This is a genomic window from Microbacterium sp. F2, assembly GCF_052274505.1.
In the GTDB taxonomy this organism is placed as follows: domain Bacteria; phylum Actinomycetota; class Actinomycetes; order Actinomycetales; family Microbacteriaceae; genus Microbacterium.
Window position 1 is genome coordinate 1 of sequence record NZ_JBNVBV010000008.1, and the last position, 57505, is coordinate 57505.

Annotated in this window: 54 protein-coding genes and 1 pseudogene (1 of these 55 cut by a window edge); 41 read left to right on the top strand and 14 right to left on the bottom strand. The window is 66.7% G+C overall.

Annotation, left to right across the window (positions count from 1 at the left end):
• Positions 1 to 167 precede the first annotated feature (167 nt).
• The 3 genes from ACQVDU_RS12990 (at position 168) to ACQVDU_RS13000 (ending at position 1975) form a co-directional block, all read left to right on the top strand.
• Entirely contained in the window at positions 168 to 644 is a 477-nt protein-coding gene (locus ACQVDU_RS12990) for an FHA domain-containing protein (protein WP_300593960.1), read from the top strand.
• Positions 644 to 1336 carry a transcriptional regulator FtsR gene (ftsR, locus tag ACQVDU_RS12995; protein ID WP_331791094.1) on the top strand — a complete coding sequence of 231 codons (693 nt, stop codon included), beginning with the start codon at positions 644 to 646 and terminating at the stop codon, positions 1334 to 1336. The genes ACQVDU_RS12990 and ftsR overlap by 1 nt, the downstream gene beginning before the upstream one ends.
• Before the next feature lie 93 nt (positions 1337 to 1429).
• Positions 1430 to 1975, top strand: a complete 546-nt coding sequence (locus tag ACQVDU_RS13000; RefSeq protein WP_292708342.1) for a MerR family transcriptional regulator — start codon at positions 1430 to 1432, stop codon at positions 1973 to 1975.
• A gap of 158 nt (positions 1976 to 2133) precedes the next feature.
• On the opposite strand, the gene ACQVDU_RS13005 is transcribed toward ACQVDU_RS13000, so the two are convergent.
• Positions 2134 to 2943, bottom strand: a complete 810-nt coding sequence (locus tag ACQVDU_RS13005; protein ID WP_228178571.1) for a ParA family protein — start codon at positions 2941 to 2943, stop codon at positions 2134 to 2136.
• Between the two features lie 71 nt (positions 2944 to 3014).
• On the opposite strand from ACQVDU_RS13005, the gene ACQVDU_RS13010 reads away from it, so the two are divergent.
• From ACQVDU_RS13010 to ACQVDU_RS13020, 3 genes are read left to right on the top strand one after another with little or no spacing between them, the layout of a single operon-like run.
• Positions 3015 to 6422, top strand: coding sequence for a pyruvate carboxylase (locus tag ACQVDU_RS13010; protein ID WP_331791095.1), 3408 nt, complete (start codon positions 3015 to 3017; stop codon positions 6420 to 6422).
• A 46-nt stretch (positions 6423 to 6468) separates the two neighbouring features.
• Positions 6469 to 7896 (top strand): MinD/ParA family ATP-binding protein, encoded by a 1428-nt coding sequence (locus tag ACQVDU_RS13015; RefSeq protein WP_331791096.1) that lies wholly within the window; start codon positions 6469 to 6471, stop codon positions 7894 to 7896.
• Positions 7897 to 7903: 7 nt separating this feature from the next.
• Positions 7904 to 8395, top strand: a complete 492-nt coding sequence (locus ACQVDU_RS13020; RefSeq protein ID WP_331791097.1) for a peptide deformylase — start codon at positions 7904 to 7906, stop codon at positions 8393 to 8395.
• A gap of 22 nt (positions 8396 to 8417) precedes the next feature.
• Here ACQVDU_RS13020 and ACQVDU_RS13025 read toward each other — a convergent pair whose 3' ends face one another.
• The gene (locus ACQVDU_RS13025; RefSeq protein WP_443477344.1) at positions 8418 to 10244 is read right to left on the bottom strand and encodes an AMP-dependent synthetase/ligase; all 1827 of its coding nucleotides are present in this window, start codon (positions 10242 to 10244) and stop codon (positions 8418 to 8420) included.
• Between the two features lie 199 nt (positions 10245 to 10443).
• Here ACQVDU_RS13025 and ACQVDU_RS13030 point away from each other — a divergent pair, with 199 nt between their 5' ends.
• Both ACQVDU_RS13030 and ACQVDU_RS13035 read left to right on the top strand, forming a co-directional pair.
• Positions 10444 to 11157, top strand: a complete 714-nt coding sequence (locus ACQVDU_RS13030) for a lysophospholipid acyltransferase family protein (RefSeq protein ID WP_292800755.1) — start codon at positions 10444 to 10446, stop codon at positions 11155 to 11157.
• 4 nt (positions 11158 to 11161) lie between these two features.
• Entirely contained in the window at positions 11162 to 12499 is a 1338-nt protein-coding gene (locus tag ACQVDU_RS13035) for a class II 3-deoxy-7-phosphoheptulonate synthase (RefSeq protein ID WP_443477345.1), read from the top strand.
• 79 nt (positions 12500 to 12578) lie between these two features.
• On the opposite strand, the gene pknB is transcribed toward ACQVDU_RS13035, so the two are convergent.
• The gene (pknB, locus tag ACQVDU_RS13040; RefSeq protein WP_443477346.1) at positions 12579 to 14513 is read right to left on the bottom strand and encodes a Stk1 family PASTA domain-containing Ser/Thr kinase; all 1935 of its coding nucleotides are present in this window, start codon (positions 14511 to 14513) and stop codon (positions 12579 to 12581) included.
• Between the two features lie 117 nt (positions 14514 to 14630).
• On the opposite strand from pknB, the gene ACQVDU_RS13045 reads away from it, so the two are divergent.
• Positions 14631 to 14987, top strand: coding sequence for an Rv2175c family DNA-binding protein (locus ACQVDU_RS13045; RefSeq protein WP_443477347.1), 357 nt, complete (start codon positions 14631 to 14633; stop codon positions 14985 to 14987).
• A 22-nt stretch (positions 14988 to 15009) separates the two neighbouring features.
• Here the strand turns inward: ACQVDU_RS13045 and ACQVDU_RS13050 are convergent, their stop codons facing one another.
• Positions 15010 to 16104: a polyprenyl synthetase family protein gene (locus ACQVDU_RS13050; protein ID WP_443477348.1), complete on the bottom strand. Its 1095-nt coding sequence runs from the start codon at positions 16102 to 16104 to the stop codon at positions 15010 to 15012.
• 66 nt (positions 16105 to 16170) lie between these two features.
• On the opposite strand from ACQVDU_RS13050, the gene ACQVDU_RS13055 reads away from it, so the two are divergent.
• The 10 genes from ACQVDU_RS13055 (at position 16171) to ACQVDU_RS13100 (ending at position 27069) form a co-directional block, all read left to right on the top strand.
• Complete coding sequence (locus ACQVDU_RS13055; protein WP_195693595.1) at positions 16171 to 16539, top strand: DUF3040 domain-containing protein; 369 nt, start codon at positions 16171 to 16173, stop codon at positions 16537 to 16539.
• Positions 16540 to 16825: 286 nt separating this feature from the next.
• Positions 16826 to 17257, top strand: coding sequence for a division/cell wall cluster transcriptional repressor MraZ (gene mraZ / locus ACQVDU_RS13060; RefSeq protein ID WP_195693596.1), 432 nt, complete (start codon positions 16826 to 16828; stop codon positions 17255 to 17257).
• A 99-nt stretch (positions 17258 to 17356) separates the two neighbouring features.
• The gene (gene rsmH / locus ACQVDU_RS13065) at positions 17357 to 18310 is read left to right on the top strand and encodes a 16S rRNA (cytosine(1402)-N(4))-methyltransferase RsmH (protein ID WP_443477408.1); all 954 of its coding nucleotides are present in this window, start codon (positions 17357 to 17359) and stop codon (positions 18308 to 18310) included.
• Positions 18307 to 18894, top strand: a complete 588-nt coding sequence (locus ACQVDU_RS13070; RefSeq protein WP_228178582.1) for a hypothetical protein — start codon at positions 18307 to 18309, stop codon at positions 18892 to 18894. Before rsmH ends, ACQVDU_RS13070 begins: the two co-directional genes overlap by 4 nt.
• A 44-nt stretch (positions 18895 to 18938) precedes the next feature.
• Positions 18939 to 20675, top strand: coding sequence for a peptidoglycan D,D-transpeptidase FtsI family protein (locus tag ACQVDU_RS13075; RefSeq protein WP_228178583.1), 1737 nt, complete (start codon positions 18939 to 18941; stop codon positions 20673 to 20675).
• A gap of 23 nt (positions 20676 to 20698) precedes the next feature.
• Positions 20699 to 22111, top strand: coding sequence for a UDP-N-acetylmuramoyl-tripeptide--D-alanyl-D-alanine ligase (locus ACQVDU_RS13080; RefSeq protein ID WP_228178584.1), 1413 nt, complete (start codon positions 20699 to 20701; stop codon positions 22109 to 22111).
• Positions 22108 to 23217, top strand: coding sequence for a phospho-N-acetylmuramoyl-pentapeptide-transferase (gene mraY, locus ACQVDU_RS13085; RefSeq protein ID WP_228178585.1), 1110 nt, complete (start codon positions 22108 to 22110; stop codon positions 23215 to 23217). Before ACQVDU_RS13080 ends, mraY begins: the two co-directional genes overlap by 4 nt.
• A complete protein-coding gene (murD, locus tag ACQVDU_RS13090; protein WP_443477349.1) occupies positions 23214 to 24764 on the top strand; it encodes a UDP-N-acetylmuramoyl-L-alanine--D-glutamate ligase in 1551 nt (516 codons plus the stop codon). Before mraY ends, murD begins: the two co-directional genes overlap by 4 nt.
• Positions 24721 to 25953 (top strand): putative lipid II flippase FtsW, encoded by a 1233-nt coding sequence (ftsW, locus tag ACQVDU_RS13095; RefSeq protein ID WP_228178587.1) that lies wholly within the window; start codon positions 24721 to 24723, stop codon positions 25951 to 25953. Before murD ends, ftsW begins: the two co-directional genes overlap by 44 nt.
• A gap of 45 nt (positions 25954 to 25998) precedes the next feature.
• Positions 25999 to 27069: a UDP-N-acetylglucosamine--N-acetylmuramyl-(pentapeptide) pyrophosphoryl-undecaprenol N-acetylglucosamine transferase gene (locus tag ACQVDU_RS13100; RefSeq protein WP_292727490.1), complete on the top strand. Its 1071-nt coding sequence runs from the start codon at positions 25999 to 26001 to the stop codon at positions 27067 to 27069.
• Positions 27070 to 27093: 24 nt separating this feature from the next.
• On the opposite strand, the gene ACQVDU_RS13105 is transcribed toward ACQVDU_RS13100, so the two are convergent.
• The 4 genes from ACQVDU_RS13105 to ACQVDU_RS13120 are packed head-to-tail and all read right to left on the bottom strand — an operon-like array spanning position 27094 to position 29920.
• Entirely contained in the window at positions 27094 to 27471 is a 378-nt protein-coding gene (locus tag ACQVDU_RS13105; protein ID WP_375237478.1) for a GntR family transcriptional regulator, read from the bottom strand.
• Entirely contained in the window at positions 27468 to 28169 is a 702-nt protein-coding gene (locus ACQVDU_RS13110) for a hypothetical protein (protein WP_443477350.1), read from the bottom strand. The genes ACQVDU_RS13105 and ACQVDU_RS13110 overlap by 4 nt, the downstream gene beginning before the upstream one ends.
• A 51-nt stretch (positions 28170 to 28220) precedes the next feature.
• Complete coding sequence (locus ACQVDU_RS13115; RefSeq protein ID WP_443477351.1) at positions 28221 to 29555, bottom strand: hypothetical protein; 1335 nt, start codon at positions 29553 to 29555, stop codon at positions 28221 to 28223.
• On the bottom strand, positions 29552 to 29920 hold the full coding sequence (locus tag ACQVDU_RS13120; RefSeq protein ID WP_228178592.1) for a PadR family transcriptional regulator: 369 nt from the start codon (positions 29918 to 29920) through the stop codon (positions 29552 to 29554). The genes ACQVDU_RS13115 and ACQVDU_RS13120 overlap by 4 nt, the downstream gene beginning before the upstream one ends.
• A 104-nt stretch (positions 29921 to 30024) precedes the next feature.
• On the opposite strand from ACQVDU_RS13120, the gene murC reads away from it, so the two are divergent.
• The 9 genes and pseudogenes from murC (at position 30025) to ACQVDU_RS13165 (ending at position 37867) form a co-directional block, all read left to right on the top strand.
• Positions 30025 to 31431 carry a UDP-N-acetylmuramate--L-alanine ligase gene (gene murC, locus ACQVDU_RS13125; RefSeq protein WP_443477352.1) on the top strand — a complete coding sequence of 469 codons (1407 nt, stop codon included), beginning with the start codon at positions 30025 to 30027 and terminating at the stop codon, positions 31429 to 31431.
• 176 nt (positions 31432 to 31607) lie between these two features.
• Positions 31608 to 32576, top strand: a complete 969-nt coding sequence (locus ACQVDU_RS13130; RefSeq protein ID WP_443477353.1) for an FtsQ-type POTRA domain-containing protein — start codon at positions 31608 to 31610, stop codon at positions 32574 to 32576.
• Between the two features lie 180 nt (positions 32577 to 32756).
• Entirely contained in the window at positions 32757 to 33890 is a 1134-nt protein-coding gene (gene ftsZ / locus ACQVDU_RS13135; RefSeq protein ID WP_363493573.1) for a cell division protein FtsZ, read from the top strand.
• Between the two features lie 52 nt (positions 33891 to 33942).
• Positions 33943 to 34623 (top strand): YggS family pyridoxal phosphate-dependent enzyme, encoded by a 681-nt coding sequence (locus ACQVDU_RS13140; protein ID WP_443477409.1) that lies wholly within the window; start codon positions 33943 to 33945, stop codon positions 34621 to 34623.
• Between the two features lie 31 nt (positions 34624 to 34654).
• Positions 34655 to 35119 carry a cell division protein SepF gene (locus tag ACQVDU_RS13145; RefSeq protein ID WP_228178597.1) on the top strand — a complete coding sequence of 155 codons (465 nt, stop codon included), beginning with the start codon at positions 34655 to 34657 and terminating at the stop codon, positions 35117 to 35119.
• Between the two features lie 3 nt (positions 35120 to 35122).
• Entirely contained in the window at positions 35123 to 35422 is a 300-nt protein-coding gene (locus ACQVDU_RS13150; RefSeq protein WP_341579554.1) for a YggT family protein, read from the top strand.
• A gap of 97 nt (positions 35423 to 35519) precedes the next feature.
• Positions 35520 to 36107, top strand: a complete 588-nt coding sequence (locus ACQVDU_RS13155) for a DivIVA domain-containing protein (RefSeq protein ID WP_363493570.1) — start codon at positions 35520 to 35522, stop codon at positions 36105 to 36107.
• A gap of 68 nt (positions 36108 to 36175) precedes the next feature.
• Positions 36176 to 36635 (top strand): annotated as a pseudogene (gene lspA, locus ACQVDU_RS13160) (signal peptidase II); the annotation flags it as partial.
• A 302-nt stretch (positions 36636 to 36937) separates the two neighbouring features.
• On the top strand, positions 36938 to 37867 hold the full coding sequence (locus ACQVDU_RS13165; RefSeq protein WP_443477354.1) for an RluA family pseudouridine synthase: 930 nt from the start codon (positions 36938 to 36940) through the stop codon (positions 37865 to 37867).
• A gap of 21 nt (positions 37868 to 37888) precedes the next feature.
• Here ACQVDU_RS13165 and ACQVDU_RS13170 read toward each other — a convergent pair whose 3' ends face one another.
• Positions 37889 to 38482 (bottom strand): vitamin K epoxide reductase family protein, encoded by a 594-nt coding sequence (locus ACQVDU_RS13170; protein WP_443477355.1) that lies wholly within the window; start codon positions 38480 to 38482, stop codon positions 37889 to 37891.
• 55 nt (positions 38483 to 38537) lie between these two features.
• Entirely contained in the window at positions 38538 to 39035 is a 498-nt protein-coding gene (locus ACQVDU_RS13175; protein WP_443477356.1) for an NUDIX hydrolase, read from the bottom strand.
• Positions 39036 to 39102: 67 nt separating this feature from the next.
• Between ACQVDU_RS13175 and dnaE the strand changes: the two genes are divergently transcribed.
• The 8 genes from dnaE (at position 39103) to ACQVDU_RS13215 (ending at position 49478) form a co-directional block, all read left to right on the top strand.
• The gene (dnaE, locus tag ACQVDU_RS13180; protein ID WP_443477357.1) at positions 39103 to 42621 is read left to right on the top strand and encodes a DNA polymerase III subunit alpha; all 3519 of its coding nucleotides are present in this window, start codon (positions 39103 to 39105) and stop codon (positions 42619 to 42621) included.
• 85 nt (positions 42622 to 42706) lie between these two features.
• Complete coding sequence (hisD, locus tag ACQVDU_RS13185) at positions 42707 to 44008, top strand: histidinol dehydrogenase (RefSeq protein ID WP_443477358.1); 1302 nt, start codon at positions 42707 to 42709, stop codon at positions 44006 to 44008.
• 12 nt (positions 44009 to 44020) lie between these two features.
• The gene (gene nrdR / locus ACQVDU_RS13190) at positions 44021 to 44494 is read left to right on the top strand and encodes a transcriptional regulator NrdR (RefSeq protein WP_300592039.1); all 474 of its coding nucleotides are present in this window, start codon (positions 44021 to 44023) and stop codon (positions 44492 to 44494) included.
• Between the two features lie 2 nt (positions 44495 to 44496).
• Positions 44497 to 45525, top strand: coding sequence for a quinone-dependent dihydroorotate dehydrogenase (locus tag ACQVDU_RS13195; protein ID WP_443477359.1), 1029 nt, complete (start codon positions 44497 to 44499; stop codon positions 45523 to 45525).
• A gap of 154 nt (positions 45526 to 45679) precedes the next feature.
• Complete coding sequence (locus tag ACQVDU_RS13200; RefSeq protein ID WP_443477360.1) at positions 45680 to 46660, top strand: TauD/TfdA family dioxygenase; 981 nt, start codon at positions 45680 to 45682, stop codon at positions 46658 to 46660.
• Between the two features lie 81 nt (positions 46661 to 46741).
• A complete protein-coding gene (locus ACQVDU_RS13205) occupies positions 46742 to 47761 on the top strand; it encodes a sugar-transfer associated ATP-grasp domain-containing protein (RefSeq protein WP_443477361.1) in 1020 nt (339 codons plus the stop codon).
• Positions 47758 to 48450 carry an alanine racemase C-terminal domain-containing protein gene (locus ACQVDU_RS13210; protein WP_443477362.1) on the top strand — a complete coding sequence of 231 codons (693 nt, stop codon included), beginning with the start codon at positions 47758 to 47760 and terminating at the stop codon, positions 48448 to 48450. Before ACQVDU_RS13205 ends, ACQVDU_RS13210 begins: the two co-directional genes overlap by 4 nt.
• Positions 48447 to 49478: an alanine racemase gene (locus tag ACQVDU_RS13215; protein ID WP_443477363.1), complete on the top strand. Its 1032-nt coding sequence runs from the start codon at positions 48447 to 48449 to the stop codon at positions 49476 to 49478. Before ACQVDU_RS13210 ends, ACQVDU_RS13215 begins: the two co-directional genes overlap by 4 nt.
• Before the next feature lie 117 nt (positions 49479 to 49595).
• On the opposite strand, the gene ACQVDU_RS13220 is transcribed toward ACQVDU_RS13215, so the two are convergent.
• A complete protein-coding gene (locus ACQVDU_RS13220) occupies positions 49596 to 50159 on the bottom strand; it encodes a DUF3043 domain-containing protein (RefSeq protein ID WP_228178611.1) in 564 nt (187 codons plus the stop codon).
• Positions 50160 to 50205: 46 nt separating this feature from the next.
• Here ACQVDU_RS13220 and ACQVDU_RS13225 point away from each other — a divergent pair, with 46 nt between their 5' ends.
• From ACQVDU_RS13225 to ACQVDU_RS13245, 5 genes are all read left to right on the top strand, one after another.
• Positions 50206 to 51600 carry a dipeptidase gene (locus ACQVDU_RS13225; protein ID WP_228178612.1) on the top strand — a complete coding sequence of 465 codons (1395 nt, stop codon included), beginning with the start codon at positions 50206 to 50208 and terminating at the stop codon, positions 51598 to 51600.
• Between the two features lie 85 nt (positions 51601 to 51685).
• Positions 51686 to 52051, top strand: a complete 366-nt coding sequence (erpA, locus tag ACQVDU_RS13230; RefSeq protein ID WP_228178613.1) for an iron-sulfur cluster insertion protein ErpA — start codon at positions 51686 to 51688, stop codon at positions 52049 to 52051.
• A gap of 138 nt (positions 52052 to 52189) precedes the next feature.
• Complete coding sequence (ctaC, locus tag ACQVDU_RS13235; protein WP_228178614.1) at positions 52190 to 53101, top strand: aa3-type cytochrome oxidase subunit II; 912 nt, start codon at positions 52190 to 52192, stop codon at positions 53099 to 53101.
• Positions 53101 to 54867, top strand: coding sequence for an aa3-type cytochrome oxidase subunit I (gene ctaD / locus ACQVDU_RS13240; protein ID WP_443477364.1), 1767 nt, complete (start codon positions 53101 to 53103; stop codon positions 54865 to 54867). Before ctaC ends, ctaD begins: the two co-directional genes overlap by 1 nt.
• A 4-nt stretch (positions 54868 to 54871) precedes the next feature.
• Entirely contained in the window at positions 54872 to 55288 is a 417-nt protein-coding gene (locus tag ACQVDU_RS13245) for a cytochrome c oxidase subunit 4 (RefSeq protein WP_434969786.1), read from the top strand.
• A 67-nt stretch (positions 55289 to 55355) separates the two neighbouring features.
• Here ACQVDU_RS13245 and ACQVDU_RS13250 read toward each other — a convergent pair whose 3' ends face one another.
• The 3 genes from ACQVDU_RS13250 to qcrB form a co-directional block, all read right to left on the bottom strand.
• Entirely contained in the window at positions 55356 to 56279 is a 924-nt protein-coding gene (locus tag ACQVDU_RS13250) for a DMT family transporter (RefSeq protein ID WP_443477365.1), read from the bottom strand.
• A gap of 48 nt (positions 56280 to 56327) precedes the next feature.
• Positions 56328 to 56732, bottom strand: a complete 405-nt coding sequence (locus ACQVDU_RS13255) for a rhodanese-like domain-containing protein (RefSeq protein ID WP_434969789.1) — start codon at positions 56730 to 56732, stop codon at positions 56328 to 56330.
• Between the two features lie 163 nt (positions 56733 to 56895).
• On the bottom strand, positions 56896 to 57505 hold the 3' portion of the coding sequence (gene qcrB / locus ACQVDU_RS13260; RefSeq protein WP_443477366.1) for a cytochrome bc1 complex cytochrome b subunit. 1265 nt of this gene lie beyond the right edge of the window; the window shows 610 of its 1875 coding nt (coding positions 1266–1875); its start codon lies off the right edge, out of view — the gene reads right to left on this strand; its stop codon occupies positions 56896 to 56898.

The following is a 57505-nucleotide window of genomic DNA, read 5'->3' on the forward strand; positions in this document are numbered from 1 at the left end:
CACACAGGCAAGCTTCGCGCTCAAACTATGTGAGGCACCGGCCACCCCCACACGCTCAAAGAAGCTGAGGCACGTCGTCCACTCGACATCCGCCCACCAAATCCGACTATCCTGGGGAGCCTGAGGAGGCACCCGTGGAACACAATGCGCCCGCTGAACCCGACGAGATCCGTCGTGCCTCCGGAGACCCCGGAGCCGCGGTTCCGGGTGGTCGAGGGGCGGATACGACGGCTTCGTTCGGACACGATTCCGACCTGTCTTTCGTGCCGTTCGGCAGTGAACTGACCGAAATCGAGCTCGAGGCTATCGACGCGCTCCCCTCGGGATCGGCGCTTATGATCGTCCGATCGGGCCCCACCGCCGGTGCCCGCTACCTGCTGGATGCCGACGTGACGACGATCGGCCGCCACCCCGAGGCGGATATCTTCTTCGATGACGTAACGGTCTCGCGACGTCACGCCGAGATCACCCGCTCCGGTACGACCTTCGAGCTGGTCGATCAGCGCTCGCTCAACGGCACATACGTCAACGGCGAGCGCGTGGATCGTGCTGTCTTGACGAACGGCTCGGAAGCGCGCGTGGGCAAGTTCCGGTTGAACTTCTTCGTCTCCCCGGCCGACCTCGAGCCCCCGGCGGATCAGTGATGGCGGGGGTTCCCGCCCGTGATCGCGCCTCGTCCCCGGGGCTTTTGAGCATCGGTCAAGTTCTCGCGCGCCTTGCTCCGGAGTTTCCCGGGCTGAGTTCGAGCAAGCTGCGTTTCCTCGAGGTGCAGGGAATCGTCACTCCGACCCGCACCGAGTCGGGATACCGCAAGTTCGCTCCCGCGGATGTCGAGCGGCTGCGGCTTGCTCTCACGCTGCAGCGCGATCACTATCTGCCGCTGCACGTCATCCGGGCGTACCTCGATGATGTGGATGCCGGTCGTGACCCCGTCACCCCGATCCCCGCGCCGCCGACCTCCATCGTTGCTGCCCCGCGGCGTTACCGGCGCGACGAGTTGCTCTCTGCCGCCGGAGCAGCGCCGCAACTCCTCAATGACGCGATCAGCACCGGCATCATCACCGCCGCGGAGCACTACGCCGAGCAGACAGTGGCTCTGCTTCGGTGCCTCGTGGCCCTCGACCGTCACGGCATCGAGCCGCGTCACATCCGTACTCTCCGCCAGAGCGCCGAGCGTGACGCAGCCCTCGTCGAATCTGCGGTTGCGCCCCTCGCACGCCGAACCGACGCGACCTCGCGAGGCAGAGCCGAGGAACTCGCGCCCGAACTCGCGCGTCGCCTGGAAGAAGTACGCTCGATTTTCCTGCGCTCAGCCCTCGAGCGATTCCTCTCGTAGTGCGACACGCCGAGACGCGACGGCCGGATGTCGTTGCCCGAGCCTCTCGGCTGATCTAGCGTTGACATGTCCGATCGAACTGGGGAGGTTGCCATGACGGCACGCGAGGCGGAATCGACGCCCAGCCTGACGGCAGACCTCTTGTTCACCGACGGCCTTCCGGCCCTCGATGACGAGGTGGGCTACCGCGGAGCCGTCGCTGCGCGAGCTGCGGGCATCACGTATCGGCAGCTGGACTACTGGGCTCGCACGGAACTCGTCGAGCCGACAGTACGGGGAGCATCCGGTTCCGGGTCGCAGCGTCTCTACGGCTTCCGCGACATCCTCGTGCTCAAGCTCGTCAAGCGCCTGCTCGACACCGGCATATCGCTGCAGCAGATCCGCACCGCCGTCGAGCAGCTGCGCGCGGCCGGCATCCGTGATCTTGCCGGCACCACGCTTATGAGCGATGGCGCCTCGGTCTACCTGTGCACGTCGAACGATGAGGTCATCGACCTTGTCAGCCGCGGTCAGGGTGTGTTCGGCATCGCCGTCGGCAAGGTGTGGCGTGAGGTCGAGTCGACGCTCGTCGAGTTCGACCCGCAGGCACCGGATGTCGTCGACGAGCTTTCCGCCCGGCGCGCCGCACGCTCAGCCTGAGCGACCGTTCGCCGACGTCCCGGCCTTTGCCGCTGCATCCGCTCTGCCATTCGCGAGACTGCAACGTGCCCGCGAGACTGCGCGCTTGGGACGCACTGTGGCGGGCACGTTGCAGTTTCGTTGAGAGCGGTCTCCGCGGGAGCAGTGCTTCGGTGTGATCAGGAAGCGGCGGCGTCGGGGGAGGGAATCCGACCCGTGCGCATGACGCGGTCCAGGATGGCGTCGAAATCCGCCGCAAGCTCTTGCGCCGAGTCGCCGGGCCAGATGTGGAGCGGCTTTGCCGCACCCTGAGCCTGCTGCAGCGACGTGCGCTCGGGAAGCTGGGGCGAGAGCACAAGCGGGCCGAACATCTCGCGCAGTTCTTTGATGCGGAACTGGTGCTCGATCGACTGCGGGCGGACGCGGTTCACGACGATGCCCAGCGGCTGTAGTCGGGGGGAGAGGCCGCGGCGGATCTCTTCGATCGCACGCAGTGCCCGGTCGGCGGCCGCCACCGAGAACAGACCCGGCTCGGTGATGACGATGACGCGATCGCTTGCTGCCCACGCCGTGCGCGTGAGGGCGTTCAGCGAGGGAGCGCAGTCGATGAGGACGAGGTCGTAATCGGCCTCGATCGTCGCGAGCGCCTCCTCGAGCTTCCACACGTCGCGCACACTCGGATGCGGGCCGTCGAAGTTGATCGCCGAAGGCGACCCGATCATGACATCGATCGTGCCGGGGTGGACCTTCGCCCACCCGCTGGCGGTGATCGCCTGACGGACGACCTTCTCTTTCGGATTGGCCAGGACGTCGGCGACGTTGAGCTTTCCCGCGACCTGGATATCCATGCCGGTGGAGACATCCGACTGGGGGTCGAGGTCCACCACGAGGGTGCGGACACCTCGGGCGAAGGCGGCGGAGGCAAGCCCCAGCGTGACAGTGGTCTTGCCGACACCACCCTTGAGCGAGCTCACCGACAGTACGTGCACGAGGCTCTACGTTACCGTCCCCTAGGCTGGGTGCACACTCAGGCAGGCCCCGTCACCAACAGCGAGGTGTGATGTTTCGCAAGATCCTGGTAGCAAACCGTGGCGAGATCGCGATTCGAGCCTTTCGTGCGGCGGTCGAACTGGGAGCTCGCACCGTCGCTGTCTATCCGTATGAGGATCGCTACTCGCTGCACCGGTTGAAGGCCGACGAGGCCTACCAGATCGGGGAGCGGGGACATCCGGTACGGGCGTACCTGGATGTCGACGAGATCATCCGCGTCGCACGCGAAAGCGGTGCCGACGCGATCTACCCCGGGTACGGCTTCCTCTCCGAGAACCCGGACCTCGCCGAGAAGGCTGCGGCAGCCGGCATTACCTTCATCGGGCCTCCCGCCGCCGTCCTCGAGATGGCCGGCAACAAAGTCACCGCGAAGCAGCACGCCGTGAGCGCCGGGGTCCCCGTGCTGAGGTCGACGGATGCCTCGGACGACGTTGACGCGCTCGTGGCCCAGTCCGCCGACATCGGCTTCCCGATCTTCGTCAAGGCCGTCGCCGGTGGTGGCGGGCGCGGGATGCGCCGGGTCGAGACCCCCGACGAGTTGCCGCCCGCTCTGGCCGAGGCGATGCGCGAGGCCGGCAGCGCTTTCGGAGACGCGCGCGTCTTCCTCGAGCAGGCCGTGCAGCGTCCCCGCCACGTCGAGGTGCAGATCCTGGCCGACAAGACCGGGCACACGGTGCACCTATTCGAACGGGACTGCTCGGTGCAGCGCCGTCACCAGAAGGTGATCGAGATCGCCCCCGCGCCGAACCTCGACCCGACCGTTCGCGACGACCTTCACCGCTACGCCGTCGCCTTCGCCGAATCGATCGGGTACGAGAACGCGGGCACTGTCGAGTTCCTGCTCGAGACCGCGGGCCCGCGCACGGGTGAGGTCGTCTTCATCGAGATGAACCCCCGCATCCAGGTCGAGCACACCGTGACCGAAGAGGTCACGGATGTCGACCTCGTCCAGTCCCAGATGCTGATCGCCTCGGGCACGAGCCTGGAGGAGCTGGGGCTTCAGCAGGAGCGGATCCGTCTTCGGGGCGCCGCCCTGCAGTGCCGGATCACGACCGAAGACCCCACGCAGGGTTTCCGCCCCGACACCGGCAAGATCACGACTTACCGATCGCCGGGTGGTGCCGGCATCCGCCTGGATGGCGGCACGACTGCGGCCGGCTCGCAGATCAGCCCGCACTTCGACTCGATGCTCGCCAAGCTCACCTGCCGCGGGCGCGACTTCGGCGCCGCCGTGCTGCGGGCCCGGCGCGCGCTGGCCGAGTTCCGCATCCGCGGGGTCTCGACCAACATCCCGTTCCTGCAGGCGGTGCTCGAAGACCCTGCCTTCCTCGTCGGAGACCTCTCGACCTCGTTCATCGACGAGCGCCCCGAGCTGCTGCGCGGACGCGAGTCCAAGGACCGCGGATCCAAGATGCTGAACTGGCTGGTCGACGTCACCGTCAACCGCCCCAACGGCGAGAACCCGCTGACGGTCACTCCCGCGCTGAAGCTCCCCACGATCGATCTGACGCAGGAGCCGCCCGCCGGTTCGCGCCAGCGCTTGCTCGAAGTGGGCCCGGAGGGCTTCGCGCGCGCCCTGCGCGAACAGACCCCGCTCGCGGTCACCGAGACCACCTTCCGTGATGCGCATCAGTCGCTTCTTGCCACGCGGGTGCGCACGAAAGACCTCGTCGCCGTGGCCCCTTACGTCGCTCGGCTCACACCCGAGCTGCTCTCGGTCGAAGCGTGGGGCGGCGCCACCTACGATGTCGCACTGCGTTTCCTCGGCGAGGACCCCTGGGAGCGTCTCGACCGGCTCCGCGAGGCCCTGCCGAACGTTGCGATCCAGATGCTCCTTCGCGGGCGGAACACGGTGGGCTACACGCCGTACCCGACCGAGGTGACGGATGCGTTCGTCGCCGAGGCCGCCGCCAGCGGCGTCGACATCTTCCGCATCTTCGACGCCCTCAACGACGTGTCTCAGATGCGTCCCGCGATCGATAGCGTGCTGGCAACCGGAACGGCTGTCGCCGAGGTCGCGATGTGTTACACCGGCGACCTGCTCAGCCCCGCTGAGGACCTCTACACCCTCGACTACTACCTGCGGCTGGCCGATCAGATCGTCGAGTCCGGTGCGCACATCCTCGCGATCAAGGACATGGCGGGACTGTTGCGGCCGGCGGCGGCATCCGCGCTCGTCAGCGCGCTGCGCGAGCGGTTCGATCTGCCCGTGCACGTCCACACCCACGACACCGCCGGCGGGCAGCTCGCGACGCTCCTGGCGGCATCGGCTGCCGGTGCGGATGCCGTCGATGTGGCAGCCGCACCGATGGCGGGAACCACGAGCCAGCCGTCCCTGTCGGCGCTCGTGGCTGCCCTTGCCAACACCGACCGGGACACCGGAATCGACCTGGCGGCGGCATCCGATCTGGAACCGTACTGGGAGGCCGTGCGGCACCTGTACCGCCCGTTCGAGTCCGGTCTTCCGGGCCCGACCGGCCGGGTCTATCGGCACGAGATCCCCGGCGGGCAGCTCTCGAACCTGCGCCAGCAGGCGATCGCGCTGGGACTTGCCGAGGACTTCGAACTCATCGAAGACCTGTACGCAGCAGCCAACGACATCCTGGGGCGCGTTCCCAAGGTGACCCCGTCGTCGAAGGTGGTCGGCGATCTGGCGCTTCACCTCGCCGCCGTCAAGGCTGACCCCGCCGACTTCGCGGCGAACCCCGAACGCTACGACATCCCGGACTCGGTCGTCGGCTTCATGGCCGGTGAACTTGGGGATCTTCCGGGTGGCTGGCCCGAGCCGTTCCGCTCGAAGGTGCTGCAGGGGCGTGAGCACCACGTCGGATCGGCGTCGCTGGGCGCCGAGGATGCCGAGAAGCTCGCCGGGTCATCCACTGAGCGCCGCACGACACTCAATCGGCTGCTGTTCCCGGCGCCGACCAAGGAGTTCGAGCGCATTCGCGACACGTTCGGCGATCTCAGCGTGCTCGACACCGTCGACTATCTCTACGGGCTCGAGCACGGGGCAGAACACGTCGTCGAGATCGAGCGCGGCGTGCAGCTGTTCGTGGGGCTGGAAGCGATTGGTGAGGCCGACGAGAAGGGCATGCGAACGGTCATGACCACGCTCAACGGTCAGCTTCGCCCCGTCTTCGTGCGCGACCGCAGCATCGCGGTCGAGGCCCGTCAGGCCGAGAAAGCCGACACCTCGAAGCCCGGCCAGGTTGCTGCACCGTTCGCGGGTGTCGTGACCCTGAAGATCGCCGAGGGCGACCGGGTTTCCGCGGGTCAGCCGGTGGCGTCGATCGAGGCGATGAAGATGGAGGCAGCCATCACTTCGCCGGTCGACGGCGTCGTCGAACGCCTCGTGATCGGGTCGCCGCAGCAGGTCGACGCTGGGGATCTTTTGCTCGTCGTGCGACCCGCCGGATAGCCTGAGGGGTGGCGCATCGCCGCCACAACGACGGCAGGGAGAGCACGTGGCAGATCGATCGGACCCGGAACGGGCGGAGACCGAAGAGCACGGCATCCTCGACGAGGAGCGCGTCGACACCTCCGGAATCTTCCTCGGCGGGTCGACCGCGCAGGTCGATGTGACCCTTCCGGTGCCCGCAGATGACGACGACGCCATCGACGAGGACTTCGACGAGACGGCGGGGCAGGGGCGCATCGCGGCAGCCCTCGGCACCGCCGTCCACACCGACACAGCGGAAGCCGAGATCATCGACGACGTCGAGGACACCGCGGCGGAGCAGACCGATACCGACACCCACGACGCAGGTATCGAGGATGCCGTGGAGGACGCACTGGAGGACGCCGTGGCAGCCCACGAATCCGAGCCCGCAGCCCCCACCAACCGGATCGCCGTTCCCGTGGCTCAGCCCGTTCGCGCGGTGGAGCAGTCGCCGGCGGCCTTCGACGTGACGCTCGCCTCGAAGCGGCTGGGCGAACTGGAGGTCAGTCGGGAGGGGGCAGATGTGCTCACCGCCGACCGGCTTCTGGATCCGCACCACGTCGCGAAGGTCGAACCCGAAGGATTCTGGCAGAGCGTGCTGTACCGGGCATCCGGCACTTTGATCAACGTCGGCGACAGCAAGAAGGCCCGTGAGCGCAAGGAACTGACTCGGCGCATCGCTGCGCCGCTGCCGGGCGGCGCACGCTTCGTGCCCGTCCTCAGCCGCAAGGGCGGAGTCGGCAAGACCACCGTGACGACGCTTCTCGGGATGGCGCTCGCTGATGCACGCGACGACCGCGTCGTGGCTGTGGATGCGAACCCCGACCGCGGCACGCTCGCTGAGCGCATCGCCCGCACCAGCGGCAAGACGATCCGCGATCTGGTGCGCATCAAGGACGAGGTCGTCGGTTACAACGACCTTTCGACGATCGTCGCGCGCGACGAGACGCGCCTTGACGTCCTCGCCTCGGATGCCGACCCGCGCGTCTCGGAGGCTTTCGGTGACGACGACTACCGCGCCGCTGCCGAGGTGGCCGCGCACTACTACTCGGTCGTGCTCACCGACACCGGAACCGGCATCGTCCACTCGGTGATGTCAGCAACCCTCGAACGTGCCGACTCGCTGGTGGTGGTGGCAGGCCTCAGCATCGACGAGGCGCGCCTGGCATCCGAGACCCTGACGTGGCTCGAGACCAACGGTTACGGCGATCGCGTCCGCAACGCCGTCGTCGTGCTCAACACGACGCGCCCCGGTTCGCCGCTTGTGCGGGCCGACGAGGTCGAGGCCCACTTCCGCACGCGCGTTCGCTCCGTCATCCGGATGCCGTACGACTCCCACATCGCTTCGGGAGCCGCGATCGGCTTCCACGAGATCCACCCGGCGACCCGGGAAGCTGCCCGTCAGCTGGCCGCAGCGGTCGTTGAGTCGCTGCGCGTTCCGGCGACGGTCTGAGGCTCGTATGGCAGTTCGTCCCATCCGGGTGTTCGGTGACCCCGTCCTGAAGTCCCCGAGCGCCCCGATCGAGCAGATCGACGAGGGCACCAAGGCTCTGGTCGTCGACCTGCTCGACACTGTCGCCCTGCCGGGGCGCGCGGGTGTGGCCGCCCCCCAGATCGGCGTGGGCGTGCGGGCGTTCAGCTACAACGTGGACGGCGAGATCGGGTATGTCCTGAATCCCGTGCTCGTCTCGGTGTCGGGGGAGCCCGAGTTCGTGGGTGAGGGATGCCTTTCGGTGCCGGGCCTGTGGCACGACACGCTGCGCTATCCGCACGCTGTCGTTCACGGCATCGATCTCGATGGCAATCCCGTGGTGCTCGAGGGTGAGGGACTCATGGCTCAGGCGCTGCAGCACGAGACCGATCACCTCGACGGGACGCTCTACCTCGACCGGCTGGACCCCGCGCGTCGCAAGCAAGCGATGCGCGAGGTCCGCGAGTCGGACTGGTTCTAGTCCCGCCAGAGGGTGGTGTCGGTCAGGACAGCGACAGGTTCGAGGTCGAGACCGGCACCGAGTACAGCTCCTCGATGTGGTCGCCGAAGTCGGCCATGATCACGTTGCGCTTGATGCTCATCTTCGGCGTCAGGTGACCGCTGGCCTCGGTCCACTCCGTGGGCAGGATGACGAACTTGCGGATCGACTCGGCGCGCGAGACGAACGCGTTGGCGACATCGATGGCCTTCTGCACCTCGGCGCGAACAGCCTCGTTCGAGGCCGCGTCGTCGAGGGACATGTCGGCCGGGAGCCCATTGTTGGCAAGCCACGTCGGCAGCATCTCGGGATCGAGAGTCACCAGCGCCGAGATGAACGGCTTCTGGTCGCCGACCACGACCACCTGCCCAACGATGGGGTTTGCCCGGATGGGGTCTTCGAGCGCGGCAGGGGCGACGTTCTTGCCGCCGGCCGTGACGATGATCTCCTTCTTGCGGCCGGTGATCCGCAGGAACCCGTCCTTGTCGAAGGCGCCGATGTCGCCGGTCTTGAACCACTCGCCGTCGAAGGCCGCGGCGGTCGCCTCGGGATTGCGCCAGTACTCCTGGAACACGTCGATGCCGCGGACTTCGATCTCGCCGTCCTCCGCGATCCGCACACCGACGCCCGGAAGCACCGGTCCGACAGTCCCGATCCGAGACTTTCCGGGCAGGTTGACCGTCGCGGGAGCCGTCGTCTCGGTCAGGCCGTAGCCCTCGAGGATGTCGACGCCGATACTGTGGAAGAAGTGGCCGAGACGCTCACCCAGGGGAGCAGACCCCGACACGGCGTACTCGATGCGACCGCCCATTGCCTCCCGAAGCTTGGAGTAGACGAGCTTGTCGAACAGGCGGAACTTCAGGCCCATCATGAACGGCACCCGACGTCCTTCCTGGACGTACTTGGAGTGCTCGATCGCCGTGTGGGCCGCCGTGCGGAAGATCTTGCCCTTGCCGCCGGCTTCTGCCTTCTGCTCGGCGGAGTTGTAGACCTTCTCGAACACGCGCGGCACTGCCAGAAGGTAACTGGGCTTGAAGGAGCCGAGCGCCGGAAGCAGCTGCTTCGTGTCGGGCTGGTGGCCGGTCTTGACGCCCGCGTGGACGTTGAGGATCGAGATGAATCGGGCGAAGACGTGTGCTGTCGTGATGAACAACAGCGTCGACGCGCCGGGCTTGGCGACGACCTCCTTCAGCGCCTCCGCCGAGTTGCGAGAGAGCTCGACGAAGTTGCTGTGCGTCAGCACGCAGCCCTTCGGGCGCCCGGTCGAACCGGAGGTGTAGATCAGCGTCGCGATATCGGCACCCACGGCAATCGAACGGCGGCGCTCGATCTCTTCGTCAGTGACTGACTTTCCCTGCTCGACGAGTGCGTCGAGGTCGCCCTTGTGCATCGCCCACGTGGAACGGACGTTGGGCAGTTCGGCGAGTGCCTCCTGCAACCGGGCCTCGTGATCGGCCGACTCGCAGATGCAGGCGACGGCGCCCGAATCCGAGAGGTTCCAGGCGATCTGGGTGGGGGAGCTGGTCTCGTAGATCGGGACCATGACGGCTCCCGCGAAGAAGATCGCGAAGTCGACCAGTGTCCACTCGTAGGTCGTGCGCGCGATGAAGCCGATCTTGTCGCCGGGCTCGATGCCACCGGCAACCAGACCCTTCGCGAGCGCGACCACCTGGTTCAGGAAATCGGATGCGGTGATATCACGCCATCCGCTGCCGTCGGGAACGGCGAACAGCGCCAACTGTGGCGTCTTCTTCACCCGTTCCACGAGCAGATCGGTGATGTTGGCCTGCGGGTCGGGGGCCACGACCGCGGGGGTATCGAACTGAACCACGGCAACTCCTTCGGTACCGGTGAAAAGCGGATCGGTTGACCGCCAATGCTACCGGATGAGACTCGATCTCAGGTGAAGTGACACCACGTTCCACCCGGATACTGCTTGTTCTTGCCGGGTTCGCCCGTGGTCTCAGCACGAGAGTACGGCGTGACTAGACTTCAGAGGCGTCGGCGACGGGGAAAGGAGCGTGCGAGCGGTGTTCTACTGGCTCATGAAGTACGTGGTCATCGGCCCCATCGTCAAGGCGATCTTCCGCCCCTGGATCGTTGGTCGCCGCAACATCCCCAAGACCGGGGCCGCGATCCTCGCAAGCAACCACCTGTCGTTCGCGGACTCGATCTTCCTTCCCCTGATGATCGACCGGCCCGTGACGTTCCTCGCCAAGAGCGACTACTTCACCGGCAAGGGCATCAAGGGCTGGGCGACCCGGGTCTTCTTCAAGGCGACGGGGCAGTTGCCGATCGACCGCTCCGGCGGAAAGGCATCCGAGGCATCCCTCAACACGGGGCTTCAGGTTCTCGGCCGGGGAGACCTTCTCGGGATCTACCCGGAGGGCACCCGCAGCCCCGACGGACAGCTCTATCGCGGACGCACGGGCATCGCCCGGATGGCGCTCGAGGCGCGCGTGCCGGTCGTGCCGTGCGTCATGGTCGACACCGACACGATGATGCCGATCGGCCAGCGGGTTCCGAACGTCGTGCGCGTCGGCGTCGTCATCGGCGAACCCCTCGATTTCTCCCGCTTCCACGGGATGGAGGGGGACCGCTACATCCTCCGCTCCATCACCGACGAGATCATGGTCGCGTTGCAGCGGCTGGGGGAACAGAAGTACGACGATGTGTACGCGTCGACGGTCAAGAACCGGGCCGCCCCGCCGCGCTCTGAGGCAGTTCCCGCCCCGATAGACTGAGCGGATGCTCCTCAAGACCGACCCGCTCGACCACTGGCGCACGCTCCCGATCAAGCAGCAGCCGTCGTGGTATGCGCCGGAGGCCGCCGCCGAGATATCGGCTGAGCTCGCGACACTCCCGCCGCTCGTCTTCGCCGGCGAGGTCGACATCCTTCGCGAGAAGCTCGGGCGCGCCGCCGCCGGGCAGGCGTTCCTGCTGCAGGGCGGAGACTGCGCCGAGACCTTCGCGGGTGCGACTGCCGAGCAGATCCGCAACCGCATCAAGACCGTGCTGCAGATGGCAGTCGTCTTGACCTACGGCGCCTCGATGCCTGTCGTCAAGATGGGACGCATGGCCGGGCAGTTCGCCAAGCCCCGCTCGTCGGACACCGAAACCCGCGGAGACGTCACCCTTCCCGCGTACCGCGGCGACATCGTCAACGGCTACGACTTCACCGAAGCTTCGCGGCGAGCGGACCCGGCACGGATGCTGAAGGCGTACCACACTGCAGCATCGACGCTGAACCTCATCCGTGCGTTCACGCAGGGTGGGTTCGCCGACCTGCGTGAGGTGCACAGCTGGAACAAGGGCTTCGCGCAGAACCCCGCGAACCAGCGCTACGAGCGCCTGGCGACCGAGATCGACCGCGCCATCAAGTTCATGGAAGCCGCGGGCGCCGACTTCGACGAACTGCGACGCGTCGAGTTCTACACCGGGCACGAGGGCCTGCTCATGGACTACGAGCGCCCGATGACCCGGATCGACTCCCGCACCGGAACGCCGTACAACACGTCGAGCCACTTCCTGTGGATCGGGGAGCGCACCCGCGAACTCGACGGTGCGCACGTCGACTACTTCTCGCGCATCCGCAACCCCATCGGGGTCAAGCTCGGGCCCGCGACGACTCCCGAGACGGCTCTCGCGCTCATCGACAAGCTCGATCCCGAGCGCGAACCCGGTCGCCTCACCTTCATCACCCGCATGGGCGCGGGCAAGATCCGTGACGCGCTCCCGCCGCTGCTGGAGGCCGTCAAGGCATCCGGTGCGATGCCGCTCTGGGTCACCGATCCGATGCACGGTAACGGGATCACGTCGCAGACCGGCTACAAGACGCGCCGGTTCGATGACGTGGTCGACGAGGTTCGCGGATTCTTCGAGGCGCACCGCGCTGTCGGCACCTTCCCCGGCGGCATCCACGTCGAACTGACGGGTGACGACGTCACCGAGTGCCTGGGTGGCTCGGAGAAGATCGACGACGCCGGCCTCGCGACGCGGTACGAGTCGCTGTGCGATCCGCGACTGAACCACATGCAGTCGCTCGAGCTGGCGTTCCTCGTGGCTGAGGAGCTGGAGAAGCGCTGAGGAACGCGAGAAGCGCCAAAGCGCGCTCGGACGTCCCTGCGGCGTCAGTAGCTCCTGCGAAGGTCAGGGGAGCGTGACCCTAGAGCGACGCCGCGATCCGGATCGACACCTCAGTGCCCTTCGGGGCCTGTTTGTCGGACTTCGGTGACTGTGACTCGACCTTTGTGAACGCGTCGGGGAACTCATCCCACCGCTCGTCGTACGACACCGTGAATCCCGCGGCCTCGATCGCCCGCTTGGCGGCATCCCGCGTCATGCCGACCACGTCGGGGATGGGGAAGACCGGTCGACCCTTCGAGACGATGAGTGTGACGGTGTCGCTGGGTCGCCATGATCCACCGTCGGGGTGGGGCGCAATGCCGATGACGCGTCCCTCCTGGATCGTCTCGCTGTACTCTTCCTGCGAGTCGGCGGCCACCGACAGGCCGACGTCTGAGAGCGCCGCCGTTGCCTCGGTGATGCTCATGCCGCTCACGTCGGGAACGGGGCCCAGCGAGATGGTCAGCGTGACGGTATCGCCCTCGAAGACGGTGCATCCGTTCGTGCAGTCCTGCGGGTCTCCGCCCAGGCGTGGAGTCACAGAAAGCGCGACAACCGTCCCAGCCGTGGCGTCGGTGAACACCTCGGCGTCTGGTTCGGTGATGATCAGCTGATAGCCGGACAGCATGGTGCGGGCATCCGAGCCGGGCTGGCCCACGACCGAGGGAAGGTCATGCTGCGCGGGTCCGAGCGACACGATCACTCGCACTGTCGACTCCTTGTCGACGCGGTCGCCGGCCGGGGGATCGGTACGGATGACCAGACCCTCGTCGACCTCGAGACTGTTCTCGCCTGCCTGCTCGGGAACGAGGTTCTGGGCTTCTATCGCCGCAGCCGCGGCCTCGTAGTCCAGTCCCGCGACGGCGGGCACGGAAACCTGGGATCCGGGCCCCGACCCGAACCACCACCCGATTCCCGCGGCGAGGGCAGCCACAAGGATGACGACGGTGACGATCCAGGCTGTGCGCGCACCCTGACGGTTCGCGGATCGCCGCAGGCGTGCCGCGTTGTCGACCTCGGCATGCACAGTCGTCGCACCGGTGGTAGCGGGAAGGACCTTGGTCAGCTCGCTGGGATCGTCGCGATCGATCATCCCGGAGGTTGCTGCCGTGACGACCTGCGGTGAGATGCCGAGGCTGCGCTCGATCTCTCGCAGCCGCTGCAGCATCTCCATCGCGTCGGCGGGGCGATCGTCGGGCTTCTTCTCCGTCGACCACAGCACGAGCTCATCCAGCTGCTCGGGAACTCCGGGGTTCTTGACGCTCGGGCGGGGGACCGAGTCGGTGGCGTGCTGGAACGCGATCTGCATCGGCTGCTCACCGCGATAGGGCTGCTCACCCGTGAGCATCTCGTAGAGCATGATGCCGAGGCTGTAGATGTCGCTCCGGGCGTCGGCGGTCCCGCGGGTGACCAGCTCGGGTGCGAGGTAGGCGATCGTGCCCATGAGCTGCGCGCCCGTTGCGGTGTTCGCGGTCGTCGCGCGCGCCAGGCCGAAGTCACCGATCTTGATGCGCCCGTCCTCGGCCAGCAGCACGTTCTCGGGCTTGACGTCGCGATGGATGATGCCGGCACGGTGGGCTGCGGCAAGACCGGAGAGCACGGCATCCATGATCGAGATCGTCTGCGGCACCGTCAGCCGCTTCTCTTCGCGAAGCAGCTCCCGCAGGGTGATGCCGGGGAGGTACTCCATCACGAGATAAGCGATCTCGCCATCGCTGCCCTGATCGAACACGTTCACGACGTGCGGGTCTGCGAGCCGCGCGGCCGCCCGGGCTTCCTGGATGAACCGGCTCTGGAAGACCGTGTCATCGCTCAGGTGCCCGTGCATGACCTTGAGGGCGACGCGGCGCTCGAGGCGTAGGTCGGTCGCGACATAGACGGTAGCCATGCCGCCACGAGCGATCCGGGCGCGCACCCGGTATCGGCCGTCGACGAGACGGCCGATCAGAGGATCGGTTTGCGCGCTGGTGCTCACGCACCGAGTCTACGGAGCGGGAGCGGCCCCGCCTGGGAGCGGCTCACAGAAGCGGATGAGCAGTATCGGGCGTCGATCGGTCGCCGCCGCGGTCGGGATGCTGCTCTTGGTGAGATCATGGCTGTCGTGACCACCCCATCTCCTGCAACTGAAACCGCTTGGCTCACGATGCCCGAACTCGTCGAGGTTCTCGGCGAACCGCTGGGTCGCGTGCGTCGACTTCTGGACGAGTCACAGCTCATTGGGTCCAAGCGCCACGGCGCGTTCGCTGTGCCCGCCGTGTTCATCGTGGACGGTCATCCGTTGCCGTCTTTGCGCGGCACGATCATCGTGCTTCACGACGCCGGCTTCTCCGACGACGAAGCGATCGACTGGATGCTTGCGCCCGAGGAGTCGATCGGCGTGGCACCCATCGAGGCGCTGCGGGCAGGGCGCAAGAGCGAGGTTCGGCGGGTAGCCCAGACGCTCGCCTAAGAGTGAGATCTGCGGTTCGCGCTCAGGTCGTGCGCACCGTCGCTGCGCGGGCAAGTTCTCGCAGCTCGCTCACGGAGCGGTTGCCCAGCGGTGCACCCGACAGTGCGCGTTCGGCAGTCCGGGTGTAGTCGAGGATGAGGTCTTCGACCCGATCCAGCGCTCCGGTCTCCCGGATCGTCTGCTGCATCGCCGCGATCTGGTCGGGTTCGAGAGACGGGTCGCCGAGCATCTCATCGAACAGACGGCGCGATCCCGGCGGGAGCCCTTCGCGCGTGTAAGCGACCAGCACCGTGCGCTTGCCTTCGCGAAGATCGTCGCCGGCGGGTTTGCCTGTCGATTCAGCGTCACCGAAGACACCCAGCACGTCATCGCGCAGCTGAAAGGCCATTCCGACCGGGTGCCCGAACGCGACCAGGGCGGCCTGCTGCGCTGCATCAGCTCCGGCGATCGCCGCACCGATGACCAGGGGCTGCTGGATGCTGTACCTGGCTGACTTCAGCGATGCCACCCGCAGCGCGCGCTCGGCGTGGCGATCGTCGGCATCCGTCACGTACGCCGACTCCTCTGCCACGTCCAAGAACTGCCCGATCGTGACTTCACGACGCATCAGTGCGAACTCCCGGCGACCGGCGGCCGCGGCTGTCGGGGCCGCCAGAGCAAGGCCCTCCTCGAGGAGGTCGTCGCTCCACGCAACCAGAAGATCGCCGAGCAGGAGCGCGCCCGACCGACCGAAGCGAGCGGAATCGCCGACCCAGCCGCGCTCGCGGTGGGCGGCTTCGAGGGCGCGGTGGGATGCCGGGCGGCCACGTCGTGTGTCGGAGTTGTCGACGATGTCGTCGTGCACGAGGGCTGCTGCGTGGAAAACCTCCAGCGCCGCCGCCACGGCCAACACGTCTTCGGTCGGCTCCGTTTCGGCGCCAGAATGCTCCCGGACCGCACACCATCCGGCAAAGCAGAACCGCGCGCGCAGCCGCTTTCCGCCGCGAACGGACTCGGCGGCAGCGCCGTGGAGGAGCAGCGCCTCATCACCGAAGAGTTCTGACTCGGCCCGCCGCGTTGCCAAGAAGTCCTCGACTCGCTGAGAAACTGCCCCGACCGGATCACTACCTATTGACACGGGCCTAGCCTAGTAATCGACGGCGCGCGTAGAATCGTGCCACCGATCCAGCCCGAGGGGGATCTCATGCCACTCTCCGAACAGGAGCAGCGTCTGCTCGACGAGATGGAGCGCCATCTCATGCGCAACGACGCGGATGTCGTTTCGGCGTCCGGCGGCGGCGGTGGTCTCTCCTACCGCAATGTCGTGTACGGCACGATCTTGGTTCTCGCCGGCATCGGCGCCCTCATCGTCGGCGTGGCACTGCAGCTGATCGTCGTCGGTGTTCTCGGATTCCTCGCCATGATCGCCGGGGTCATCGTCGCCGTTACACCGGCAAAGCGCGCCGATGGCGACCAGGTACGCACGGAGCAGGCTCCCGCTGCCAGCCGCACCAGTGCAAGCTTCATGGATCGCATGAACGAACGCTGGGACCGCCGCCAGGAAGGTCACTGACCCGAGGGCTGAAGAGCCCTCCACTCCGCTCCACGCCACAGCCCCCAACCCTTAGCTAGGCCCCCGTCGGGGCCACCGAACGCCGACCTTCGGGTCGGCGTTTCGTCGTTAATGGCTGCTATCGGGCGCCGCCAGCGCTCGCCAGCCGACGCTCCGTTCCGTCCGTCCGGCGCGCCCTCGGGGGCTTCGGGGGAGCAGTGTGCCAGGAAAGTGGTGACAAAGTGGAGGGAAGTGGAGTAAAGTGGCGTGCAACCTGGAGGGGCCGGACGAAGGGGGGTGACGCGGGATGCTGCTGGGGACTCACACTCCGAAGCTCGACGACAAAGGACGCGTCATCTTGCCGTCCAAGTTCCGCGACGATCTCGGCGCCGGCATCGTCGTGACGCGCGGACAAGAGCGCTGCCTCTATGTCTTCGCCGCTGACGAGTTCGAGCGCGTCCATGACCGCATCCGCGAAGCCCCGCTGACCAACAAGCAGGCGCGCGACTTTCTGCGCATGTTCCTGTCGGGAGCGAGTGCTGAAACTCCCGACAGCCAGAACCGCATCACCATCCCGCCGCCACTGCGGGCCTACGCCGGTCTCGAGCGCGAGCTCGTGGTCACGGGTGTCGGCGCTCACGCCGAGATCTGGGACGCGCAGGCCTGGAACGACTACCTCGAAGGAAACGAAGCGACCTACTCGGAGATGGAGCAGGAGGTGATTCCCGGCCTCTTCTGACCCTCGGTTGTGATGCCCATCTGCGGGGCCCTGACGCACTTCCCCGGCGCCAGGTCTTCAGCGGGTGGGGATCAGAGCCCAGTGGTCCGGCCCGACATCATGGACCTGCGCGACATCCACACCCCCGTCTTGCTCGAACGCTGCATCGAGCTGCTGGCTCCCGCTCTCGGCGGAGACAGCCCCGTCGTGGTAGATGCGACCCTCGGCATGGGGGGCCACACCGAGGCGCTGCTGGAACGGTTCCCGGCGCTGACGGTGATCGGTCTCGACCGCGACACCGACGCCCTGCGCATCGCCTCGGAGCGGCTCGCGCGGTTCGGTGACCGGCTGCGTCCGGTGCACACCGTGTACGACGGCATCGCCGGCGCGATTGAACGCTCCGGCTTCACCCGCGTGAACGGCATCCTGTTCGACCTCGGTGTCTCGTCGCTGCAGCTGGATGTCGCGGACCGCGGATTCGCCTACGCCCAGGACGCGCCGCTGGACATGCGGATGGACCAGTCCGGGGGAGTGACAGCCGCAACCGTGCTCGCGACCTACGGCGAAGGCGACCTGCGCCGGATCTTCGAGCGGTACGGCGAAGAGAAACTCGCTGGGCGTTACGCCCGCGCCATCATCCACGCGCGCGGCGAGCAACCCATCGAGCGGTCGGGTCAGCTCGTCGACATCCTGCAGAACGCGACTCCCGCGGCGCTGAAGAACGCCGGTCACCCCGCCAAGCGTGTGTTCCAGGCGCTGCGCATCGAGGTGAATGCGGAGCTAGCGGCGCTCGAGACCGCGCTGCCCGCCGCACTGGACGCGCTGGCGGTCGGTGGGCGCCTCGTTGTCATGTCGTATCAGTCCCTCGAGGATCGCCTGGTCAAGCGCGTGCTCGCCCAGGCGGTTCGCTCGACCGCGCCCGCGGGACTGCCCGTGGAACTCCCCGAACATGCCCCGCAGTTCCGGCTCATCGTCAAGGGCGCCGAGATGGCCTCGGACGACGAGAAGCTTCGCAACCCCCGTGCCACCCCTGTGCGCCTGCGCGCGGCCGAACGAGTGAAGGATGCCGCATGAGCGCGGATCTGCTGGCAGCCCTTGATGAGTTCGCCCCGAGTGCTCGCCCGGTCGAGACACAAGCCCCGCGGCTGCGTCCGGTGGAGCAGACCGCAGCGAGGCGCCGTCCGCGCCTCGCCTACGGGATCGTCGCGGTCCTCGGAGCCGCGGCGATCGTCGCGGCCCAGATGGTGGTGTCGATCCTCACGACGCAAGACACGTACGCGATCTCGGCCCTCACCTCGCAGCAGCGACAGCTCACCTGGGACCGGCAGATCCTCTACGACGAGGTTGCAGGTCTCAGCTCGCCGCAGTACCTCGCGGCAAACGCGTCGGCCCTCGGTATGGTCATCAGCGAAGCGCCTACCTTCCTCCGTCTCTCGGACGGAGCGCTGGTGGGAGCCTCGCAGGCCGCAGGGTGGCAGTCATCGATCGACGCCGTCGGAAGGGGAGCAGTGGCAAACGCCCTCATCACCCAGACGCCACTGGTCACCGACCCCGCCGCGACCATCGAAGGAACTCCCGTCGAGGTCACGGACGAGACCGGTCAATCGGTTATCCCGCCCGCGCTCACCGACGGCCTGCCGACCCCCACGACACGATGACCGGACGCAGCACACGAAGCCCACGGCGCCGCACCGTCGTCGCCATGTTCGTTGTTCTGGCAGTCATCGGTGCTTTCGTCATCCGTCTTGTCGACATCCAGGTCGTCAATGCCAAGGAGCACATCGAGCAGTCCCTGGAACTGGGGCTGTCGAGCTCGCAGGAGACATACGGAACCCGCGGTGCGATCGTCGACGAGAACGGCGCGACCCTTGCCGGCAGCATCGTGCTCTACGACGCGCAGCTCGATCCGAAACTCGTCGGCCCGATCGACCGTGAGATCGACGGCGAGGACGTCAAGGTTCCGTGGGAGACGATCTCAGCTGAGATCGGCGCCGTCACGGGTCAGAGCGCCGAAGAGATTCAGGCGATCGTCGCTGCCGCCCTCGCGGAGAACCCCGACAGTCGATACGCGATGCTCACGCGGGGCCTCACGACGGCGCAGTACCGGGAACTCGCGGATATGAAGATCCCGTACCTCGCGATGTTCCCGCACCCGGCGCGCACGTACCCCGACGGCGCGGTCGGCGGTAACCTCGTCGGCTTTGTGGGGTCCGATGGCACGGCGCTCGCTGGGCTGGAGTCCTCCCAGAACGGATGCCTCGCCTCGACCGACGGCGAGATTCGGTATCAGCGCGGCGGTGACGGCGTCATCATCCCCGGGACGATGACCGAGATACCCGCCATCGACGGGGGGACGCTGCAACTGACGATCAACCGTGACCTGCAGTGGTATCTGCAGCAACTGATCGCCGAGCAGACGCAGAACACCGGGGCGCTGAACGGCTCGATCTTCGTCGTCGAGGTCAAGACCGGTGCGATCCGTGCGGCAGCCGAGTACCCGACCGTCGACCCCAACGCTCCGACAGTCGTTGACGAGTCCGATCGCGCAAGCCGGATCTTCCGCAACACCTTCGAGCCGGGCTCGACGTTCAAGGCGCTCTCGGCAGCGATGCTCGTCGACTCAGGTACCGCGAACCCCTTCTCGGTGGTCCGCGTGCCCTTCCGCCAGACCTTCGACAACGGTGCGAGCGTTCGTGACGATCTTCCCCACCCGGACTACGACTACACGCTCAACGGTGTGCTCGTGAACTCGTCGAACGTCGGTATCTCCACGTTCGCCGGGATGATGAGCGACCAGGCTCGCTACGACTACCTCACGAGATTCGGGATCGGGCAGGGCACTGACGTCGACTTCCTTGGAGAAGCGAACGGCCTCGTTCGCGACCCCGGCCAGTGGGACAACCAGACGAAGTACAACACCTCCTACGGCCAGGGTTTGACGACCACGGTTCCGGAGCTGGCGAACGCCTACCAGGCGATCGCAAACGGCGGCCTGAAGCTGCCGCTTCGGCTGGTGGAGTCGTGCACTGCTGCTGATGGCACCGTGACCACCCCCGAGAACGGCGAGCCCACGCAGGTGATCAGTCCCGAGGCCGCCCGCCAGGTGACCGACATGCTCGAGAACGTCGCCACGAAGGGGTCGGTCTCTGAGAAGGTCGGCATCGCCGGATACCGGATCGCGCTCAAGACCGGAACCGCTGAGAAGGTCGATCCGGGCGCGGGGACGTACAAGGTCGGTTCGTACTTCACGACGATCGCGGGCTTCGCCCCCGCCGACGATCCCCAGTACGTCGTCGTGGTGACACTCGATGAGCCGACCACGATAAAGTCGTCTAGTGCCAACGCTCCGGCGTTCCGCGAGGCGATGACCCAGGTGCTCAAGACCTACCGAATCATGCCTTCGAACTCCGCCTCACCCGATCTCCCGACATTCGGCTGATCTCGACGGCACGCCTCCTGCGCATGATCAGTCTGACTCTGTCCCGAATCGCCGATGTCCTCGGCGGAACCCTCGTCCTCCGCGGCGCCGACTCCGCTGACACGGTGGTTTCGGGCACCGTCGACACCGACTCTCGACTGATCGGCCCCGGCGACATCTTCGTCGCCAAACCGGGCGAGCACGCTGACGGCCACGACTTCGTTGCCGCCGCGATCGAGCGGGGTGCGGTGCTCGCCATCGTCGAGCGACCGCTGGATGCCGCCATCACCCAGATCGTGGTGCCGGGGGCTGTGCATGCCCTGGCAGACCTCGCCCGCTTCGTTGTGGGCGAGGTGCGGGCACGCGGTGCCCTTCGGATCGTCGGGATCACCGGCTCGAACGGCAAGACGACGACGAAGAACATGATGGCGCGCATCCTCGAGGCCGAGGATGAGACCGTAGCGCCGCAGGCATCCTTCAACAACGAAGTCGGTGCGCCGCTGACGATGCTCCGGATCACCGAACGAACCCGCTATCTCGTCAGCGAGTTCGGCGCCAGTGCACCGGGAGAGATCGCGCGTCTTGCCGGTCTCGTCCACCCCGACATCGGGGTCGTCCTCATGGTCGGGATGGCGCACGCCGGCGGGTTCGGCGGCATCGAGTCGACCTTCGTCGAGAAGTCGCAGCTGATCCACGCCGTCCGGCCCGGGGGCGTGGCAGTGCTGAACGCGGATGACCCGCGCGTGGCAGCGATGGCCGGTATCGCCACCGAACGCGGCGCGACAGTCCGTTGGTTCGGGCGAGGCTCGGCAGCGGATGTGCGGGCCGAGGACGTGGAGGTCACGCCCGAGGGAACGCGATTCCGTGCCGTCATCGACGGCGACGAGTTTCCGGTCGTTCTGCGCGTGCTCGGCGAGCACCACGTCATGAATGCGCTGGCCGCGATTGCTGCGGCGACAAGTCTCGGCATCCGTCCCGAAGCCTGCATCGAGCGGCTCCAGGCGATGGAGTTGGCAGAGCGGTGGCGGATGCAGCCGATGGGCTCGGAGCGCGTGCGCATCATCAACGATGCTTACAACGCGAGTCCGGACTCCATGGCCGCAGCGCTTCGCACTCTCGCGCAGATCACTGCGCCCGATCAGCGCACTGTCGCCGTTCTCGGCGCGATGAGCGAACTCGGCGAGTACGCGGGGGAGGAGCACGACCGCGTCGGTCTTCTCGCGGTGCGGCTGCGCATCCAACGGATCGTCGTCATCGGCTCTGCTGCGCGCCGGCTTTACCTCTCGGCGATCAGCGAGGGGTCGTGGGATGGCGAGGCAGTCTTCTTCGAGACAGCTGACGAAGCGTACGACTACCTGATGTCCGAGCTGCGTGAGGGTGATCGGGTGCTCGTGAAATCGTCCAACTCCGCGGGCCTCCGGCACCTCGGCGACCGTCTGGGAGAATCCTTCTCGTGAGATCCCTCCTGATGGCGTCGGCGATCGCCCTGTCGTTCTCGCTCTTTCTCACACCCGTCTTCCTGCGCTTGTTCCGCCGGTGGGGATGGGGCCAGGTCATCCGTACCCCCGACGCGGGAAACAACCCTCAGCACGAACTCAAGCGCGGTACACCCACGATGGGTGGCGTCATCTTCGTCGGGGGGACGACGATCGCGTACCTGATCGGAACCTACGCCGGCGGCAACCCGCCCACGATCTCGGGTTTCCTCGTGCTCTGGATGATGGTGGGCTTCGCGCTCGTCGGCTTCATCGACGACTACATGAAGCTGCGCAGCCAGCGAAGCCTCGGTCTGTCGGGTTGGCGCAAGATCGTCGGTCAGGTGATCGTCATCGTGCCGTGGGCGCTCGTCGCACTTCAGTTCCCGGATGCCCAGGGCCAGACCCCCGCGACGGCCTACGTTTCGGTCTTCCGCGACATCTCGGTGCTGAACTTCCTGGCGTTGCCGGTTGCGATCGGCATCCTGCTCTACATCGCCTGGATCAGTTTCATCGGCGTCGCCTGGTCCAACAGCACGAACGTCACCGACGGCCTCGACGGCCTGGCCACCGGTGTGGGTGTGTTCACGATCGGGGCGATGAGCCTGACGACGTTCTGGCAGTTCCAGCAGCGCTGCGACGGCGCAGACCTCGTGGCCGCCTACCAGCAGGCCTGCTACCAGACGAGGGACCCGCTCGACCTGACGATCATCGCGGCGACCTTCGCTGCCTCTCTGGTCGGGTTCCTATGGTGGAATGCGCCGAAGGCTCAGGTGTTCATGGGGGATGTCGGGTCGATGGCGATCGGTGGCGTGATCGCCGCGGTCTCGATCCTCTCTCACACCGAGATCCTCACGGTCCTCACCGCCGGGGCGTTCATCATCGGATCGGGTTCGGTCATCCTGCAGCGGATCTATTTCAAGCTCACCCGCGGCAAACGTCTGTTCCTCATGAGCCCCTTCCACCACCATCTCGAGATGCGCGGGTGGTCGGAGACCAACATCGTCATCAGGATGTGGATCATCGCCGCGGGACTGGCAGTCACCGGCGTCGGCTTCTTCTACGTTGAATGGCTCGCGCGCACATGACCGGTGAATCCTCCCGGCTGGATGGACTGACCAGCTGGCACGCCGACTGGCGCGGCCTGCGGGTTGCCGTCTTCGGCCTCTCGGTGACCGGCTTCTCGGTGGCCGACACGCTGGCAGAACTCGGCGCGGAGGTTCTCGTTCTCGCCGAATCCGCCGACCCGGCCTATGAGCGCCTGCTACCCGTCATCGGGGTGCGGTCATCGATGGGGTCGCTCAGCACGCCGCCCGCCGAGCTCGTGGACTTCGCTCCCGAGGTCGTGATCGCCTCGCCCGGCTTCAGCCCGACGCACCCGCTCGTGCGCTGGACGCTTGAGAGCGGCATCCCGCTGTGGGGAGACATCGAGCTCGCGTGGCGCGTGCGCGACAAGGTAGTCCGCGCCGGCGGCGCTCCCGCCGACTGGGTGCTGATCACCGGCACCAACGGAAAGACGACAACCACGGGCCTTGCCGCCACGATGATGGTGGCAGGGGGTCTGCGGGCAGTCCCGTGCGGAAACATCGGCACGCCGATCCTGGATGCCGTCCGTGATCCGTCGGGCTTCGACGTCCTCGTCGTGGAACTGTCCAGCCACCAGCTCTGGTACCTCAGCCTGCAGTCCTCGCCGGAACCGGTTTCGCCGCACGCTGCGGTCTGTCTGAACCTCGCCGACGACCACCTCGAATGGCATGGATCCTTCGAGGCGTATCGCGACGCGAAGGCGCAGGTGTACAACCACACCCGCGTCGCCTGCGTCTACAACAAGGCCGACCTCGCGACGCGCGAGATGGTCGAAGAAGCCGATGTCATCGAGGGAGCGCGAGCGATCGGGTTCGACCTCGGCGTTCCCGGTCCGAGCGACCTCGGCGTGGTCGACGGCATCGTCGTGGACCGCGCGTTCCTTGTCGAGCGGCGCACCAGCGCTCTCGAGCTCACGACGATCGACGAGCTTCGAGAGCTCGGCCTCGCGGCCCCACACGTCGTTGCCAACATCCTTGCTGCCAGTGCGCTGGCCCGTTCGCTCGACGTACCGCCCGAGGCCATAGCCACTGCACTGCGCGAGTTCCGGCTGGACCCCCACCGGATGGAGATCGTTGCGACAGTCGCCGGTGTCACGTGGGTGGATGACTCGAAGGCGACCAACCCGCACGCTGCGGCATCCTCGCTTGCCGCCTACCCCGGATCGATCTGGATCGTGGGGGGACTGCTCAAGGGCGTCGACATCACCACGCTCGTCTCGACGCGGGGGCGTCTGGCAAAGGCAGCGATCGTGATCGGTGACCAGCGCGATGCCGTTCGGGCGGCGTTCGAGCGACACGCGCCCGACGTTCCGCTGCACGAGGTCATTGCCGATGAGACTGGGGACGTCATGGCGCAGGTCGTAGACCTGGCGATCGGACTCGTGGCCGAGGGGGATGTCGTCCTCCTCGCACCGGCCGCGGCATCCTTCGACCAGTTCGCCTCCTACGCGGATCGCGGTGAGAAGTTCGCTGCGGCGGTCAGGCAGCGAGTGGGAAGGGGCGAACATGGCGACACCGACGCCGATCCGTCCGCTCCCGCAGGAGCCTGACGAGCCGACGCCCAAGCGCGGGCTTGCTGCCCGCGTCTCTCTCGGATCGCTGTTCCGCCCGGTTGCCGGTGAGTTTCTGCTCATCTCATCCACGGCAGTCCTGCTGACGATCTTCGGTCTCGTGATGGTGCTCTCGGCCACCAGCGCAACGGCGACCGCGGCGGGTCAGGCTCCGTACGATGCGGTCATCAAGCAGGCGGTGTTCGCCGCGATCGGCCTGCCGCTCATGTTCATCGCGAGCCGACTGCCAGTGAGCTTCTGGAAGCGGATCGCGTGGCCCGCGCTGATCGTCACCACCGCCTTCCAGCTCCTCGTGTTCACGCCCCTCGGCGTCGAGGATGGCGGAAACCGAAACTGGATCCTCATCGCTGGCATTCAGGCTCAGCCCTCGGAGTTTCTGAAACTCGCGCTGGCCCTCTGGCTCGGCTTCATCCTGTACCGAAAGCGCACGCTGCTCGGCGACTGGCGGCACGTCTTCATCCCGGTGGTGCCGGTGGCCGCCGCCGTGATCGCGACGGTTCTGGCCGGGCACGATCTCGGAACGGCGATGGTGCTGTTCCTGCTCGCCCTCGGCGCCCTTTTCTTCTCCGGTGTGAAGCTGCGGGTGTTCGTCATCCCGCTGTTGCTGGCGATCGTGGCAGTCGCGGCGCTGGCGGTCACGAGCCCGAACCGCATGGAGCGCATCCTCAGCGTCTTCAACACCGACTGCACCGCCGATTACCTCAGCACCTGCTACCAGCCGCTGCACGGTATCTGGGGACTGGCCGGCGGCGGCATTTTCGGCCTCGGACTTGGGAACTCGAAAGAGAAGTACGAGTGGCTGCCCGCGGCATCCAGCGACTACATCTTCGCCATCGTCGGTGAAGAGCTCGGCCTCATCGGCGCGATCGTCGTGCTCGGGCTGTTCGCGATCTACGCGATCGGCGCTTTCCACATCATCCGCAAGACCGACGACACCTTCGTGCGGATCGTTGCCGGCGCGATCACCGTATGGATCGTCGGTCAGGCGCTCATCAACATCGGCGTCGTGCTGCGGCTGTTCCCGCCGCTCGGTGTCCCCTTACCGTTCATGTCTCAGGGTGGCACGTCGCTGGTGTCGGTGCTCGTTGCGACCGGGGTTCTGCTGGCGTTCGCTCGGACGATTCCGGTGACCGCGAGGCCGGCGCCCCGGTCGGCCGCTCGCCGCTGAGGTCGCCGCCCGCAGCTATTCGGCGGGGCGAGATAGGGTCGGACGGTGACGACCTACTTGCTGGCCGGCGGCGGGACCGCCGGGCATGTGAACCCCCTGTTGGCCGTTGCTGATGGGCTGCGCGCTCGGGGCACGGGTGCCGATGTGCGCGTCCTCGGGACCGCGGAGGGGCTGGAGTCGCGGCTGGTACCGCAGCGGGGCTACGAGCTTCTTGTCGTCGACAAGGTGCCGTTTCCACGGCGACCCGATCGTGCTGCCGCAGCGTTTCCGAGCCGGTTCCGCCGCGCGGTGGCCCAGGTGCGGGCACACATTGCGACACACGAGGTGGATGTCGTCGTCGGGTTCGGTGGCTACGCGTCGGCCCCCGCGTACGTTGCAGCCCGGCGCGCCGGCATTCCGTTCGTCGTCCACGAGGCCAACGCCCGGCCGGGACTTGCCAACCGCCTCGGTGCCCGCCGAGCCGCTGGTGTCGGTGTCGCTTTCGAGGGCACGCCGCTTCCCCGGGCCCGGTTGGTCGGGATGCCCCTGCGCCGCGAGATCGAGGACCTCGATCGTGCGGCGCGTCGCGCCGAGGCTGCTGCTCACTTCGACCTGAGTCCGGAAGCGCCGACCCTGTTGGTCTTCGGCGGGTCGCTGGGAGCGCTGCGGCTGAACACCGCGATCGCAGGCTCGTGGCGCGACGTGCTGGATGCCGGGTGGCAGCTGCTCCACGTCACCGGTGATCGCTCCGATCTCGAGGACCCGGGGGAGCCGGGATACGCCCTCCGTCGCTACGTCGACCGCATGGACCTCGCTTTCGCGGCGTGCGACTTCATCGTCTCGAGGTCGGGGGCTGCCACGGTGAGCGAGATCAGCGCGCTCGGAATCCCCGCCGTCTACGTGCCCTATGCCGTGGGCAACGGGGAGCAGGCGCTGAACGCTGCCTCCGCAGTGGCGCATGGCGCTGCGATCCTGATCCCCGATGCGGATTTCACCCCGGAGACGGTCCGGGACCGCATCCTGCCCCTGCTGACGGATGCCGACGAGCGGGCGGGTATGGCCGAGAAGGCCGCGGAGATCGGCATCCGCACCGGCACCGAGAATCTCATCGCGATGATCGACGAGGCCCTCGCCTAACCGTCGGCGCGCACGGTTGCCACCTCAGGCGGGGAGTTCGTCGGTTTCGGTGGTCTTCAGCGCTGCGATCACGGCCGCGATGGCCTGATCGGTGTCGACGCGCAGGCCACGGACCTGCTCGGCGAAGGCTGCGGCAGCTCGCTGAATCTGGCCGAGCGCGGCGTTCTCGTCGACGGACACGAACGTGCCGTAACGGCCGCGCGTTTCAATGAGGCCCGTGGTCTCGAGCTCCCGGTAGGCCCGAGCCACCGTGCCCGGCGCAAGTCCAAGGTCGCCGGCGAGTCGGCGCACCGTGGGAAGCCGAGAGCCTGGCGGCAGCTCACCGCTCGCTATCGCCGCAACGTACTGCGCGCGCAGCTGCTCGAACGGAGGTGTGGGCGAGGCGGGGTCGATGACGATCATGCGCCTTCTCCCCGGGCAAGCTCGACCGACGTGCTCGCGAATCGCCGACTTTGCGGGCGCAACGCGGCCGGATATCGTGACGCGGCCATCTTCCCGAGCCCCAGCGAGTACGTCACCTGCGCTGCGGCGATCAACACCGGAGTCCATGGGCTCATCAGCGTCGACAACTCCGGGCGTGTGGCGGCAATCGGGGTCAGGGTGAGCGTTCCCGCAGCGATTCCCAGCGGTAGTGCTGCGGCCATTGTTGCGGCGCTGCGCAGTGACCACAGCGCGTCCGCGCGGAACAGGTCGTCCCACGCCAGCTGGAGGTCATCGCTGGCGACCTGCGGCTGGGATAGCACGATCCGCTCCATCACGCGCATCACGACGAAAACGATGATCGCGAAGACAAGAAGCCCGGCGCACCACAGCACGGTTTCGGTCGCGATGCGGCTGGGCTGCACCAAACGCCACGCGAGGACAGCGGCCACGCCCACAGACGCAGTTCCGAGGGCTATGGGGGCCAGAACACGCCGCCAGGGCTGACGCAGGTAGTTCTCGCCGGTTCCGAACGGTAGCTTCACGACTCGCTCGTATCGCGCGGCTTGTTGCGCGCTCAGGTCGTGCCGTCGGCTTCTGATCAGGTAGATGATCGGCACCAGGGCGAGCGCGCACAAGATCACGGCGGTGAACCAGACCATGCCGAACTCGAAAGACATGTCTCTTTTGTATCAATATTGTCGCAATGTGTCGATACAGTTCCATGAGGTTCAAGCCAGCTCGACCTGCATGTGCTGCGGCACCGGTGCGCTCACCCGCAGGCATACCAACACGATCGCGACGATCGGCGTCAGGATGCCGAGAACAGCCGCAAGGATCTGCCCCATGATCGGCAACGCCACCGCGACGATGAGGCTGACCGCCAGGGCGAGGGATCGGTTTCGCCACGAGGCGGCCCACACGAGCCAGACGATCGCGGCAGCCGGAAGAAGCCAGACGACGGCGCCTATCGGGCGAGGGTTGCCAGACGGGAGTATGGTTCCCCATCCGGTCACGACGAGCACAAGCGTGAGCGCACCCAGCGTTGTGGCCCCCCACACTGCTCTTTGCTGCGTCGCGGTCCGCCGCGGCGCGCGGAGGGCGAGCGCGAGGATCACCAGGATGCCGCATCCGGCTGACGCGCGCATGCCGACGAGCATCGCTTCGGTGCCGTCGAGGCTCGTGTACAGAGACCCTGTCACCGCGAAGGTGATCGACAGCAGCGACGTAATGATGGCGGCAACGGCAAGCGCACGCGCAGCGCGTCGCCGTCCGACCCGGCCCGCATGCGAGTCGACAGCAGAGGCTGTCGCACTGCTGCGCTCCCGGTGCCCGGGCCAGACGAGGGCGACGATCACGACCGCCGCGGCAGAGACGAGGAATGTCGTGATCGGTGACATGAGCATGACGGCCGCGAGGGGAAGCGACAGCGCGGCGCCGATGATGCTCGTCCCGACGATCAGGACCCGCATCCCGCGGCGACGCGCGAGCCGGTCGCTGACCGCCACGACCACTGCACATGCGGCTGCTGTCGATCCGAGTGCGATGAAGGCGGGGAACAGGGCCGAGAAGAGGGAGCGAGGGTCGCCGGCGTCCGCCTCATCGAACCCGACGCTCCAGGACGTGAAGGCGAGCGCGGCGCCCGTTGTCGCGATCATGGAAATGCCGAGCGCGACCAGCGTGCGGATCGGATCGAGATGAAGACGATGCCGGGCACTGGCGAGGGCTACCGTCCACCACAGAGCCGGGACCAGCCCGACCTGAGTCACGAGAATCGTCGTGAACAGCCAGGGGGCAGCGTAGGTGAGCCCGAGCTGGCCAGCTGCCGCAACGAGAGCTGACACGGCCAGCGCGGCAACGCCGGCCACGCGCGCGGTGGTGGCGTCGAGGCGGGTGCCCAGGCCCGCCAGCGCTGCTGCCATCCGTTCACCGCGCGATGGCGCGCTCAGCCCGCCCGCTTCGGCGGCATCCATAGCTGTGCCCACGAATACCGCGGCATTCGCGTCGCGCCACCAGCGCGGGTACCAGCGGACGAGGCGCTCGAAGCGGTCTCGGTCGAGACTCATGCCAGCGCGCTCCGCGGATGAGCGGGGCGCGGTCTCGCACCGCCGCCCGCTGCGGTGCCCAGCGCCCGGCGGGCGGCGGCGACCCGCTGCTCGAGCTCGGCGGTTTCGCTCTCGAGCTGCGCAACGCCCTGGGATGTCAGGCGAAAGTAGCGGCGCGCGCGCCCATCCACGATCTGTTCGCCCGACTCCTCGACAGCGCCGCTCGCGGTCAGGCGATCGAGCGTCGCATAGAGGGTCGCGGTCTTGAGGGACGCCGCGCCGCCGGATGCCTCGAACACGCTCCGGAGGATGCCGTAGCCGTGCTGCGGTCCGTTCGCGAGCGCCGTCAGAATCCAGAAGGTCGTGTCAGGTCGCGCGGTAGCCATGACCCCGAGCATATTCCCGATCATGGAATATCGATACGGTGAGCCTGCGATAGGCCGCGTGCCGAAGGAGTTCCTCAGCGACGCCGACCTAGGATTGTCGGGTCATGATCAGACCCGACCTCAGCCTCCCGATCCCCGAGACCATCGAGGCAGCGCACTTCATCGGTATCGGCGGCTCGGGGATGTCGGGCCTGGCGGGCATGTTCCTGGATCGCGGCATCCGCGTCTCGGGATCCGACCGCGCCGACAGTGCGGCACTCCAGGCCCTCGCTGCCCGAGGAGCGCGTGTCCACGTCGGGCACGACGCCGCGCATTTGCAGGATGCCGACACTGTCATCCACACCGGGGCGATCTGGCCCGAAAACCCTGAGTTCGTCACGGCGAAGGAACGGGGACTGCCCGTCATCCATCGCTCTCAAGCGCTCTACTGGCTGATCGGCCGCCGCCCGCTGGTCTCGGTTGCGGGAGCGCACGGCAAGACGACCTCGACGGGGATGATCGTCACGGCGCTGCGTGCGCTCGGTGCCGACCCGAGTTTCGTCAACGGGGGAGTCATTGCCGATCTCGGTGTCTCCAGCGGCACCGGTGCTGACGATCTGTTCGTCATCGAAGCAGACGAGTCCGACGGCACGTTCCTTCTCTACGACACGGCTGTCGCGCTGATCACGAACATCGACCCCGACCACCTGGACCACTGGGGCAGCCGGGAAGCCTTCGATGCCGCGTTCGCGCGCTTTGCGAACAAGGCGCGCGAGGCCGTCGTCCTGTCGTCGGACGACGAGGGCGCGCATCGGATCCTTCCTCACCTCACCCACCCGCGCGTCATGACCTTCGGAAAGGCGGAAGATGCCGATGTGCGCGTGCACGGCATCCGTACCGACGGACCGGTGTCGTTCGAGCTGACCCATGACGGGCACACGGTCTCGGCCGCCCTGGCGATTCCCGGAGAGCACAACGCGGTAAACGCGGCGGGAGCCGTGGCTGTGCTCCTGACCCTCGGGCATGACTTCTCCGACGCCGTGAAGGCCGTCGAGAGCTTCGGCGGAACGGTGCGCCGCTTCGAACTGCACGGGATCGAACGCGGCGTCAGCGTCTACGACGACTACGCCCATCATCCGACCGAGGTCGCCGCGGCCCTCGCTGCGGCGCGCACCGTCGTCGGCGATGGGCGCATCATCGCGCTGCACCAGCCCCACACCTACTCGCGAACGCAACAGATGGCCGCGGAGTTCGCCGAGGTGCTCGAGACCCACGCGGATCACACCGTCGTGCTCGATGTGTACGGCGCACGAGAGGACCCGATCCCGGGAGTTACCGGCGAACTCGTCTCAAGTCGATTCGCGGATGCCGACCGCGTCCACTTTGAACCGGATTGGGCCGCCGCCGCTGCCTACACGGCATCGGTCGCGCGGGACGGGGACTACATCATCACGCTCGGCTGCGGCAACGTCTACCTCATCATTCCCGATGTGCTCGCCGCGCTCGGCCGGCAGGGCGCACCGGCGGAGTAGCCGTGCGCCGGCCGACCCCGCTCCCGCCCTCCGGGCCTCCCTCGGGCTCTGACGACAAGACCCCCTCGCCGCCGCAATCCGGCGGGCGGGGGAGGCGCAGTAAGTCACCGGAAGCGGAGGTACCTGCCGGCGCTGAGCTGGCGGCTGAACCGGCATCCGTTTCCGTCGAGAGTGCCGTGACGGAGCCGATCGATCTGCGCGGAATCACCGGTCCCGCGCCGATCTGGCCCCTTCCGCCGGATGCCGACACCGGCCTCCGGGCCTCGAATGCAGCATCCGTCCCTCCGGATCTGTCACCCGGGGGTACCGGAGATGGAGCGCCTGGAGCTGCCGACCCGCTCCCGGGAGAGTCGGACGCGTCGGAGGCGGCCGGGCCCGAAGCGGTCGGCATGCGTGACGTGTGGCGGGCTGCGCGCGCGCGACGGCGCGCGCTCAAGTCCGAGGTGCGTCGATTCACCGTTCGCGCTCGTCGGCGACGCGCCGTCTGGCTGGGCTCCATCGCTGCTGTCGTGCTGGTCGCCCTGGGCAGCGTCGCCGCTGCATACAGCCCCCTCTTCGCGGTCGAGACGATCACGGTAGCGGGGGCTCAGCAACTGGATGCCGCGGCCGTGTCCGACGCGCTGTCGTCGCAGTTGGGTACCCCCTTGCCGCTCGTGGATGAAAGCGCCATCAAAGCGGCGCTCGTCGCGTTCCCGCTCGTCGAGTCCTACACCGTGGAAGCTCGGCCGCCGCATGATCTGGTCGTGCGGGTCGTTGAACGCACCCCGATCGGGGTCATTGCGTCCCCTGCCGGGTACACCCTCGTGGATGCCGCCGGAGTGGCGCTCTCGACCACGCAGACCCCCGCGCCTGGAAGGCCCGTGCTGCAGATCGCGGGCGGGACCACCTCCGAGGCCTTCGAGGCAGTCGGCCACGTACTGCGATCGTTGCCCGACTCGATCATGTCTCAGGTGACGGAGGCCTCGGCGACGACACCGAACGACGTGACCCTCACCCTCGGCGGAACCGGCACCCAGATCGTCTGGGGCAACGCTGACGAGTCCTCGAACAAGGCGGTCGCGCTGGCTGCGGCGATGACGTCGCGGCCGCCCGACACGGTGTCGCGCTACGACGTCTCGTCGCCCTCAGCTGTCGTCATCCAGTGATCTGCTGAACGCACTGGCCCGAGCGGGCGCACGAACGAACGGGATGTGCGACACGCCCCCGCAAGCGCGCGGAATCGGGGGAGTCGACGCTTAGCTTCGTGTCTAGGAAATACATACCCAGCAATACTTTATACCTCCAGTTGAGGTTGAAGGTTGCAGGACACGAGCACAGGAGTCGGCATGAGCCAGAACCAGAACTACCTTGCGGTCATCAAGGTGGTCGGCGTCGGCGGCGGAGGCGTCAACGCCGTGAACCGGATGATCGAGCTCGGCCTGCGCGGGGTCGAGTTCATCGCCGTCAACACTGACGCTCAGGCGCTGCTGATGAGCGATGCCGACGTCAAACTCGACGTCGGGCGCGAACTCACTCGAGGCCTGGGAGCCGGCGCCGACCCCGAGGTGGGGCGACGTGCCGCTGAGGACCACACGGAAGAGATCGAAGAAGCCCTCCGCGGCGCCGACATGGTCTTCGTCACAGCCGGTGAAGGTGGCGGAACCGGCACGGGCGGTGCGCCCGTCGTCGCCAAGATCGCGAAGTCCATCGGTGCGCTCACGATCGGTGTGGTGACCAAGCCGTTCTCGTTCGAAGGCCGTCGCCGCCAGAGCCAGGCCGAGTCGGGCGTGTCGCGGCTTAAGGAAGAGGTCGACACCCTCATCGTGGTGCCCAACGACCGTCTGCTCGAGATCAGTGATCGCGGCATCTCGATGATCGAAGCATTCGCGACGGCAGACCAGGTGCTGCTGGCCGGTGTCCAGGGCATCACCGACCTCATCACGACGCCCGGGCTCATCAACCTCGACTTCGCCGACGTCAAATCCGTCATGCAGGGCGCGGGCTCAGCCCTCATGGGGATCGGCTCTGCGCGCGGTGCAGACCGCGCGATCAAGGCTGCTGAGCTGGCCGTCGAGTCGCCGCTGCTGGAGGCATCCATCGAGGGTGCACACGGCGTGCTGCTGTCGATCCAGGGTGGTTCCAACCTCGGCATTTTCGAGATCAACGATGCGGCCCAGCTGGTCAAGGAAGCCGCCCACCCCGAGGCCAACATCATCTTCGGTACCGTGATCGATGACACGCTCGGCGACGAGGTGCGCGTCACGGTGATCGCCGCAGGGTTCGACGGCGGTGAGCCGCAGACGCGCCTGGATGCCACGCCGGTGATCCGTCGTGAGCCCGTCGAGCAGCAGGTAGCCGCAAGCTCCGAAGACGAGCCACAGCGTCCCGAGCAGCTGGCTCCGGTGCCCTCGATCTCGGATGCAGCCTACGATTCGGCGTTCGGGGACGACGACCTCGACATCCCCGACTTTCTGAAGTGACCGCATCCGCGCCAGCGAGGGTGCGTGGCTCGAGGCGACAGTCGTGAGCGGGCTGGAGCTGCCGCTCGCCGATCGTCTGGCGTCGATCGATGACCGTATCGCCACTGCCGCACGACAAGCGGGACGCTCGGCTGAAGACATCACCCGCATCGTGGTGACGAAGTTCCATCCGGCAGCGCTGGTCGACGACCTCTACGGGCTCGGCGTGCGGGACGTCGGTGAGAACCGGGTCCAGGAAGTCCTGGAGAAGGTCGCCGAGGTCGGAGACCTCACCGACCTGCGATGGCATTTCGTCGGTCAACTGCAGACGAACAAGGCGCGAGCAGTTCGACGCGCGGTATCGGTGATCCACTCTCTCGACCGCGAGAAGCTGGCTGACGCGCTGGATGTCGAGGGTGAGGCGCCGCTGGACGTGCTGATCCAGGTGAACCTCACCGACGACCCCGGCCGCGGGGGAGTCGCTCCGGAGAATCTCCCAGCGCTCGCCGAGCACGCAGCCGGCTGCGCGGGACTGCGCGTCCGAGGCGTCATGGCGGTTGCTCCGCTCGATGAGGAACCCGCCGCGGCGTTCGAACGGCTTGCCGGCCACGCGAGCACCGTGCGCCGTGTCTTTCCGGATGCCACCTGGATCTCGGCCGGAATGACCGGCGATTTCGAAGCTGCAATTCACGCCGGCGCGACACACCTGCGCATCGGCACGGCAATCACGGGTCCGCGCCCTGTCCGCGGTTAACCTCGGACCAGACGAGCAAACGGAGGATGCGATGTCGAACCCCTTGAAGAAGACCATGGTCTACCTGGGCCTCGCCGACGAGGAAGAGGTCTACGACGAGACGCCGGCGCCCGCGCCGACGCGCAAGTCTGCTGCGGCATCCGTCGAGAAGGCCGCTCCGGTCACGCCGATCCATCGCCCTGCGGTTGTTCGTCAGCCGGCAGTGGGTGCTCTCAACGAGATCGTCACGGTGCACCCCAAGCAGTATCGCGACGCGCAGGTCATCGCCGAGAGCTTCCGTGAGGGCGTTCCCGTGATCATCAACCTCTCGCAGATGTCAGACGCCGACGCACGGCGTCTGATCGACTTCGCGAGCGGTCTGTCACTCGGTCTGTACGGCCGCATCGAGCGCGTGACCAGCAAGGTCTTCCTGCTCTCGCCCGAGAACGTCGCTGTGTCAGGCGAGGGTGCCGTGGCGCAAGCGGATCCGGAGGCGGTTCCTTTCCCGCAGACTTGATACGTGAACGTCATCCAGATCGTCGCCGGAATCCTCAATGCGGCACTCCTGATCTACATTCTCGTGCTGCTGGCTCGACTCATTTTCGAGTGGATCCCCGTCTTCGACCGAGAGTGGCGTCCTCGTGGCGCGATGCTGGTCGTCGCTGAAGGTGTGTACACGGCGACGGACCCTCCGATCCGTTTCCTCCGTCGTTTCATCCCCCCGTTGCGCATCGGAAGCGTCGCCATCGACTTCGCATTCGCGCTCACGATGCTGTCGTGCTTCATCCTCCTGTCGGTGACACGCGCCTTCGCAGGATGAATCCACCCACGACTATGCTTTGCTGTTATCAACCGTCCACAACCGCGTGCCGGAACGCACGATCGGCCAGTGGTCGGGCGAACGAAAGAGGGAAGAAATGCCACTGACTCCGGATGACGTCGTCACCAAGCAGTTCCAGCACGTCCGGTTCAAGGAAGGGTTCGACCCCGACGAGGTCGATGACTTCCTCGACGAGATCGTGGTCGAGTGGCGTAAGGCCCTGGCCGAGAACGAAGAACTCAAGGCGCGTATCGCCGAGCTCGAATCGGGCGCTCCCGCCGCCCCCGCCGCGCCTGTAGAGGCCCCGGTCGAAGAGGCCGCCCCCGCGCCCGCCCCCGCAGCTCCTGCGGGCACCCCGCTTCCCACGGTTGCAAGCGCCGGCCTGCTCGAGCTTGCCCAGCGCCTGCACGACGAGCACGTCGCCGAAGGCCAGGCGCGCCACGACCAGCTCATCGCCGAGGCCCAGGCCCAGGCCGCCTCGATCATTTCCGATGCCGAGACTCGCGGTCGCGACGAGATCGCCCGCATGGAGGCCAAGAAGGCCGAACTGGATGCGCGCATCGGTGAGCTGCGCCAGTTCGAACGCGACTATCGTTCGCAGCTTCGCGGCTTCATCGAGGGGCACCTGAAGGACCTCGACTCCTCCTCGACCGACAGCGCGTCGGTCGCGAACATCACGAACTGAGGACGCTCTTGGCGTCTCGGCCACCTCTGCGTCACGCGGCGGCCGGCATCACGATTGCGCTGCTCGCAATCCTGGTGCTGGCCGTCGACCAGTTCACCAAGTACCTTGCGCTGAGCAACCTCCCCCTGCAGCAATCCGTTCCCGTGCTGGGGGAATTTCTGCAGTTCTACCTGGTCAAGAACCCGGGTGCAGCCTTCTCTCTCGGGGAGGGATACACCTGGATCTTCACGATTGCCCTCGCGGTGGTCGCCGGTGTGATCGTGTGGCTCGCCGCGACCCGCGTGCAGTCACGCCTCTGGGCGATCGTGCTCGGACTGCTGCTCGGAGGTGTGCTCGGAAACCTCACCGACCGCCTCTTCCGGGAGCCCGGATTCCCCGTGGGGCACGTCGTAGACTTCATCAACACACCGTGGATGTGGTTCTGGATGAGCCCCGCCATCTACAACGTGGCCGACATCTTCATCGTGTCGATGATGATCGGCGTGGCCCTGCTCGTGATCGTAGGAGTACAGATGGACGGCAAGCGACACCATCACCATGAAACGAATCCCGCCGAAGAGGAGACCATTCTCGGCGCCGCCGGGGACGAATTTCCTCCCGGTGGCGATGTCGCCGGCGGGTTCGACTCGGAGTTTCCGGTCGCCGACCCGTACGCGGGTGTGCCTCGCGACGAGATCGGTCTCCCTCCGCTCACGGAAGCCGAGCAAGAGGCTGTGGCACGGGAGGCCGACCGGATCGCCGACGAGGAATCCCGCCGCGACTCGTGAGTCGTCTCGGTAGGCGAGCAGCTGCCGTTCCTGACCGCCGATGCGCTCGAGACGGAGACTGACGTGCCGGCGCGGATGTTGCCGGTGCCGGACGGGCTCGATGGCGCCCGGGTCGATGCGGCAGTCTCCAAGATGCTGGGATTCTCGCGCACTTTTGCGGCCGACGTGGCCGAGGCCGGAGGTGTCAGCGAAGGCGGCAGGATCCTCGGGAAGTCCGACCGACTGACGGCGGGAACGGTTCTCGAGGTCGAGTGGACCGATCGTCGCGAGCCCGAGGTCGTCCCCGTCGTCGTGCCAGGCTTTGGCATCGTGTACGACGATGACGACATCGTGGTCGTCGACAAGCCCGCGGGTGTTGCCGCGCACCCCTCAGTGGGCTGGGAAGGCCCCACGGTGCTCGGGGCGCTGGCGGCGGCCGGATTCCAGATCGCGACGAGCGGTGCCCCCGAGCGGCAGGGCGTCGTTCACCGCCTGGATGTCGGCACCAGCGGGCTCATGGTCGTGGCCAAGTCTGAGCACGCCTATGGCGTCTTGAAGGCGGCCTTTAAGGACCGTACCGTCGAGAAGATCTATCACGCGGTGGTTCAGGGGCATCCCGACCCGCTCGCAGGAACGATCGATGCGCCGATCGGACGTCATCCCTCGCACTCCTGGAAGTTCGCGGTCACCCCGGACGGCAAACCCTCGGTCACCCACTACGAGACCATCGAGGCATTCCCCGGGGCCTCACTGCTGGAGATCCACCTCGAGACCGGGCGGACCCACCAGATCCGCGTCCACATGGCGGCGCACCGGCATCCGTGTGTCGGTGATCCGCTCTACGGAGCCGACCCCACGCTCTCAGAGCGCCTCGGACTTACCCGCCAGTGGCTGCACGCCCATACGCTCGCCTTCACGCATCCCGCAACACGGGAGTGGGTCTCGTTCGATTCGCCGTATGCACCCGATCTCGCTCATGCGCTGGCGATCCTCCGCGGCGAGGAGCTCGACTGAGCGAGCTGACGCACTGAGGGCTCAGAAGCTGCCGAGCAGATCGAGTCTCAGCTGCGCCGTGATCGCGATGAGGGCGTAGTCCAGGACGGTGGCAAGCAGCGCCCACGAGAAGATCACGCCTCCTACGCGCCGCGTCGCAACTGCCTCGCTCCACACACCGTCGCGCAGCATCCAGCCCGTGGTGAACCAGAACAGCGGGATCGTGACGAGCCAGATGATCATGCACCAGGGGCAGAGCGACCCGTAGACGAAGATGCTCTGGAACGCGAAGTAGTGCACGAGAACGAAAGCCCCGGCCACGAAGATGCCATACGTCCGCCAGTACCAACGACGGAGGCCGGATGGCGATGCCAGCCCGCTGACGCCGGCGTAGACGGGTCCGAGGAACAGCACCATGCCGGCTATCGAGTTGCTGAATCCGAGGATGTTGCCGCCGGGGGAGAGCAGGTTGGGTCCGCAGGTGACGAGCACGCCCCACTGACACGAGATGATCGCATCCGCGCCGGTGAGCTGACCGATGTACTCCAGGTACAGGAGGAACGCGACGACGGCGCCGAGGATGCCGCCGACGATCCAGAAGACGGCGAGGAGGACGGTGGGTCGGTGCAGGGCCACCCGCCCATTGTCTGCACCGGTCCGGGCGCTGCGTGGCCGGTCGGGCCGGACTTAATCAGGCGGACGGATGCTGCGCCCCGCTGCCGGCGGAAACGAACTGCGCTTCGCCGCGTTCCGCGATCGCGGCATCGATGCGCGCACGCATGTCAGCGCCCACGTCCTCGAGCGCGTCGAGCGGATACCAGCCGACCTCTGTCATCTCGCCGTCGACGGGAACCGGGTTGCCCGAGATCCACGTGCATCGGAAGGTCAGGTCGAGGTAGTCGCTCTGGTCCCCGTTGGCGTACGTGATTCTCGGGATCTGATGGACCCACGCGAGGCGGTCGGCACGGATGACGACACCTGCCTCTTCGGCTGCCTCCCGCACCGCGGCGTCGGCCGGCTCCTCGCCGGGATCGACGATGCCGGTGATCGGGGTGAGGGCGTGATTGTCGGAGCGGCGACCGAGGAGGATCTCGTCACCGCGGATGATGACAGCGGTGACGCCCACGAGCGGGAGCGGGCGGGTTCCGACGAACTGGCGGAGCTCAAGGATGAAGTCGGGAGTTGGCACACGGTAACCGTAGCCGCCCCGGCGGGCCGGGTGAGCCGGCGTCGGAGCCCGAACGTAGACTCTCGGCATGGCGTCCGACTCCTTCGTCCACCTGCACGTGCACAGCGAGTATTCGATGCTCGACGGAGCCGCCCGCATCGGGGCGATGGTGCAGGAAGCTGCAGCTCAGGGGTCGCCTGCGATCGCCGTCACCGACCACGGGAACACGTTCGCCGCCTTCGAGTTCTACAAGGCAGCGAAGGATGTCGGCATCAAACCGATCATCGGCATCGAAGCGTATGTGACCCCGGGTACGCACCGGTCCGAGAAGTCACGGGTGCGATGGGGGTCTCCCGAGCAGAGCGACGATGACGTGTCAGGTTCGGGTGCGTACACCCACATGACGCTGCTGTCCGAGACGACGGCCGGGATGCACAATCTCTTCCGGCTCTCATCGAAGGCATCCATGGAGGGGTACTACTTCAAGCCCCGCATGGACCGCGAGCTTCTCGAGACGTACTCGAAGGGTCTGATCGCGACCACCGGATGCCCCTCGGGCGAAGTCCAGACCCGGTTGCGCCTCGGGCAATACGACGCCGCCCGCGCTGCGGCGGCGGAGTTCCAAGACATCTTCGGTAAAGAGAACTACTTTGCCGAGATCATGGATCACGGCCTCGATATCGAGCGCCGGGTCATGACCGATCTGCTGCGGATCGCGAAAGACCTCGACATCCCGCTTCTCGCGACCAACGACTCCCACTACACCCACCAGCACGACTCGAACAGTCACGCGGCCCTGCTCTGCGTTCAGTCCGGGTCGACGTTGGATGACCCGAAGCGGTTCAAGTTCGACGGCGACGGCTACTACATCCGCACGCCAGCCGAAATGCGCCAGATCTTCCGGCAGCATCCCGACGCGTGTGACAACACGCTGCTGATCGCCGAGCGCTGCGAGGTCGAGTTCAACACCAGCGCCAACTACATGCCGCGCTTTCCCGTGCCCGACGGCGAGACCGAGGAGAGCTGGTTCGTCAAAGAGGTCGAGGCTGGGCTCGAGGAGCGTTACCCGGCCGGCATCCCTGACGAGGTCCGCAAGCAGGCCGAGTACGAGGTCGGCGTCATCGTGCAGATGGGCTTCCCTGGCTACTTCCTGGTCGTTGCCGACTTCATCAACTGGGCCAAGCGCAACGGGATCCGCGTCGGCCCAGGCCGTGGGTCGGGAGCCGGCTCGATGGCTGCCTATGCCATGCGCATCACCGACCTCGATCCGCTGAAGCACGGCCTGATCTTCGAGCGGTTCCTCAACCCCGACCGCGTATCGATGCCCGACTTTGATGTCGACTTCGACGACCGTCGCCGCGGCGAAGTGATCCAGTACGTCACCGAGAAGTACGGCGACGACCGGGTGGCGCAGATCGTGACCTACGGCACCATCAAGGCCAAGCAGGCGCTGAAGGATGCCGGCCGCGTGCTGGGTTTCCCGTTCAGCATGGGGGAGCGCCTGACAAAGGCGATGCCGCCGGCGGTCATGGGCAAGGATGTGCCGCTGACCGACATGTTCAACAAGGATCACCCCCGCTACAAGGAGGCGGGGGAGTTCCGCACGCTCATCGAGACCGACCAGGAGGCGAAGACGGTCTTCGACACCGCGGTGGGCCTGGAAAACCTCAAGCGCCAGTGGGGTGTGCACGCCGCCGGTGTGATCATGTCCAGCGAACCGCTGATCGACATCATCCCGATCATGCGGCGCGAGCAGGACGGTCAGATCGTCACGCAGTTCGACTACCCGTCGTGCGAGTCGCTGGGTCTGATCAAGATGGACTTCCTGGGGCTGCGAAACCTCACGATCATCAACGACGCGCTCGATAACATCGAGGCCAACCGTGGCGAGCCGCTCGTCCTCGAGGAACTCGACCTCGACGACCGCGCGTCGTACGAGTTGCTCGCGCGAGGGGACACTCTCGGGGTGTTCCAGCTCGACGGCGGCCCGATGCGATCCCTGCTTCGCCTGATGAAGCCCGACAACTTCGAAGACATCTCGGCCGTCCTCGCGCTGTATCGCCCCGGTCCGATGGGCGTGAACTCGCACATCAACTACGCGCTGCGCAAGAACAAGCAGCAAGAGATCGAGCCGATCCACAAAGAGCTCGAAGAACCCCTCGCCGACATCCTCGACACGACCTATGGCCTCATCGTCTATCAGGAGCAGGTCATGGCTGTCGCCCAGCGCGTCGCGGGTTACACGCTTGGCCAAGCCGATCTACTTCGTCGCGCCATGGGAAAGAAGAAGAAGTCCGAGCTCGATAAACAGAAGGAGGTCTTCTTCGGCGGCATGACCGAGCGCGGGTTCTCGGATGCCGCGCAGCAGACCCTGTGGAAGGTGCTCGAGTCGTTCGCCGACTACGCCTTCAACAAGGCGCACACCGCCGCCTACGGGCTCGTGTCGTACTGGACCGCCTACCTGAAGGCCCACTATCCCGCGGAGTACATGGCAGCGCTCCTCACGAGCGTGGCCGACTCGAAAGACAAGATGGCGATCTACCTCAACGAGTGCCGACGGATGGGCATTCGGGTGCTGCCCCCAGATGTGAACGAGTCGATCCGCTACTTCGCGGCAGTCGGTGACGACATCCGCTTCGGGCTCGGCGCCGTGCGCAACGTCGGAGCTAACGTCGTCGAGGCCATCGTACAGTCGCGCGTGGATGAGCCCTTCGTGTCGTTCCACGACTTTCTCGCTCGGGTGCCGGTCTCGGTCGCGAACAAGCGAACGGTGGAGTCGCTGATCAAGGCCGGCGCGTTCGACACGCTCGGTGCGACCCGGCGCGCTCTCCTGGAGATCCACGAGGATGCCACCGAGCAGGCTGTGCTCGACAAGCGCCGCGAAGCCAACGGCGAGGTCGGGTTCGACTTCGATTCGCTGTGGGGAGCGGACGAACCGCAACAGGTCAACAAGGTTCCCGACCGCCCGGAGTGGACGAAGAAAGACAAGCTGGCTTTCGAACGCGAAATGCTGGGGCTCTACGTCTCGGACCATCCGCTCGCCGGCCTCGAGGTGCCCCTCGCCAAACACGCGTCGATCAACATCCATGACCTGCTGGCCTCCGAAGACCTGGCTGACGGCGATCAGGTGACCATTGCGGGCCTGGTGACGAGTGTGCAGCATCGCGTCGCCAAGTCCAGCGGCAATCCGTACGGCATGATCACCGTCGAGGACTTCGACGGCGAGATCACCGTCATGTTCATGGGAAAGACCTACACGGAGTTCCAGTCGATGCTGCAGGCCGACTCGATCCTCGTGGTCCGCGGACGCGTCTCTCGGCGCGACGACGGCATGAACCTTCACGCGCAGGCGGCGTTCTCACCCGACCTCGGCTCCGTCGACGAATCCGGACCGCTCGTGCTCGTGATTCCCGAGCAGCGGGCCACCGAAGCGGTCATCGGCGATCTCGCCGACTGCCTACGCCGTCACCGGGGAGACACGGAGGTGACGCTGCGCCTCCACAAGGCAGGCGTGGCGAAGGTCTTCGAGGTACCGCATCCGGTGAGCGTCACTGCCGACCTGTACGGCGAACTCAAGGGTCTCCTCGGCCCGCAGTGCCTCGGGTAGCTCCGCCCCGTACGGCGACCGAACTGCGTTCGGGCGATGCATGCCCTGGGCGCTTCACGCCTCGCGCGGGCGATACCGTAGATGGATGCTTCGCACCCTCGATCTGCGCGGGCAAGACCTGACGCCCGCAGAGCTGCTCGCCGCCGTTCCCCGCGCGACCGCCGCCCGTTCCGAGGCGCTCGCCACGGCGGTGCGCCTGGTCAATGACGTCGCCGAGCGCGGCGAGACCGCGCTGCGCGAACAGGCTGAACAGTTCGACGGGGTGACCGGTCACGACATCCGTGTTCCTGCCGATCACCTTGCCGAGGCCCTTGATTCGCTTGATCCCGCCGTGCGCGACGCCCTGGAGCGAGCCATCTCACGCGTCCGGGCTGCCTCGGCCGTGCAGGTTCCGCCGCCGACCACGACGACGCTGGCCCCGGGTGCGCTCGTGCACCAGCGGTGGCAGCCGGTGCGCCGGGTCGGCGTGTATGTGCCGGGCGGAAAGGCCGTGTATCCGTCCAGCGTCGTGATGAACGTCGTGCCTGCCCAGGCCGCCGGCGTCGAACAGATCGCCCTCGCCTCCCCGCCGCAGCGGGCCGAGGGTGGCCGTGTTCACCCCGTGATTCTCGCCGCCGCGAAACTCCTCGGAGTGACCGAGGTCTACGCGATGGGCGGGGCCGGTGCGATCGGCGCGTTCGCGTACGGGGTTGCGAGCCTGGGCCTGGATCCGGTGGACGTCGTGACGGGGCCCGGGAACAACTTCGTGGCGGCAGCAAAGCGCGCCGTCGCCGGCAGAGTGGGTACCGACTCGGAGGCAGGTGCCACGGAGATCCTCATCGTCGCCGACGACACGGCGGACCCGCGGCTGGTGGCAGCTGACCTCGTCAGCCAGGCCGAGCACGACGAGCAGGCATCCGCGGTTCTCGTCACGGCGTCGGCGGAGCTTGCCGATGCTGTGCAGACCGAGGTGGCCGCGCTGGCTGCACAGACTCTCCACGCCGCGCGCATCGAGGTGGCGCTCACGGGCCCGCAGTCCGCGATCGTGCTCGTCGACGAACTCGACGCCGCGGTCGACTTCTCGAACGCGTACGCTCCTGAACACCTCGAGCTGCACCTCGCCGACCCCATGCCGCACCGGTTCGTGCACGCCGGGGCCGTCTTCGTCGGCCCGTATTCGCCGGTGAGCCTGGGCGACTACCTCGCGGGGAGCAATCACGTGCTCCCCACGGGCGGACAGGCGCGGTACGCTGCGGGGCTCTCTGCCTCGACGTTCCTGCGACCGCAGCAGGTCATCGAGTACGACCGGGATGCCCTGGCGGAGGTGTCCGACGCGATCGTGGCGCTTGCGACCGCCGAGGTGCTCCCCGCGCACGGCGAAGCCGTCCGCGCGCGCTTCACCGCGTAGTCTGGGGCTGCTATGCACTGCCCTTTCTGCCGTCATCCCGACTCACGCGTGATCGATTCCCGCACCAGCGACGACGGTCTCAGCATCCGTCGTCGCCGCCAGTGTCCAGAATGCGGTGGTCGATTCTCGACCATCGAGACGGCGAGCCTCAACGTCATCAAGCGGTCGGGTGTGATCGAACCGTTCAGCCGGGAAAAGGTCATGTCGGGTGTGCGCAAGGCGTGCCAGGGGCGCCCGGTGACCGAGGGTGATCTTGCCGTCCTGGCGCAGACGGTCGAAGAGGTGGTCCGGCAGACTGGTTCGTCGCAGGTCGACACCAACGAGATCGGCCTGGCAATCCTCGGTCCACTCCGGGAACTCGACCAGATCGCTTATCTCCGGTTCGCGAGCGTGTACCAGGCGTTCGATACGTTGGAGGATTTTGAGTCGGCGATCGCACAGTTGCGCGCGGATCATCATCGCCTGGCATCCGATCTCGAGGAGTAAGCATGTACCCGTGGCTGTTTCGCACGTTCCTCTCGAAGATGGACCCCGAGGCAGCGCACCATTCGGCGATGCTCGTCATCCGGCTGCTCGGTTTTCCGCCGTTCTCGTGGGTGGCACGAGCCCTCACGAAGCCTGATCCGTCGCTGCGCGTGCAGACGCTCGGATTGACTTTCGAGGCGCCGTTCGGCGTGGCAGCCGGGTTCGACAAGGATGCCGTGGGCGTCGACGGCCTGCACGCCCTCGGATTCGGCCATGTCGAAGTCGGAACATTGACCGCGATCCCGCAGACGGGAAACCCGAAGCCGCGCCTGTTCCGCCTCATTCCCGATCGGGCTGTCATCAACCGTATGGGTTTCAACAATCGCGGCTCGTACGCGGCCGCCGCTCGGCTCGAGCGTGCCCGTCGTCGGCGTCACCGCACGGTTCTGGGCGTCAACATCGGCAAGAGTCGCATCGTGGATGTCGAGAACGCCGTCGTCGACTACGTCACGAGTACGCGCCTGCTCGCGCCTGTCGCCGACTACCTCGTCGTCAACGTGTCGTCGCCGAACACCCCGGGGCTGCGGAGCCTGCAGGCCGTCGAGTCGCTGCGGCCCCTGCTGAGCGCGGTGCAGGATGCTGCCGAGGACACCCCGCTGCTCGTCAAGATCGCGCCTGACCTCTCCGACGATGACATCCGTGACATCACAGCCCTGGCTCTCGAGCTCGGCCTGCAGGGTATCGTCGCGACGAACACGACGATCGCGCGTGAGGGCCTGGGGCTCGTGACTGACGAGGCGGTCATCGCCGCCGCGGGCGCCGGTGGACTGTCGGGCAAGCCGCTCGCTCCGCGGGCCGTGCAGGTGCTGCGGCTCGTTCGTTCTCTCGTGCCCGACAGCTTCTGCGTCATCTCCGCTGGCGGGGTCGAGACCGCTGCCGATGTGCGCGAGAGACTGGATGCCGGGGCAACCCTGGTGCAGGGATACACCGGCTTTCTATACCGCGGCCCGCTCTGGGCGCGACAGATCAATCGGGGTCTTGTCCGCCGATGACGGTATGTCACACACCGTCTCGAAAAGACTTAGGAAACCCTAACTTCATCCGGGATCCGAGGAACCTCCTCGGATATACTCCCGACAGCACAACACCGGCATTCGCGTCGTCGAGTGCTTCAGCGCGGCAGTCGCGCCATGGGAAGGAACCTCTGTGATCGAACGTCACATCAAGCCCGAAGTCGCCGCGATCTTCATCGATGTCGCCCGCGGCCGTCGGGGAATCTACTCCGATGACGCAGCCTTCGAGGACCTGCTCGCCGATGCCAAGGCGGCTTTCGAGGCAGCCGACCCCGAGACCGTCGAGATCATCCGTCAGTTCGCGCGGGCCGAGGTCCCGGACGGGGGAGTGCTCTTCCACGGACTCACGGTCGACCAGGACGACATGGGCGAGAGCCCGCGTGACCCGGTGGCGTTCGAGGGCAAGGATCGTGACCCCGTAACGGAGGCTGCACTGTTGGCCTTCGCCGCTGTCGCCGGTGAGGTCTTCTCGTTCGCACGGCAGCACCGTGGTGCGCTGATTCAGAACGTCACGCCGATCCCCGGCCACGAGTACGACGCCGTCGGCACCGGGAGCCGGAGCCTGCTCGACTGGCACTCCGAGGATGCCTTCGACGACGCGCACCCGCAGTTCGTCGGCCTCTTCTGCGTCCGGGGTGATGAGCGCGTGCAGACGGCGCTGGCGCCGGTCGACCGTATCGACCTGTCGGCCGAGGATGAGGCGGTCCTCCGTCAACCGCGCTTCATGCACGGCATCGACAAGGCATCCGGCGGAACGGGTCGTCCCGAAGACGGTGTCCAGGGCGCAGCGCTCTACGGCGAGGACGGCAAGCGTTTCGTCCGCATCGACATGGACTGCGCCGCCGCCGTCACCGGCGATGACGAAGCTGCCGCGGCGCTCCAGGCCTTCCACGACGGCGCCGACAAGGAGGGCATCTATGTGACCCTCGGTGCCGGCGACATCCTGCTGTTCGACAACCGTCGCGTCATGCACGCGCGGACCCCCTTCGAACCCCGCTACGACGGCACCGACCGCTGGCTGCAGCGCGTCATCATCACCGATGACCTCGGACGCTCCGCCGACCGCCGCATCAACCACCACCGTGTGGTGGAAAACGAGCTGGTAGGCGCCTGACATTCGCTGATCGCACGCGGCCGGCGCCCCGACGGGTGCCGGCCGACGTGTGAGGGCAGCACCCTTCGGAAAGAGAGAGCGATGGCATCGCGAGGACTCGGTTCGCGCTTCGGTTACATGGTGGCCCGGTTGAAGGTCATCGACCTCCCCTCGGTCATCGAGCGCGCCCGCGAGGTATCAGAGCAGTTCCACAAGTGGACCCCAGCGGTGGTCGTGGACATGTTCTGGCAGGCGACCTTCCACCAGGTCGGCTTTCAGGACTATGTCGACTACGATTTCGCGATCCTGAACCGGCGCGAGCGGCGCACGATGATGACGCATCCGCACTCGAACAAGTACTCGTACACGTTCGATGATCCTGAGTACCGCGGGATCTTCTACGACAAGTGGGAGTTCGACCGCGTCTTCTCGGAGTACCTCGGTCGTGACTGGATGATGGTCACCGACGACAACGTCGACGAACTGCGCGCTTTCGGTGAGGCACATCCCGTGCTCATCACCAAGAAGCAGGCGGGTCGCTCGGGGGCTGCCATCAACCGGTATTACTCGACCGAGATCGAGGACTGGGCAGACTTCCACGCGCAGCTGCGCGAGCGCGGTGAGCTGCTGATCGAAGAGAACATCGTGCAGCATCCCGATGTCGCCGCCGTCTGTGCCGGCACGGTCAACTCGACCCGCGTCGCTGCGTTCTTCGACGGCGAGAAGACCCACATCCTCGCGATCGCGCAGAAGTTCGGTCGCGGTCAGGTCGCAGACCAGATGGACTTCGGCGGCTTCTACACGATGCTCGACCCCGAGACCGGAGCCTCGCTCGGCGACGGCTACGACTCGCACGGACACGTGCACAAGCTCCACCCCGATTCGGGCTACCCGATCGCTGATTTCCAGCTGCCGATGTTCGATGAGGTCATCGCCTTCGTCGACAAGGTCGCCCGTCACGTCCCGCAGGTGAAGTACGTCGGGTGGGACATCGCCGTGACCCCCGACGGCCCCGTGCTCATCGAGGGCAACTGGGCCACGGGCGTCTACGAGAACAAGCCGAGCGTGCTCGGCATCCGTACCGGACACCGCCCTCGATACCAGAAGGCGATGGGCTTTTGATCAGTCCGACCGGGCCGCGCGTCCGGCTGAGTAGCTCGGCGCTTGTCGCCGGCGCCGGCCGGGCGATCGAGGCCGGGGGAGCGGATGCCGTTCCCGACCTCCGTCGCGATGCTTACGGCCACGGCGTGCAGTTCGTCGCTGAGACTCTGGCGCGGGTCGGCATCCGTGCGGCGATGCTCGACGCTGAATCCGTCGATGCGGCTCAGAGCATGGGGATCGCCCCGGCCGCGGACGCTCCTACGCTGGACCCCGCCGTGATCTTCGGTCTCCCCGGTGCCTCCGAGGACCCCGCCAGGCCGGTCATGAGCCTTCTCGGCTCCGTGCTCTCGATCAAGGCTCTGCGCGCCGGCGAGGGAGTCTCGTACAACTACACGCATATTGCCCCGCGGGACACACGGATCGCGCTCGTCTCAGGCGGGTTCGGCCAGGGGGTGGCGCGCTCGCTCGGCAACCAGGTCTCGGTCGAGGTGCGGGGTGCCCTGTATCCCATTGTCGGCCGGGTCGCGATGGATGTCTGTGTCGTGGACATCGGTGACGCCGACATCGCGCGCGGTGACGAGGTCATCTACTTCGGCGGCGACGGCCCGGCTGGTCCGGCGCTGGCCACGTGGGAGGCGGCATCCGGACTCACTGCTGCCGAACTCGTCTGTGCGCTTGGCCTGCGGCTACCGCGGGAGGTGGTCGCTTGAGCGCGCGGATGGTCGTGGACCTCGGTCGGATCCTCGCCGACATCGACGTGCTGCGGGGGCGCATCGCGCCGGCCGAGTACATGCTTGTTGTCAAGAACGACGCCTACGGCCACGGCGTCGATCGTGTCGTCGCCGCCGCTGCAGCTCACGGCGTGCGCTGGTTCGGGGCCTTCGACGTGCCGATGGGTGTCCGCACGAGAGCTGCCGCGGGCCCCGACGCTCGCGTCTTCTCGTGGGTGACGATCACCCAGCCCGAGATCGAGGTCGCGCTGGAGGCCGGCGTCGAACTCGGCGTGGGTGATGCCTCGTACCTCGAAGACATCGCGACGTTGTCGGCGGGGCGAGGAGCTCCGGTGCACATCAAGATCGACACCGGACTTCACCGCAACGGCGTCAGGCCGGAGGCGTGGCCGGCGTTCGTCACCCGGGCCGCGGAGCTCGAGGCAAGCGGCGACATCCGGGTCGTCGGAATCTGGAGCCACATCGCCGAAACCAGCGACGAGGACGACGATCTGTCCCGTGCCGCGTTCCTCGAGGCGATCAGGATTGCCGAGGACGTGGGCCTGCGCCCTCAGGTTCGCCACCTCGCAGCCAGTGCGGCGGCTTTCGCACGGCCGGAGTTCCGGTTCGACCTCGTCCGCTTCGGTGCCTTCAGCTACGGCATCCGTTCGACGGGCGGCCCCGAGCTGGAGGGAATCGCGCCCGCGGCTACCCTGATCGCCACCGTGAGCGACGTCGGAGACTCTGCCGTCGCGGTCTCCTACGGGTATCTGGACGGCCTGCCGTCGACGCTCGCGGGTCGGATGTCGGTGGGAACTCCCGCTGGCCCGCGTCTCGTCCGCGAGATCGGCCCGGCGACGATGCTGATCGACCCGTGGCCGGGCGCCGCTGTCGAGGATGAGGTCTACCTCTTCGGCCCCGGAACGCGCGGCGAGTCCAGTGTGACGACTCTCGCGGAGGCGATCGGCACGGTCGGTGAAGAGATCATCGTCCGCGTCTCACCGCTCGTCCCGCGCATCTACATCTGATCCGAGGCACGCCCATGAGCGCGCGATCAGCGTCGCGCGGTGAGCGCAGCGGACGGGCACATGTCTCGACACCTGGCACCCCCGCGCAGCGGAGCGCGCCAAGCTGCTAGACCGATCTCAGGAGGGGTACTGGCCCCGGCGAACCTGGGCCTTGGGTAGGCGCATGAAGCGCATCTGGACGCTGCGCATCGAGGCGTACCAGCCGAGCCCCTTCTCAACCTTGCTTGCGCCGAACTTGTCGCGCACCGCGCGCTTGACGCGGATCGACGTGATGATCATGTCGCCGATCACGAAGAAGATGAACACCCACAGCGCCACGAACGCCCAGTACTGGATGAAGTTCAGCGGAATGAAGGTTGCGACGATGACCACGACCATCGCGGGCATGACTGCCTCGCCCAGGTGCCAACCGGCGTCCACGAAATCGCGGGCGAACTTGCGCTGCGGTCCCTGATCGCGCGCGGGCAGGTACTTCTGCTCACCGTTGGCCATGCCGATGCGGGCGCGTTCCCGGGCTGATGCGAGCTCGGCCTTGCGCTGCGCCTTCGCTTCCTTCGTGTCGGGAACGAGCGGGCGCTTGCGTGCAGCCTCCTGCTCGGCGCGGCTCGGAGTCGCCTTTCCCTTGCCGACGGTCGACGTCGACGCGTCCTTCGGTGCCTCGGGGGCGGGGGTCTTGGCCACGATGATCCTCGCTGTCGCGTTACGGGTAGTCCTTAAGATTACCCGCATGAGTGATATCGCCTCCCGTTCCGATGCTGTCCGTGACGCCGCCGAGACCGGCATCCCCCGTGCGCTGGCGGATTTGGGCGATCTGGTGCGGATTCCCTCGATCGCCTGGCCATCGATGGATCAGCAGCAACTCGTACGCAGCGCAGAGGCAGTGGCTGCCCTGGTCGAAGGCACGGGAGTGTTCGATGCCGTGACCATCAAGCGGGCAGCGATTCCCGGCACGGAGGAGTTCGGGCAGCCTGCCGTGCTCGCGACACGTGCAGCGAGGAACGGTCGCCCGACCGTCCTGCTGTACGCCCATCACGACGTCCAGCCCGTCGGTGACGAGGCGCTGTGGGAGACCCCGCCGTTCCAACCCACGGTTCGGGAGGGCCGGCTCTACGGTCGTGGCGCCGCCGACGACAAGGCCGGGATCATGGCGCACATCGGTGCGATCCGTGCACTTGTCGAGGCGCTGGGTCCCGACTTCGACCTCGGTCTCGCCCTGTTCATCGAGGGGGAGGAGGAGTACGGCTCGCGCTCGTTCGCGCAGTTCCTCAGCGACAACGCCGACGCGCTTCGCGCCGATGTGATCGTTGTCGCGGACTCGGGCAACTGGGACGACCGAACCCCCGGGTTGACGGTCTCGCTGCGCGGCAACGCGCGCTTCTCGATGCGGGTGCGCACGCTCGATCACGCATCCCACTCGGGAATGTTCGGGGGAGCGGTGCCCGACGCCATGCTCGCCACGGTCACGCTGCTGGCCACGCTCTGGGACGCCGACGGATCGGTCGGCGTCGAGGGCCTGAGCTCGCGCGAGGCCGAGACCCCTGAGTACAGCGAGAGCACCCTGCGCTCGGAGACGGGCCTGCTCGACGGGGTGAGCCCGATCGGCGCGGGATCGATCATCGGGCGGATCTGGAACAAGCCGTCGGTCACCGTGATCGGCATCGACGCCACCGATGTCGCCTCGGCCTCCAACACGCTCGCTCCGGAGGTGACCGTCGTCATCAGCGCGCGCGTCGCGCCCGGGCAGTCCGCGGCGGACGCCTACGCAGCGCTGAAGGCACACCTTCGCGCCCACGCGCCGTTCGGGGCTCGGCTGGAGTTCTTCGATGTCGACCTCGGCAACCCGTTCCTCGTCGACACGACAGGATGGGCGGTCCAGGATGCCCGCGAGGCACTCACCGAGGGGTACGGCGTCGATCCGGTCGATATCGGGGTGGGCGGATCGATCCCGTTCATCGCGGACCTGGTCCGCGAGTTCCCGGGCGCGCAGATCCTGGTCACGGGTGTGGAGGATCCGCACTCCCGGGCGCACAGTCCCAACGAGTCGCTGCACCTGGAGACCTTCCGGCATGCGCTGATCTCCGAGGCGCTGCTGCTGGAGAAGCTGGACGCGCGCACGCTCTGACCCGCCCGCATTTCCGCCGTCCTCGCCGAGAGCGGGCGTAGAATTTCAGCATCCGCCCCGACGGCTTCAGCCGATAAGGAGAGTCATGACCGACACCGCACTGACCACGGACCAGACCGCCCGCGAGCACGGCGTCGCGCTCACCGACGCCGCCGCCGCAAAAGTCAAGAACCTGCTCGACCAGGAGGGCCGCGATGACCTCCGTCTCCGCGTGGCTGTCCAGCCCGGCGGATGCAGCGGACTCATCTACCAGCTGTACTTCGACGAGCGGTATCTCGACGGAGACAAGACCGTCGACTTCGAGGGCGTGGAAGTCATCGTCGACGACATGAGCGTCCCGTACCTGGACGGCGCAACCATCGACTTCAAGGACACGATCTCGGAGCAGGGCTTCACGATCGACAACCCGAACGCGCAGGGCAGCTGCGCGTGCGGTGACAGCTTCCACTGACCCAGAAGCTTCAGCCTGCGAGAAGGCCGACCTTCAGTATCCCGAAAGTGCGTGGATGCTGAGTGGTTGGCCTCAAGCAGGTGTGAGCTTGCCCTAGACTGACCACAGTCACACTTCGCAACGTGGAAAGGTGCGCCTGTGCCATCCAAACGCCGACTCCGCTGGGTTCTTCTTCCGGTTGGTGCCGCCGCGGCCCTGGTGCTCGCAGGATGTACGCCGACGGAGCTGAACGGATTCCTTCCCGGCTTCGTCGAAGACGGAACTCCTGCGACCAACCACACCGAGATGATCTCGGGACTGTGGGTCAACTCGTGGATCGTGCTGCTGGCTGTCGGCGTCATCACGTGGGCGCTCATGGGGTGGGCCGCGATCGCCTACCGTCGCCGTAAGGGCCAGACCGGCCTGCCCGTGCAGCTGCGGTACAACATGCCGATCGAGATCTTCTACACGATCGTGCCGTTCATCCTCGTGATCGGTTTCTTCGCCTTCACGGCGCGGGACCAGGCGATCATCGAGACGCAGTACGAAGACCCGGACGTGTCGATCACCGCGATCGGCAAGCAGTGGGCGTGGGACTTCCAGTACAACGGTGACGAGGAAGACAACTCCGACGCCGTCTGGACGATGGGTATTCAGGCCCAGCCCGACAAGGCCGGCAACATCGACCAGGAGGCGCTGCCGACGCTGTACCTGCCGGTCGACCAGACCGTGCAGATCAAACTGCAGTCGCGGGATGTCATCCACTCGTTCTGGGTCGTCGACTTCCTCTACAAGAAGGACATGTACATCGGGAAGGACAACTACTGGTCCTTCACTCCGACCCGTGAGGGCACCTACGCAGGCCGCTGTGCGGAACTGTGCGGTGAGTACCACTCGATGATGCTCTTCACCGTCCAGGTCGTGAGCGCCGACGAGTACGAGGACTACCTCGCAAGTCTCGAGGCAAAGGGTCAGACCGGCGACATCAACGACGCATACGACCGCCTGCAGAACACGCCGAACGATCCCACGGATCCCTCGGTCCAGCAGTCAGATGAGGGGAACGAGTGATGGCCACCACGCTGCCGCTTCAGGACGCGGACTCGTCGCGCCCGCGCACTCTCCCGGCACGGCAGGCGGCGCTGATGTCGTCGTCGCGTGTCGAGCAGAAGGGCAACATCGTCGTCAAGTGGATCACCTCCACTGACCACAAGACGATCGGGTACATGTACCTGATCGCTTCGTTCCTGTTCTTCCTGCTCGGCGGTGTGATGGCGCTCATCATCCGTGCGGAGCTGTTCGAACCCGGCATGCAGGTGCTGCCCACGAAGGAGCAGTACAACCAGTTGTTCACGATGCACGGCACGATCATGCTGCTGATGTTCGCGACTCCGCTGTTCGCCGGGTTTGCGAACGCCATTCTTCCCCTGCAGCTCGGTGCCCCCGACGTCGCGTTCCCCCGCCTGAACGCCTTCGCGTTCTGGCTCTTCCTGTTCGGCTCGATCATCGCGATCTCCGGCTTCCTCACCCCGCAGGGTGCGGCCGCGTTCGGGTGGTTCGCCTACCAACCGCTGGCGAACGCGAGCTTCTCACCGGGGGTCGGCGGCAATCTCTGGATGCTCGGCCTCGGCATGAGCGGTTTCGGCACGATCCTCGGAGCCGTCAACTTCATCACGACCGTGATCACGATGCGCGCCCCCGGCATGACGATGTGGCGGATGCCGATCTTCAGCTGGAACACGCTGGTGACCAGCATCCTGATCCTCATGGCCTTCCCGGTGCTGGCCGCCGCGATCTTCGCCGCCGCCGCCGACCGCGTGCTCGGTGCGCACATCTACGACCCACAGAACGGGGGCGTGCTGCTGTGGCAGCACCTGTTCTGGTTCTTCGGTCACCCCGAGGTGTACATCATCGCGCTGCCGTTCTTCGGCATCGTGTCCGAGATCTTCCCGGTCTTCAGCCGCAAGCCGATCTTCGGTTACAAGACGCTCGTGTACGCGACGATCGCGATCGCCGCTCTCTCGGTCGCTGTGTGGGCGCACCACATGTACGTCACCGGCTCGGTGCTGCTGCCGTTCTTCGCCCTGATGACCATGCTCATCGCCGTCCCGACAGGCGTGAAGATCTTCAACTGGATCGGAACGATGTGGCGAGGGTCGGTGACCTTCGAGACACCGATGACCTTCGCGCTCGGCTTCCTCGTCTCGTTCGTCTTCGGTGGGCTGACCGGTGTCATCCTCGCGTCGCCGCCGCTGGACTTCGCACTGTCGGACTCGTACTTCGTCGTCGCGCACTTCCACTACGTCATCTTCGGAACCGTCGTGTTCGCGATGTTCGCCGGCTTCTACTTCTGGTGGCCGAAGTGGACAGGCCGGATGCTCAACGAGCGCCTCGGGTACGTGCACTTCTGGCTGCTGTTCATCGGCTTCCACATGACCTTCCTCGTCCAGCACTGGCTGGGTGTCGAAGGTATGGTCCGCCGCTACGCTGACTACGCGGAAGCTGACGGATTCACGTGGCAGAACCAGTTGTCGACAGTTGGTGCCATGCTCCTCGCGGTCTCGATGATTCCGTTCCTGCTGAATGTGTGGATCACCGCTCGGAAGGCGCCCAAGGTCACGGTCAACGACCCGTGGGGTTACGGTGGATCGCTCGAGTGGGCCACTTCGTGCCCGCCGCCGCGCCACAACTTCACGTCGATCCCGCGCATCCGCAGCGAACGCCCGGCGTTCGACCTCAACCACCCGGAAGCTGCGCCGATGACGGTTGGTGTCGGCCCGGCGAAGGATGCTCCGCACACACCGGTTGTGGATCTTGCCGATGGGAAGGTGAAGTAGTCCGATGCGTACCAACGTCGCGCTCTGGTGGATTCTGGCGGGCTTCTTCGCTCTCGTCGGTGTCGTCTACACCATCTGGAGCCTTTTCTGGTACGGCAACGTCGAGTGGGTCGGCACGATCGCGCTAATCTTCACTGCCCTCATGGGCGCACTGATCGCCTTCTACACCGGTGCGGTTCGACGCGCTCAGGGCGGCGAGCTGCCCGAGGACACCCTCACGGCAGACATCGACGACGGCGACCCCGAGATCGGTGAGTTCAGCCCGTGGTCGTGGTGGCCGATTGTGCTCGCTTTCTCGGCAGCGATCGCCATCATCGGTCTCTCGGTGGGCGCGTGGATGGTGCCGATCGGGTTCGGTATCTTCCTGGTCGCGATCGTCGGTTGGGTCTACGAGTACTACCGCGGCTACTTCGCCCGCTAGGTTCCCGCTTCGCCGGCTAGGCCCTGCGTCCGTCCCCTCGCTGCGCGCTCTCCGTTGAGAGCCCTGATTAGCGGGAGCGTTGGACGAGGAGCACGCCGCCGATCACGATGAACGCGCCGATGAGCTCGTTCAGCGTGAACCGTTCTCCGAGCACGATGATCCCGAGTGCCACGCCGACCACGGGGATCACGTAGGTGACGGTTGACGCGCCGACCGCGCCCCATTCGCTGACGACTCGTGTGTTCCAGACATAGACGATTCCGGTCCCGAGGCACCCGAGGGCCAGGAGCGCCAGAATCGGCGCGGGAGCCCATGCGACGGGCGCGAGGCCGATGGCGGGCACGAGCACCAGGGCGAGTACGCCTGCGACAGCCATCTGCGTCGACGCGATCGTGACGCTGTCATGGTTGTGGGTTCCCGTGATGAAGCGCCGCATCCACCCCAGGGCGATGCCGTAGGACGCGGTGGCCCCCAGGCAGGCGAGCTGCGCGGGAAGCGATGCCGTGAACTCGGGGGAGGTGACAACGTCCCAGATGCCCATGACAATCGCGACACCGACAGCGCCGATGATCACCCCGATCAGTCGCCGTGCCGTCATCCGCTCGCTCGGAAGAACGACGACGGCAACGAGCATCGTCCACAACGGTGTGGTCGCGTTCAGGATGGCCGACAATCCCGACGGCAGGCTCTGAGCGGCCCACGCGAACAGCAGGAAGGGCACGATGCAGAAGAAGACTGCGACGACGATCATGTGCAGCCACAGGCGTCTCTCTCGCGGCCACCGTCGACGCGTGAGCGTCATGATCGCGGCGAGCGTCACGGAGCCCAGGATGATGCGTCCCAGAGCCACCTGAGCAGGGTCGAAGGAGTCAACCGCAACCTTCATGAAGAGGAAACTCGCTCCCCACACCAGCGACAGCGCCGCGAACATGAGGACCACGGTGCTGGAGCGCGCTGGCGCGAGAGTCGGCGACGAGGACACGACGGTCACGCTACTCGCCGGGGCGGCCAGGGCACTGGCGGGAATCGGACCCCTCGTTCACCGGCGCACGATCATCACGAGCGGGTCGAACTCGCGGGGGAGCGGACCGTCATCGTTCTCGGTCGGCTGGCCTTCCCGTGCCCAGTATTCGAACCCCCCGATCATCTCCTTGACCGCGTAGCCGAGCTTTGCGAACTCGAGCGCCCCCTTGACGCCGGCGTTGCAGCCCGGGCTCCAGCAGTACACGACGACAGTGGCGTCCGGGGCAATCTCGCGCGGGGCGCGCTCCGCGATCTCGCGGTAGGGCATATGGATCGCGCCGGTGATGCGTCCCTGGCGCCAGGCGTCGACGCCGCGCACATCGACGAGCACGATGTCTTCTCCGGCCTTCTGAGCGGCGTACACGTCCGACGGATCGGTCTCGTGGGCGAGGCGGGTGGCGAAGAAGTCTGCGCTGCTCATGATGCCGACACTAGAGGCAAGTCATGACATTGAGAGCGCCGCAGGCACCCTCCTGCGGCCACGTTTCGGCCGGATCCTGCCATTGCCCGCTGCAGTGAGATGCGGGCAACGGCGCGGGCCCGACATCCGTGGATGCCGGGCCCGCGCACTGGTTGATTCGGGACTACTTCGTGTCGCCGCTGGGGTGAACGTCGTCGTCAGGATCGACATCCGTGTTCGACGTGCCCTTATCGGCAGCCGTGTTCTCCACGACCTCGTCAGTGACGATCACGTTCGTCGGGCGAACAGCCGTCTCGGACTGCTTGCCGTCGGTGATCGGGTGGTGCGGAGCATCCGGAACCCCGGCGCGCTCGTGCATCGCCTGGATCTCGGCATCCTCCTGCTCGGCGATGTGGTCGAGCTCGTGGTGCTGGTGCGAGAGCGCCTCGTCGACCTCGGCCTGCGTGACAGGAGCGAGGCGGTCTTCGAAGAACCAGCGCGACAGCGAGGCACGGAAGTTCTGGTGCCACGGAATCTGCCCACGCGAGTTCGGACGAACGACCAGCGGCTCGTAGGTCTCGAAGTCCACGAGCTTCCAGCGCTCGTACTCGTCGACGGGCTGGTGAACCTCGATGTACTCACCACCGGGGAGGCGGACGATGCGTCCCGACTCGTAGCCGTGCAGGGCGATCTCGCGGTCCTTCTTCTGGAGCGCGATAGCGATGCGCTTCGTGACGAAGTAGGCGATGACCGGACCCACGAACAGCAGAGCCTGCAGCGTGTGGATGACACCC

What these genes read in the sequence shown, in the direction of transcription:
- ftsR (WP_331791094.1), top strand. Translation starts at nt 644, where the DNA reads ATGGCGGGGGTTCCCGCCCGTGATCGCGCCTCGTCCCCGGGGCTTTTG.
- ACQVDU_RS13000 (WP_292708342.1), top strand. Translation starts at nt 1,430, where the DNA reads ATGACGGCACGCGAGGCGGAATCGACGCCCAGCCTGACGGCAGACCTC.
- ACQVDU_RS13010 (WP_331791095.1), top strand. Translation starts at nt 3,015, where the DNA reads ATGTTTCGCAAGATCCTGGTAGCAAACCGTGGCGAGATCGCGATTCGA.
- ACQVDU_RS13020 (WP_331791097.1), top strand. Translation starts at nt 7,904, where the DNA reads ATGGCAGTTCGTCCCATCCGGGTGTTCGGTGACCCCGTCCTGAAGTCC.
- ACQVDU_RS13035 (WP_443477345.1), top strand. Translation starts at nt 11,162, where the DNA reads ATGCTCCTCAAGACCGACCCGCTCGACCACTGGCGCACGCTCCCGATC.
- ACQVDU_RS13045 (WP_443477347.1), top strand. Translation starts at nt 14,631, where the DNA reads ATGGCTGTCGTGACCACCCCATCTCCTGCAACTGAAACCGCTTGGCTC.
- ACQVDU_RS13055 (WP_195693595.1), top strand. Translation starts at nt 16,171, where the DNA reads ATGCCACTCTCCGAACAGGAGCAGCGTCTGCTCGACGAGATGGAGCGC.
- mraZ (WP_195693596.1), top strand. Translation starts at nt 16,826, where the DNA reads ATGCTGCTGGGGACTCACACTCCGAAGCTCGACGACAAAGGACGCGTC.
- rsmH (WP_443477408.1), top strand. Translation starts at nt 17,357, where the DNA reads ATGGACCTGCGCGACATCCACACCCCCGTCTTGCTCGAACGCTGCATC.
- ACQVDU_RS13070 (WP_228178582.1), top strand. Translation starts at nt 18,307, where the DNA reads ATGAGCGCGGATCTGCTGGCAGCCCTTGATGAGTTCGCCCCGAGTGCT.
- ACQVDU_RS13075 (WP_228178583.1), top strand. Translation starts at nt 18,939, where the DNA reads ATGTTCGTTGTTCTGGCAGTCATCGGTGCTTTCGTCATCCGTCTTGTC.
- ACQVDU_RS13080 (WP_228178584.1), top strand. Translation starts at nt 20,699, where the DNA reads ATGATCAGTCTGACTCTGTCCCGAATCGCCGATGTCCTCGGCGGAACC.
- murD (WP_443477349.1), top strand. Translation starts at nt 23,214, where the DNA reads ATGACCGGTGAATCCTCCCGGCTGGATGGACTGACCAGCTGGCACGCC.
- ftsW (WP_228178587.1), top strand. Translation starts at nt 24,721, where the DNA reads ATGGCGACACCGACGCCGATCCGTCCGCTCCCGCAGGAGCCTGACGAG.
- ACQVDU_RS13105 (WP_375237478.1), bottom strand. Translation starts at nt 27,471, where the DNA reads ATGATCGTCATCGACCCCGCCTCGCCCACACCTCCGTTCGAGCAGCTG.
- ACQVDU_RS13110 (WP_443477350.1), bottom strand. Translation starts at nt 28,169, where the DNA reads ATGTCTTTCGAGTTCGGCATGGTCTGGTTCACCGCCGTGATCTTGTGC.
- ACQVDU_RS13115 (WP_443477351.1), bottom strand. Translation starts at nt 29,555, where the DNA reads ATGAGTCTCGACCGAGACCGCTTCGAGCGCCTCGTCCGCTGGTACCCG.
- ACQVDU_RS13120 (WP_228178592.1), bottom strand. Translation starts at nt 29,920, where the DNA reads ATGGCTACCGCGCGACCTGACACGACCTTCTGGATTCTGACGGCGCTC.
- murC (WP_443477352.1), top strand. Translation starts at nt 30,025, where the DNA reads ATGATCAGACCCGACCTCAGCCTCCCGATCCCCGAGACCATCGAGGCA.
- ftsZ (WP_363493573.1), top strand. Translation starts at nt 32,757, where the DNA reads ATGAGCCAGAACCAGAACTACCTTGCGGTCATCAAGGTGGTCGGCGTC.
- ACQVDU_RS13145 (WP_228178597.1), top strand. Translation starts at nt 34,655, where the DNA reads ATGTCGAACCCCTTGAAGAAGACCATGGTCTACCTGGGCCTCGCCGAC.
- ACQVDU_RS13155 (WP_363493570.1), top strand. Translation starts at nt 35,520, where the DNA reads ATGCCACTGACTCCGGATGACGTCGTCACCAAGCAGTTCCAGCACGTC.
- dnaE (WP_443477357.1), top strand. Translation starts at nt 39,103, where the DNA reads ATGGCGTCCGACTCCTTCGTCCACCTGCACGTGCACAGCGAGTATTCG.
- hisD (WP_443477358.1), top strand. Translation starts at nt 42,707, where the DNA reads ATGCTTCGCACCCTCGATCTGCGCGGGCAAGACCTGACGCCCGCAGAG.
- nrdR (WP_300592039.1), top strand. Translation starts at nt 44,021, where the DNA reads ATGCACTGCCCTTTCTGCCGTCATCCCGACTCACGCGTGATCGATTCC.
- ACQVDU_RS13195 (WP_443477359.1), top strand. Translation starts at nt 44,497, where the DNA reads ATGTACCCGTGGCTGTTTCGCACGTTCCTCTCGAAGATGGACCCCGAG.
- ACQVDU_RS13205 (WP_443477361.1), top strand. Translation starts at nt 46,742, where the DNA reads ATGGCATCGCGAGGACTCGGTTCGCGCTTCGGTTACATGGTGGCCCGG.
- ACQVDU_RS13225 (WP_228178612.1), top strand. Translation starts at nt 50,206, where the DNA reads ATGAGTGATATCGCCTCCCGTTCCGATGCTGTCCGTGACGCCGCCGAG.
- erpA (WP_228178613.1), top strand. Translation starts at nt 51,686, where the DNA reads ATGACCGACACCGCACTGACCACGGACCAGACCGCCCGCGAGCACGGC.
- ctaD (WP_443477364.1), top strand. Translation starts at nt 53,101, where the DNA reads ATGGCCACCACGCTGCCGCTTCAGGACGCGGACTCGTCGCGCCCGCGC.
- ACQVDU_RS13245 (WP_434969786.1), top strand. Translation starts at nt 54,872, where the DNA reads ATGCGTACCAACGTCGCGCTCTGGTGGATTCTGGCGGGCTTCTTCGCT.
- ACQVDU_RS13255 (WP_434969789.1), bottom strand. Translation starts at nt 56,732, where the DNA reads ATGAGCAGCGCAGACTTCTTCGCCACCCGCCTCGCCCACGAGACCGAT.